General features: G+C 63.1%; 56 protein-coding genes (1 of these 56 only partly in view). 22 read left to right on the plus strand and 34 right to left on the minus strand.

Features of this window, described 5'->3' with window-relative positions; genetic code table 11:
* Positions 1-294 precede the first annotated feature (294 nt).
* Positions 295-2,172 carry an ATP-binding cassette domain-containing protein gene (locus tag ACF8ML_RS10675; RefSeq protein WP_016449337.1) on the plus strand — a complete coding sequence of 626 codons (1,878 nt, stop codon included), beginning with the start codon at positions 295-297 and terminating at the stop codon, positions 2,170-2,172.
* A gap of 73 nt (positions 2,173-2,245) precedes the next feature.
* Here ACF8ML_RS10675 and ACF8ML_RS10680 read toward each other — a convergent pair whose 3' ends face one another.
* From ACF8ML_RS10680 to ACF8ML_RS10710, 7 genes are all read right to left on the minus strand, one after another.
* Positions 2,246-3,379 (minus strand): chemotaxis response regulator protein-glutamate methylesterase, encoded by a 1,134-nt coding sequence (locus ACF8ML_RS10680; protein ID WP_034366524.1) that lies wholly within the window; start codon positions 3,377-3,379, stop codon positions 2,246-2,248.
* Positions 3,380-3,394: 15 nt separating this feature from the next.
* Positions 3,395-4,132, minus strand: coding sequence for a chemoreceptor glutamine deamidase CheD (cheD, locus tag ACF8ML_RS10685; protein ID WP_016449335.1), 738 nt, complete (start codon positions 4,130-4,132; stop codon positions 3,395-3,397).
* Positions 4,133-4,165: 33 nt separating this feature from the next.
* A complete protein-coding gene (locus ACF8ML_RS10690; RefSeq protein WP_016449334.1) occupies positions 4,166-5,056 on the minus strand; it encodes a CheR family methyltransferase in 891 nt (296 codons plus the stop codon).
* 26 nt (positions 5,057-5,082) lie between these two features.
* A complete protein-coding gene (locus ACF8ML_RS10695) occupies positions 5,083-5,568 on the minus strand; it encodes a chemotaxis protein CheW (protein WP_016449333.1) in 486 nt (161 codons plus the stop codon).
* Between the two features lie 114 nt (positions 5,569-5,682).
* The gene (locus ACF8ML_RS10700) at positions 5,683-7,887 is read right to left on the minus strand and encodes a chemotaxis protein CheW (protein ID WP_392407110.1); all 2,205 of its coding nucleotides are present in this window, start codon (positions 7,885-7,887) and stop codon (positions 5,683-5,685) included.
* Positions 7,888-7,926: 39 nt separating this feature from the next.
* Positions 7,927-8,289: a response regulator gene (locus ACF8ML_RS10705; protein WP_016449331.1), complete on the minus strand. Its 363-nt coding sequence runs from the start codon at positions 8,287-8,289 to the stop codon at positions 7,927-7,929.
* A 52-nt stretch (positions 8,290-8,341) separates the two neighbouring features.
* On the minus strand, positions 8,342-8,788 hold the full coding sequence (locus ACF8ML_RS10710; RefSeq protein WP_016449330.1) for a hypothetical protein: 447 nt from the start codon (positions 8,786-8,788) through the stop codon (positions 8,342-8,344).
* Positions 8,789-8,907: 119 nt separating this feature from the next.
* On the opposite strand from ACF8ML_RS10710, the gene ACF8ML_RS10715 reads away from it, so the two are divergent.
* Both ACF8ML_RS10715 and ACF8ML_RS10720 read left to right on the plus strand, forming a co-directional pair.
* Positions 8,908-10,056 (plus strand): response regulator, encoded by a 1,149-nt coding sequence (locus tag ACF8ML_RS10715; protein WP_016449329.1) that lies wholly within the window; start codon positions 8,908-8,910, stop codon positions 10,054-10,056.
* Positions 10,057-10,095: 39 nt separating this feature from the next.
* Positions 10,096-10,725, plus strand: coding sequence for a response regulator (locus ACF8ML_RS10720; protein ID WP_373785940.1), 630 nt, complete (start codon positions 10,096-10,098; stop codon positions 10,723-10,725).
* A gap of 48 nt (positions 10,726-10,773) precedes the next feature.
* Here the strand turns inward: ACF8ML_RS10720 and fliR are convergent, their stop codons facing one another.
* The 13 genes from fliR to fliF form a co-directional block, all read right to left on the minus strand.
* Positions 10,774-11,544, minus strand: a complete 771-nt coding sequence (fliR, locus tag ACF8ML_RS10725) for a flagellar biosynthetic protein FliR (RefSeq protein ID WP_012202582.1) — start codon at positions 11,542-11,544, stop codon at positions 10,774-10,776.
* Between the two features lie 29 nt (positions 11,545-11,573).
* Positions 11,574-11,843 carry a flagellar biosynthesis protein FliQ gene (gene fliQ, locus ACF8ML_RS10730; protein ID WP_012202581.1) on the minus strand — a complete coding sequence of 90 codons (270 nt, stop codon included), beginning with the start codon at positions 11,841-11,843 and terminating at the stop codon, positions 11,574-11,576.
* A 24-nt stretch (positions 11,844-11,867) separates the two neighbouring features.
* Positions 11,868-12,653, minus strand: coding sequence for a flagellar type III secretion system pore protein FliP (gene fliP, locus ACF8ML_RS10735; protein WP_016449327.1), 786 nt, complete (start codon positions 12,651-12,653; stop codon positions 11,868-11,870).
* Positions 12,646-12,981, minus strand: coding sequence for a flagellar biosynthetic protein FliO (locus ACF8ML_RS10740; RefSeq protein WP_012202579.1), 336 nt, complete (start codon positions 12,979-12,981; stop codon positions 12,646-12,648). Before ACF8ML_RS10740 ends, fliP begins: the two co-directional genes overlap by 8 nt.
* Before the next feature lie 10 nt (positions 12,982-12,991).
* Positions 12,992-13,423: a flagellar motor switch protein FliN gene (gene fliN, locus ACF8ML_RS10745; protein ID WP_016449326.1), complete on the minus strand. Its 432-nt coding sequence runs from the start codon at positions 13,421-13,423 to the stop codon at positions 12,992-12,994.
* Positions 13,413-14,417 carry a flagellar motor switch protein FliM gene (gene fliM, locus ACF8ML_RS10750; RefSeq protein WP_016449325.1) on the minus strand — a complete coding sequence of 335 codons (1,005 nt, stop codon included), beginning with the start codon at positions 14,415-14,417 and terminating at the stop codon, positions 13,413-13,415. The genes fliN and fliM overlap by 11 nt, the downstream gene beginning before the upstream one ends.
* 18 nt (positions 14,418-14,435) lie before the next feature.
* Entirely contained in the window at positions 14,436-15,008 is a 573-nt protein-coding gene (gene fliL, locus ACF8ML_RS10755) for a flagellar basal body-associated protein FliL (RefSeq protein WP_016449324.1), read from the minus strand.
* A gap of 254 nt (positions 15,009-15,262) precedes the next feature.
* A complete protein-coding gene (locus ACF8ML_RS10760; RefSeq protein ID WP_392407111.1) occupies positions 15,263-16,738 on the minus strand; it encodes a flagellar hook-length control protein FliK in 1,476 nt (491 codons plus the stop codon).
* Between the two features lie 3 nt (positions 16,739-16,741).
* The gene (fliJ, locus tag ACF8ML_RS10765; protein WP_016449322.1) at positions 16,742-17,206 is read right to left on the minus strand and encodes a flagellar export protein FliJ; all 465 of its coding nucleotides are present in this window, start codon (positions 17,204-17,206) and stop codon (positions 16,742-16,744) included.
* 56 nt (positions 17,207-17,262) lie between these two features.
* On the minus strand, positions 17,263-18,681 hold the full coding sequence (gene fliI, locus ACF8ML_RS10770; protein WP_016449321.1) for a flagellar protein export ATPase FliI: 1,419 nt from the start codon (positions 18,679-18,681) through the stop codon (positions 17,263-17,265).
* Complete coding sequence (locus tag ACF8ML_RS10775) at positions 18,671-19,561, minus strand: FliH/SctL family protein (RefSeq protein ID WP_016449320.1); 891 nt, start codon at positions 19,559-19,561, stop codon at positions 18,671-18,673. Before ACF8ML_RS10775 ends, fliI begins: the two co-directional genes overlap by 11 nt.
* Entirely contained in the window at positions 19,554-20,549 is a 996-nt protein-coding gene (fliG, locus tag ACF8ML_RS10780; protein ID WP_012202571.1) for a flagellar motor switch protein FliG, read from the minus strand. Before fliG ends, ACF8ML_RS10775 begins: the two co-directional genes overlap by 8 nt.
* A gap of 26 nt (positions 20,550-20,575) precedes the next feature.
* Positions 20,576-22,276 (minus strand): flagellar basal-body MS-ring/collar protein FliF, encoded by a 1,701-nt coding sequence (gene fliF / locus ACF8ML_RS10785; RefSeq protein ID WP_392407112.1) that lies wholly within the window; start codon positions 22,274-22,276, stop codon positions 20,576-20,578.
* 177 nt (positions 22,277-22,453) lie between these two features.
* On the opposite strand from fliF, the gene fliE reads away from it, so the two are divergent.
* Positions 22,454-22,771: a flagellar hook-basal body complex protein FliE gene (fliE, locus tag ACF8ML_RS10790; RefSeq protein ID WP_016449318.1), complete on the plus strand. Its 318-nt coding sequence runs from the start codon at positions 22,454-22,456 to the stop codon at positions 22,769-22,771.
* Positions 22,772-23,159: 388 nt separating this feature from the next.
* Here fliE and ACF8ML_RS10795 read toward each other — a convergent pair whose 3' ends face one another.
* From ACF8ML_RS10795 to flgA, 3 genes are all read right to left on the minus strand, one after another.
* Entirely contained in the window at positions 23,160-23,531 is a 372-nt protein-coding gene (locus ACF8ML_RS10795) for a hypothetical protein (protein WP_016449317.1), read from the minus strand.
* A gap of 76 nt (positions 23,532-23,607) precedes the next feature.
* A complete protein-coding gene (flgM, locus tag ACF8ML_RS10800; RefSeq protein WP_016449316.1) occupies positions 23,608-23,928 on the minus strand; it encodes a flagellar biosynthesis anti-sigma factor FlgM in 321 nt (106 codons plus the stop codon).
* 78 nt (positions 23,929-24,006) lie between these two features.
* Entirely contained in the window at positions 24,007-24,771 is a 765-nt protein-coding gene (gene flgA / locus ACF8ML_RS10805) for a flagellar basal body P-ring formation chaperone FlgA (protein WP_016449315.1), read from the minus strand.
* Positions 24,772-25,005: 234 nt separating this feature from the next.
* On the opposite strand from flgA, the gene flgB reads away from it, so the two are divergent.
* The 12 genes from flgB to ACF8ML_RS10865 all read left to right on the plus strand — a co-directional run bounded on the left by flgB (position 25,006) and on the right by ACF8ML_RS10865 (position 37,014).
* The gene (gene flgB / locus ACF8ML_RS10810; protein WP_013800365.1) at positions 25,006-25,419 is read left to right on the plus strand and encodes a flagellar basal body rod protein FlgB; all 414 of its coding nucleotides are present in this window, start codon (positions 25,006-25,008) and stop codon (positions 25,417-25,419) included.
* Positions 25,420-25,449: 30 nt separating this feature from the next.
* A complete protein-coding gene (gene flgC / locus ACF8ML_RS10815) occupies positions 25,450-25,854 on the plus strand; it encodes a flagellar basal body rod protein FlgC (RefSeq protein ID WP_016449314.1) in 405 nt (134 codons plus the stop codon).
* Between the two features lie 34 nt (positions 25,855-25,888).
* Positions 25,889-26,551 (plus strand): flagellar hook assembly protein FlgD, encoded by a 663-nt coding sequence (locus tag ACF8ML_RS10820; protein WP_043790864.1) that lies wholly within the window; start codon positions 25,889-25,891, stop codon positions 26,549-26,551.
* Positions 26,552-26,591: 40 nt separating this feature from the next.
* A complete protein-coding gene (gene flgE / locus ACF8ML_RS10825; RefSeq protein WP_061289102.1) occupies positions 26,592-27,863 on the plus strand; it encodes a flagellar hook protein FlgE in 1,272 nt (423 codons plus the stop codon).
* Positions 27,864-27,892: 29 nt separating this feature from the next.
* Complete coding sequence (locus ACF8ML_RS10830; protein ID WP_016449311.1) at positions 27,893-28,633, plus strand: flagellar basal body rod protein FlgF; 741 nt, start codon at positions 27,893-27,895, stop codon at positions 28,631-28,633.
* Positions 28,634-28,655: 22 nt separating this feature from the next.
* The gene (gene flgG, locus ACF8ML_RS10835) at positions 28,656-29,438 is read left to right on the plus strand and encodes a flagellar basal-body rod protein FlgG (protein WP_012202560.1); all 783 of its coding nucleotides are present in this window, start codon (positions 28,656-28,658) and stop codon (positions 29,436-29,438) included.
* Positions 29,439-29,639: 201 nt separating this feature from the next.
* The gene (locus ACF8ML_RS10840; RefSeq protein ID WP_012202559.1) at positions 29,640-30,347 is read left to right on the plus strand and encodes a flagellar basal body L-ring protein FlgH; all 708 of its coding nucleotides are present in this window, start codon (positions 29,640-29,642) and stop codon (positions 30,345-30,347) included.
* Positions 30,348-30,367: 20 nt separating this feature from the next.
* Positions 30,368-31,516, plus strand: a complete 1,149-nt coding sequence (locus tag ACF8ML_RS10845) for a flagellar basal body P-ring protein FlgI (RefSeq protein WP_016449310.1) — start codon at positions 30,368-30,370, stop codon at positions 31,514-31,516.
* Positions 31,513-32,493: a flagellar assembly peptidoglycan hydrolase FlgJ gene (flgJ, locus tag ACF8ML_RS10850; RefSeq protein ID WP_016449309.1), complete on the plus strand. Its 981-nt coding sequence runs from the start codon at positions 31,513-31,515 to the stop codon at positions 32,491-32,493. Before ACF8ML_RS10845 ends, flgJ begins: the two co-directional genes overlap by 4 nt.
* Positions 32,494-32,507: 14 nt before the next feature.
* Positions 32,508-34,484, plus strand: coding sequence for a flagellar hook-associated protein FlgK (flgK, locus tag ACF8ML_RS10855; RefSeq protein ID WP_392407113.1), 1,977 nt, complete (start codon positions 32,508-32,510; stop codon positions 34,482-34,484).
* 19 nt (positions 34,485-34,503) lie between these two features.
* The gene (gene flgL / locus ACF8ML_RS10860; RefSeq protein ID WP_392407114.1) at positions 34,504-35,700 is read left to right on the plus strand and encodes a flagellar hook-associated protein FlgL; all 1,197 of its coding nucleotides are present in this window, start codon (positions 34,504-34,506) and stop codon (positions 35,698-35,700) included.
* A gap of 21 nt (positions 35,701-35,721) precedes the next feature.
* Positions 35,722-37,014, plus strand: coding sequence for an HDOD domain-containing protein (locus ACF8ML_RS10865; RefSeq protein ID WP_016449306.1), 1,293 nt, complete (start codon positions 35,722-35,724; stop codon positions 37,012-37,014).
* Between the two features lie 156 nt (positions 37,015-37,170).
* Here the strand turns inward: ACF8ML_RS10865 and ACF8ML_RS10870 are convergent, their stop codons facing one another.
* The 5 genes from ACF8ML_RS10870 to ACF8ML_RS10890 all read right to left on the minus strand — a co-directional run bounded on the left by ACF8ML_RS10870 (position 37,171) and on the right by ACF8ML_RS10890 (position 42,234).
* Positions 37,171-37,470 carry a flagellar protein FliT gene (locus ACF8ML_RS10870; RefSeq protein WP_199962059.1) on the minus strand — a complete coding sequence of 100 codons (300 nt, stop codon included), beginning with the start codon at positions 37,468-37,470 and terminating at the stop codon, positions 37,171-37,173.
* A gap of 12 nt (positions 37,471-37,482) precedes the next feature.
* A complete protein-coding gene (fliS, locus tag ACF8ML_RS10875) occupies positions 37,483-37,896 on the minus strand; it encodes a flagellar export chaperone FliS (protein ID WP_392407115.1) in 414 nt (137 codons plus the stop codon).
* Between the two features lie 66 nt (positions 37,897-37,962).
* Positions 37,963-39,333, minus strand: coding sequence for a flagellar filament capping protein FliD (fliD, locus tag ACF8ML_RS10880; RefSeq protein ID WP_392407116.1), 1,371 nt, complete (start codon positions 39,331-39,333; stop codon positions 37,963-37,965).
* 317 nt (positions 39,334-39,650) lie between these two features.
* On the minus strand, positions 39,651-40,832 hold the full coding sequence (locus tag ACF8ML_RS10885; RefSeq protein WP_392407117.1) for a flagellin: 1,182 nt from the start codon (positions 40,830-40,832) through the stop codon (positions 39,651-39,653).
* Between the two features lie 223 nt (positions 40,833-41,055).
* Positions 41,056-42,234 carry a flagellin gene (locus tag ACF8ML_RS10890; protein ID WP_392407118.1) on the minus strand — a complete coding sequence of 393 codons (1,179 nt, stop codon included), beginning with the start codon at positions 42,232-42,234 and terminating at the stop codon, positions 41,056-41,058.
* Between the two features lie 402 nt (positions 42,235-42,636).
* Between ACF8ML_RS10890 and ACF8ML_RS10895 the strand changes: the two genes are divergently transcribed.
* Positions 42,637-43,875 carry a flagellin gene (locus tag ACF8ML_RS10895; protein ID WP_392407119.1) on the plus strand — a complete coding sequence of 413 codons (1,239 nt, stop codon included), beginning with the start codon at positions 42,637-42,639 and terminating at the stop codon, positions 43,873-43,875.
* A gap of 152 nt (positions 43,876-44,027) precedes the next feature.
* Positions 44,028-45,308 carry an ATP-grasp domain-containing protein gene (locus tag ACF8ML_RS10900; RefSeq protein WP_392407120.1) on the plus strand — a complete coding sequence of 427 codons (1,281 nt, stop codon included), beginning with the start codon at positions 44,028-44,030 and terminating at the stop codon, positions 45,306-45,308.
* On the opposite strand, the gene ACF8ML_RS10905 is transcribed toward ACF8ML_RS10900, so the two are convergent.
* The 6 genes from ACF8ML_RS10905 to ACF8ML_RS10930 are packed head-to-tail and all read right to left on the minus strand — an operon-like array spanning position 45,305 to position 53,170.
* Complete coding sequence (locus tag ACF8ML_RS10905; RefSeq protein ID WP_392407121.1) at positions 45,305-46,288, minus strand: FkbM family methyltransferase; 984 nt, start codon at positions 46,286-46,288, stop codon at positions 45,305-45,307. The genes ACF8ML_RS10900 and ACF8ML_RS10905 overlap by 4 nt on opposite strands.
* A gap of 2 nt (positions 46,289-46,290) precedes the next feature.
* Positions 46,291-47,553, minus strand: coding sequence for a CDP-glycerol glycerophosphotransferase family protein (locus ACF8ML_RS10910; RefSeq protein ID WP_392407122.1), 1,263 nt, complete (start codon positions 47,551-47,553; stop codon positions 46,291-46,293).
* Positions 47,554-47,559: 6 nt separating this feature from the next.
* Positions 47,560-49,065 (minus strand): HAD-IIA family hydrolase, encoded by a 1,506-nt coding sequence (locus ACF8ML_RS10915; protein WP_392407123.1) that lies wholly within the window; start codon positions 49,063-49,065, stop codon positions 47,560-47,562.
* Entirely contained in the window at positions 49,065-50,471 is a 1,407-nt protein-coding gene (locus ACF8ML_RS10920; RefSeq protein ID WP_392407124.1) for a glycosyltransferase family 2 protein, read from the minus strand. The genes ACF8ML_RS10915 and ACF8ML_RS10920 overlap by 1 nt, the downstream gene beginning before the upstream one ends.
* Positions 50,471-51,586 (minus strand): DegT/DnrJ/EryC1/StrS family aminotransferase, encoded by a 1,116-nt coding sequence (locus ACF8ML_RS10925; protein WP_392407125.1) that lies wholly within the window; start codon positions 51,584-51,586, stop codon positions 50,471-50,473. The genes ACF8ML_RS10920 and ACF8ML_RS10925 overlap by 1 nt, the downstream gene beginning before the upstream one ends.
* Complete coding sequence (locus ACF8ML_RS10930) at positions 51,587-53,170, minus strand: CDC27 family protein (protein ID WP_392407126.1); 1,584 nt, start codon at positions 53,168-53,170, stop codon at positions 51,587-51,589.
* Positions 53,171-53,457: 287 nt separating this feature from the next.
* Here ACF8ML_RS10930 and motA point away from each other — a divergent pair, with 287 nt between their 5' ends.
* From motA to ACF8ML_RS10950, 4 genes are all read left to right on the plus strand, one after another.
* Entirely contained in the window at positions 53,458-54,318 is an 861-nt protein-coding gene (gene motA / locus ACF8ML_RS10935; protein WP_016449292.1) for a flagellar motor stator protein MotA, read from the plus strand.
* Positions 54,319-54,342: 24 nt separating this feature from the next.
* A complete protein-coding gene (motB, locus tag ACF8ML_RS10940) occupies positions 54,343-55,386 on the plus strand; it encodes a flagellar motor protein MotB (RefSeq protein WP_016449291.1) in 1,044 nt (347 codons plus the stop codon).
* Between the two features lie 124 nt (positions 55,387-55,510).
* The gene (gene cheY, locus ACF8ML_RS10945) at positions 55,511-55,897 is read left to right on the plus strand and encodes a chemotaxis response regulator CheY (protein WP_012202534.1); all 387 of its coding nucleotides are present in this window, start codon (positions 55,511-55,513) and stop codon (positions 55,895-55,897) included.
* A 10-nt stretch (positions 55,898-55,907) separates the two neighbouring features.
* Positions 55,908-56,127, plus strand: partial view of a protein phosphatase CheZ gene (locus ACF8ML_RS10950; protein WP_016449290.1) — the 5' portion only. Its footprint extends 395 nt past the window's final position; 220 of the gene's 615 nt are visible here — the first part of the coding sequence; it begins with the start codon at positions 55,908-55,910; the stop codon falls past the right edge of the window.

A 56,127-nucleotide genomic window follows, 5' to 3' on the forward strand; every position in this document is an offset into this window, starting at 1 on the left:
CGATCTGCATCGCTCTCTTCAGCAGAGCCTTGCATTGTAGCACGTTTTTTCGTGCTGTCTACAAGACTTTTTTGACTCATCGCTGTCTGCAAGGCAGTGTTGCGACGAGGGATCGAACTATAGCATGGGTTTTTACCGATGGCGTGAAATTCGTGAACTTCCCTTCAAGTTGCCAAAGCAACCGAGACCACGCCCTTCGCCATCGGCCCGTAGCCTGCCCTAGCGGGCAGGCTACGGGCGTGAGGCCTTGCCGCCTGTGCCAGGAATCGGGCCCGCATAGATAATGCGCGCACGATGGCATTGATTACTTTGTTAGACGCCCAACTGGCGTTCGGGCATGTGGCGCTTCTCGACCACGCCCAGTTTTCCCTGGAGAGCGGCGAACGTGTGGGCCTGATCGGTCGAAACGGCGCAGGGAAGTCCTCTTTGTTGAAGATTCTTGGCGGACTGGCCAAGGCCGATGACGGCCAGGTCCAGACGCAGTCCGGTATCCGCATTACTTATGTGGCGCAGGAGCCGGTGCTTGTGCCCGAGCAGACAATCTTCGAGTCGGCATCCGCCGGCATAGCCGAGGTGATTGCCGTGCGCGACCGCTACCTGGCTGGCGCCGAGGGCGAGGATCTCGATGCGCTGCAGTCCCAGATCGAGGCCTATGACGCCTGGAACTGGGAGCAGCGCGTGGAGGAGACTCTGCAGCGGCTGCACCTGGATCCCGAAGCCGTGGTGGGCACCCTGTCCGGCGGGATGAAGAAGCGCGTGGCACTGGCCCAGGCCCTGGTGGCGAGACCCGATGTACTGCTGCTGGATGAGCCGACCAACCACCTGGATCTTGACGCCATCGAGTGGCTGGAAGAGTTGCTGCTGAACTTCAAGGGCAGCGTGGTGACCATTACGCACGATCGATCCTTCCTGGATCGGGTTTCCACACGCATCGTGGAGCTGGATCGTGGAACGCTGCGCTCGTATCCCGGCAATTTCGTCCAGTACCAGCAGACCAAGGAGGATCAGCTGGCCCAGGAGGCCGTGATCAATGCCAAGGCCGACAAGCTGCTGGCCCAGGAAGAGGTCTGGATCCGCAAGGGCGTGGAAGCCCGCCGCACGCGCAGCCAGAGCCGCATCGGCCGGCTTGAGCAGTTGCGGGCCAACCGCGCTGCCCGCCGCGAGGTGCTGGGTGGCGTGAAGATGGACATTGCGTCGGGTCGAGGCGACGGCTATCAGGGCAAGATCGTGGCCGAGTTGACGGATGTGGCCAAGTCCTTTGGCGACAAGAACATCGTCTCCCACTTCACCGCCACCATTTTGCGCGGAGACAAGGTGGGCCTGATCGGACCCAACGGCGCAGGCAAGACGACGCTGCTCAAGATGATTCTGGGCGAACTGGCACCTGACAGCGGCCAGGTGCGGCTGGGGGCGAATCTGCAGGTGGCGTACTTCGACCAGATGCGTCACCAGATCGACATGGATGCCACGCTGGAGGACTTCATCAGCCCCGGCAGCGAGTGGATCGAGATCGGCAGCCAGAAAAAGCACGTGAAGAGCTATCTGTCGGATTTCCTGTTCTCTCCGGCGCGCGCCCATTCCCCCGTTCGCTCGCTGTCTGGCGGGGAGCGCAACCGCCTGCTGCTGGCCCGGCTGTTTGCCCGGCCCGCGAATGTGCTGGTGCTGGACGAGCCGACCAACGATCTCGATATCGAGACGCTGGAAATGCTGGAAGACCTGCTGCAGAACTACGACGGCACCGTTTTTCTGGTCAGCCATGACCGCAGTTTCCTGGACAACGTGGTCACCAGCACCATCGCCTGGGAAGGCCCGGGCCAATGGCGCGAATATGAAGGCGGCGTGCAGGACTGGCTGGATCAGTCCCGCCGCAGCCGCGATCTGGCCGAGGCCGCGCAGCCCAAGCCATCCAAGGAAGAGGCCAAGCCCGTTGCGGCACGCAGCGACGGCAAGCCCAAGCGCAAGCTCAGCTACAAGGAGCAGCGTGAGCTCGATCAGTTGCCCGAAAGCATTGCAGCGCTGGAGGCAGAGCAGAAGTCCATTCGGGAAGCCTTGGCCGATGGTTCGCTGTATGCCAGCGACAATTCCCGCGCCGTTCAGTTGCATCAGCGCGATGGCGAGATCGATGAGCAGCTGATGGAGGCGCTGGAGCGCTGGAGCGCACTGTCGGAGTGAGCTTTCTTCGGACGAAAAAAAGAGCGCCTGGCGCTCTTTTTTTCATGGGTGCCGCCAGGACCGGCCGTTGCACTCAAATGCGGTGGTGAACCTGGTCCGAACCTATGCGCAGCTTGCCCAGCAAGGCGGAGGCGATCTGGTTGAGGGGCAGCACCTCGTCGGCCGCACCATGGGCGATGGCCTCGCGCGGCATGCCGAAGACGATGCAGCTGGCTTCGTCCTGCACGAAGTTGTAGCTGCCCGCATCGCGCATTTCACGCATGGCGACCGCGCCATCGGCACCCATGCCGGTGAGCATGATGCCGTAGGCGTTGCGGCCCGCACAGGCCGCCACCGACTTGAAAAGCACCTCGACCGAAGGTTTGTGGCGATTCACGGGCGGGCTGTCATCCACCACGGCGACATAGTTGGCACCGCTGCGCTGCACGGAGAAATGCTTGCCGCCCGGTGCGATGTAGGCGTGGCCGGGCAGCAGCCGCTCGCCCTGCTGTGCTTCCTTCACGGTCATCTGGCACAGGCTGTTGAGCCGGGCCGCGAAGCTGGTGGTGAAGCCCGGCGGCATGTGCTGGGTGATGACGATGGCCGGGCAGTCGGCCGGCAGATGGGTGAGCACTTCACGGATGGCCTCCGTGCCGCCGGTGGAGGCACCGATGGCAATCAGCTTTTCCGTGGACAGCCGCCCCAGCAGCGACGCCGGTGCAGCCTGGCGCGGCGCGCTCATGCCAGCCGAGGCGGAGACCGGCGCCACCGCGCTGCCGGTGGCGGGAGCCGCACTGCGCGGAGCGACCGGCAGGCGCCGGACCTGGGCCACGGCAGCAACGCGGATCTTGTCCACGATCTGCGCGGCCAGCTCCTGCAGGCCGTTGGACACGCCCACGCGCGGCTTGGCCACGAAGTCGATGGCGCCCAGCTCCAGCGCGCGCATGGTGACCTCGGCGCCGCGCTCGGTCAGCGTGGAGATCATGACCACCGGCATGGGGCGCAGCCGCATGAGCCGGCCCAGGAAGTCGATGCCATCCATGCGGGGCATTTCCACATCGAGCGTGATCACGTCGGGATTCATCTCGCGGATCATTTCGCGTGCGATCAGCGGATCGTTGGCCGAGCCGATGCATTCCATGTCGTGCTGGCGATTGATGATCTCGGACAGCAGACTGCGCACCAGCGCAGAGTCGTCCACCACGATCACCCTGATTTTCCTGTCCATTCCTTTGAACCTTCCTCAAAACAGGTCGACCGAGCCGCCTGCCGTATTGCGTGCCACGACGGCTGCATTGCCGCGCGTGAATTCCTGCTGTACCAGCTCCTCCGGATGGGCATGTGCCAGGCGCTTGACCATGGCCTTGCCGCTGGCGGGGAAGAACACCACCTTGCGCGGGTAGATGTCCAGCACATCCTCCGAGACGATGGGGATGCGTTCGGTCTGCAGGTACTGCGTGACGAAGGCGGTATTGCGTTCGCCCACGTTCATGGTGGTGAAGTTGTGCATCACCTGGCCGCCGCCGAAGATCTTGGCCTGCAAAGACTCGCGCCGTGCGCCGAGCTTGAGCATTTCGTTGATCAGCAATTCCATGGCGTACGAGCCGTAGCGGCCCGACGCATCGGCGGAGTCGCCGTCGGGCAGCATGAAATGGTTCATGCCGCCCACGCGCATGGTGCGGTCCCAGATGCAGGCCGAGATGCACGAGCCCAGCACGGTGACCAGGATCACGTCCTCGTTGGAGACGAAGTATTCGCCCGGCAGCACCTTGACGGCGTTGTGCTGGAAATGCGGGTCGTAGTAGAAGAACGACGCCTCGCCGGGGTAGCGCTGCTGGCGCTTGAGCTGCTCCAGCGAGGAGCGCGGCACCGGGTCGCCCGGCGCCGGGTAGTCCGCAGCGGTATAGCTGTTGATGCGCGGCGTGCGGCGGCGCTCCGAAGGCGGCGGGGGCGGAGCGAAGGCGGAGCGGTCTCCGATCATGGGAAGACCCCCTTGTGTGCGGCAGGACCTGCGTCAGCGGCGCTCATAGACCGTCTTTCCCTTGAGCGTGAACAGATCGCGCGAGTCGCTGAAGTTCTCGGCATGTCCGACGAACAGCAGGCCCCCGGGCTTCATGACGCGGTGGATGCGCTCCAGCACGCGGCGCTGCGTGGCCGCATCGAAGTAGATCATCACGTTGCGGCAGAAGACCACGTCGAAGGGATCGCGGAACGGCCAATCGTCACGGATCAGATTGACGTTGAGAAACTCCACCAGGCGGCGCAGCTCGGGCTTGACGCGCACCAGGCCCGCATTGCCGGCCTTGCCCCGCAGGAAGAAGCGGTGCAGGCGCTCGGCGCTCATGCCCTTGATGCTTTCGGCGCGATAGACACCGGCCGACGCCGTGTCCAGCACACGCGAGTCGATGTCGCTGGCCTGCAACTGGAAGCTGGGCGTGGCGCCCAGCACTTCCAGGGCCGTCATGACGATGGAGTAAGGCTCTTCCCCGGTCGAAGCCGCGTTGCACCAGACCTTCCAGGCCGTGCCGGCCGGCTTGCTGCGCAGATGCTGGGCAAAGATCTCGAAATGGTGCTGCTCGCGAAAGAACGCGGTGAGATTGGTGGTCAGCGCGTTCACGAACTCCTGCCACTCCACGCCATCGGACTGGGACTCCAGCCAGTCCAGGTAGGTGGCAAAGCTGTCGTAGCCCGTCTCGCGCAGGCGCCGCGACAGGCGGCTGTAGACCATGGCGTGCTTGCCATCGTGCAGGCTGATGCCGGCCCGCTGGTAGATCAGCGCCTGCACGCGGGCGAAGTCCCGCGACGACCATTCGAATTCGCGCCCCTGGGCCAGGGGCCCGTTGGCTGCCCCGTCGTCGGCGACGGGGCGCGCGGCCAGTGCCGCATTGGAAGAACCGGATCGCATGAGGGCGCTCAGTGCAAGAACGGGTCTCAGTCGGCCGAAGCGACCAGGCCCATGTCCACGTTGTTCATGAGCTTTTCGATGTCCAGCAGGATGAGCATGCGCTCGCCCACCGAACCCAGGCCCAGGATGCAGCCGCTGTCGATGGCGCTTTCGATGTCCGGCGCGGGGCGCACGGCTTCGGGAGCCAGCTCCATCACGTCGCTGACCGAGTCCACCACGATGCCCACCACGCGGTTGCGCAGGTTCAGGATGATGACGACGGTGAAGCTGTTGTATTCGACCTGGGAGCAGTTGAACTTCAGGCGCATGTCCACGATGGGCACGATGGTGCCGCGCAGATTCACCACGCCCTTGATGAACTCCGGCGCATTGGCGATGCGCGTGGGCGGCTCGTAGCCGCGGATTTCCTGCACCTTCAGAATGTCGATGCCGTATTCCTCCTGGTCCAGGCGGAAGGTCAGGTACTCGCGCGCGCCGGTGGCGACGCCTGCAGTCTTAGCGATCACGCTCATTGCTCAGCTCCTCAACTGTCGGGCCCGCGCCGTGGTGGCGAAAGCCATGGTTTTTGGCGGCGCGCAGGCTCTGCCTGCGGCTCCGTCGTTTGTCGTCAGGTATCCCTGTCCCATTCAGTGGCGCGCGCGGCGCACCAGCGCACCCGTGTCCAGAATCAGCGCCACCGTGCCATCGCCCAGGATGGTGGCGCCCGAAACGTTGGGCACCTTGCGATAGTTCGATTCCAGGTTCTTGACCACCACCTGGTGCTGGCCCAGCAGCTCGTCGACCAGCAGGGCCACGCGGCTGCCGTCGGACTCGACCACCACCATGATGTTGCTGGACTGGCTGGTGTCGCTGCGCGGCACACGGAAGGTCTTTTCCAGCGCGAACACGGGCATGTACTCGTCACGCACCTTGACCAGTTGCGTGCCGTTGGCCACGGTGTTGACGTCCTCTTCCTTGACCAGGAAGGACTCGACCACCGAGGACAGCGGCAGGATGTAGACCTCGTCGCTGACGCCCACCGACATGCCGTCCATGATGGCCAGGGTCAGCGGCAGGCGAACGGCCACGCGCATGCCCTTGCCCTGGTTGGACTCGATCTCCACCGAGCCGCCCAGCGCCGCGATGTTGCGCTTGACCACGTCCATGCCCACGCCGCGCCCGGACACGTCGGTCACCACATCGGCCGTGGAGAAGCCCGGCGCGAAGATCAGCTGCCAGACGTCCTGATCGGGCATGCTGTCCGAGACATCCATGCCGCGCTCGCGGGCCTTCTTGAGAATCTTCTCGCGGTTCATGCCGCGGCCGTCGTCGCGCACCTCGATGACGATGGAGCCGCCCTGATGGGAGGCTGCCAGCGTCAGCGTGCCATGCTCGGACTTGCCAGCGGCCAGGCGCTCCTCGGGCATTTCGATGCCGTGGTCCACGCTGTTGCGCACCAGATGGGTCAGCGGGTCGGTGATCTTCTCGACCAGGCCCTTGTCCAGTTCGGTGGCTTCGCCCAGAGTGATCAGGTCGATCTTCTTGCCCAGCTTGCCGGCCAGGTCGCGCAGCATGCGCGGGAAGCGGCTGAACACGGTGGACATGGGAATCATGCGGATGGACATCACCGATTCCTGCAGGTCGCGCGTATTGCGGTCCAGATCGGCCAGGCCCGCCAGCAGTTGCTGGTAGGCCGATGCATCCAGCCCGTGGCTGTTTTGCGCCAGCATGGCCTGGGTGATGACCAGCTCGCCCACCAGGTTGATGAGCTGATCGACCTTGGCCACCGACACACGGATGCTGGTCGACTCCATCTGCGCCTGCTGCGCCTGGGCAGCCGTCTTGGCAGCAGGCTTGGCCGCGGCACCGGCCGGCTGGATGGCCAGCGCGCCGTCGGCCTGGGGCATGCCGGGTGCACCGTTGAAGAAGCCGTAGGCCTCTTCGGCGGGCGGAATGGCGACCGAGGCCAGGGCGGCGTCGGGATCGTGCGCGGCATGCTCTTCGGCGACGGGGGCTTCGGCCACCTGCACCGCTTCGGTTGCAGGAGCGGCCCCGGCCGCCTCATCGGCTGCCGTGATGCGAACCTGCTCCTTGGCCACGTGGAAGGCGAACAGATCGAGCAGGTCGTCGTCGGTGGACGAGGTCTGCACGGCAAAGAGGCGGCTTTGCGGCTGAACGCAGGCCAGGTCCTCGATGCGGCCCAGGCCGGGAATGTCGCGGAACAGTTCCTTGATGGCCTCGGCCATCTCCAGACGCTCCAGCGGACCGATCAGGATGTGCAGCGAACGGCCGCCACTGGCGGGTGCCGTTCCGACGGCGCCGCCCGATACGGGCGCGGCAGGCGCGGGCGCCTCGACCGGCGCTGCCACGGGAGCAGGCGCCGGTGCCGGTGCAGCGGCCGGGGCGGCTGTTGCAGGCACGGCACTGCGGCCTTCTGCCAGCATCTCGATGCGCGCTACCAGATCCGTGGTGGACAGGGCCTCGCCCTCGTTGCCGGCCTGGTGGCGTGCCAGCAGGCTGCGGCTGGCATCGGCCGACTCCAGCAGCACGTCGACCATTTCCGGAATCGGTGTGATCTCGTGCCGGCGCAGCCGGTCGAGCAGCGACTCCATGCGGTGCGTCAGCTCGGTCACATCGGCAAAGCCGAAGGTGGCCGCGCCGCCCTTGATCGAGTGCGCGCAACGGAAAATGCCGTTGAGCTCCTCGTCGTTGGCCGCCGACAGATCCAGATTCAGCAGCATCTGCTCCATCTGGTCGAGGTTCTCGGCCGCTTCTTCGAAGAAGATTTGATAGAACTGGCTCAGGTCGAAGTCTGCGCCCGCTCCTGCCCCATCCTGGTGTAGATCCGCCATCTTTGGTCCTGCTGTTTCCTGTTGCCCGTACTTATCGGCTCAACGCATTACTTTCTGAATGACTTCGATCAAACGGTTCGGATCGAAGGGCTTGACCAGCCAGCCCGTGGCGCCCGCAGCGCGTCCGGCCTGCTTCATCTGGTCGCTGGATTCGGTGGTGAGAATGAGAATGGGCGTGTTCTGGAACTTCGGGTTTTCGCGCAGCTTGCGCGTCAGGCCGATGCCATCGAGGCGCGGCATGTTCTGGTCGGCCAGCACCAGATCGACTTGTTCGAGTTGGGCCTTTTCGAGCGCATCCACGCCGTCCACGGCCTCCACGACGCGAAATCCCGCTCCTGCGAGGGTGAACGCCACCATCTTTCGCATCGAGGGGGAATCATCAACAGCCAGAATCGATCGCATGTATAGCTCCAACAGACGGGCAATAAAAGGTGGATGGGTGCATGGTCAGCGGTCAGAACAGTTCGACCGAGCCAGCATCCATCTCGCTTTGCGTGACGGGATTGGGCCGGTCGGGTATCGCCGGCAGGCCCAGGGAATCGTCCTCTCCCTCGTCCACACCCATGGTGGCTGCGGCCAACTGGAACGCGCAGCCTTGCAAAATCTTCGTAATATGGGCGATCAGTTGGGAGGACATGTCGTGAAACTGCAACTCGGTCACCGCCAGCCTCAACGTGGACCGGGCGGCATCGAGCTGGGGCAAGGCGGCTAGCGCCTCGCCGGCCAGCTGGCCGTGGGTCTCGTCGAAACGGTCCAGCAGGTTCTGCGTTGCGTGATTGAGAAGGCCTTCCAGGCGCTGCAGATCGCGCATCGCCACCAGCAAGGCATCCTGCAGGTCTGCGGCCACCATGACGGGCATGGGGACGGCAGGCTCGCCCGAAGGCTTGTGCATTGACTGCATTGTTACTCCACCACCAGCGTTTCAGCCCAACGTGCGCCGTGCCTTGCAGCACGGCCAACCCTTGTCAATCGTTCACGGGAATGCCGCGCATCCCTTGGTGTACACGACCATTTGCATTTATGTTCCAAAATGTATCTCATGATAGCGCCCCCGGGGATGCCAGACCACCGCACAAGCCCTTGCGCATACTGCACATCGAGGATTCCGCCGCCGACCAGGCGCTGGCGCGGCTGAGCCTGCTGCGCGGCGGGCTGGTCTGCGAGATTGTCGTGGTCGACACGCTCGATGATGCCGCAGCTGCGCTGCACAACCAGGCATTCGACCTCATCCTGGCCGACTACCACCTGCCCGGCTTCACGGCGCTGGATGCCTGGGAGCTGGTTCGCCGCCAGCCCGGGCACCCGCCCTTCGTGCTGCTGTCCGGCGCCATCGGCGAGTCGGCCGCCGTGGATGTGATGCGCGAGGGCATTAGCGACTATCTGCTCAAGGACCACATCACGCGCCTGCCCCATGTGGTCTCGCATGCGCTGGAAGTGCACGAGGCCCGCCTGGCACGCCGGCGCGCGGCGGCCGAGCTGGCGGCGTCCGAGCGGCGCCTGGCCGACCTGACCGAGCACCTGCAGACCTCCACCGAGCGCGAGCGCGCCAGCATCGCCCGCGAGATCCACGATGACATCGGCGGCTCGCTGACCTCGGTGAAGTTCGACGTGGCCTGGATCGCGCGCAATGCGCCCGAGGGCGGGCTGCGCGAGCATGCGCTGGCTGCGCTGGAGATGCTGGAGCACGCGCTGGGCGCCAGCCAGCGCATCATGATGAACCTGCGCCCGCCCGTGCTGGACCAGGGACTGGTGGCCGCCGTCCAGTGGCTGGCCGAGAATTTCGAGCGCCGCACGGGCGTGCCCACCCGTGTGCGCAGCAGCCGCGAAAGCATGGACATCGCGCCCGACATCCAGGTCGTGGCCTACCGCACGGCCCAGGAGGCGCTGACCAACGTCGGCAAATATGCCCAGGCGCGCCATGTGGACATCGATCTCTCCGACCGCGAAGGTTTTCTCACGCTGGAGGTGACGGACGACGGCGTGGGCCTGGCCGACGGCGCCCGCGACAAGCCCGAATCCTTCGGCCTGCGCGGTCTGGGCGAGCGCGCGCGCACCGTTCGGGGCTGGCTGGATGTCAGCAGTCAAGCCGGACGCGGAACCTCGGTCATCGTCTCCATTCCGCTGGACGATGGCGGCGCTTGCCCTAATATCCCGGGCAATGAATGCTGAACGCCATGGCGGCGTGACCCTTTTTCCAGGAGGCCGACTTTGATCCACGTGGTGCTGTGCGACGACCATGCGGTGCTGCGCCGGGGCATCCGCGACACCCTGGCCGAGGCAGTGGACATCAGCGTCACCGCAGAAGCAGGCAGCTATGCCGAGCTGCGTGAGCAGCTGCGCACCGCCGCCTGCGACGTGCTGCTGCTGGACATCAACATGCCCGGCCGCAGCGGCCTGGAGGCCCTGGCCAGCGTGCGCGAAACCCATCCGCTGATCAAGGTGCTCATGGTCTCCATGTACCCCGAGGATCAGTACGCGCTGCGCTGCCTGAAGGCGGGCGCGCAGGGCTACGCCAACAAGGCAGGCGACCCGGTGCTGCTGATCGAGGCGGTGCGTACCGTGGCCACGGGGCGCAAGTACCTGACGTCCGAAGTGGCCCAGATGCTGGCCGACAGCCTGGCTCAGCCCGCACCCCAGGTGCCGCATGAAAGCCTGTCCGAGCGCGAGCTGCAGACGCTGATCAAGATCGCGGCCGGGCAGCGGCTGACCGACATTGCCACCGAGCTGATGCTCAGCCCCAAGACCGTCAGCGTCTACCGGGCGCGCGTGCTGGAAAAACTGCAGATGAGCAGCAACGCCGAACTCACGGCCTACGCCATCCACAACCAGCTGATCTGAGGCTTTTGCGGCCGGCAGAGCGGAAAATCTGTTGTTTTTCACAACTGCTTACATTGAGGTGCCAAACACCGCGATGCCGCGCTGCAGCAAGGCGACCAGGGGCTGCTCGAGCAGCGGCAGCGTGGCCATCAATCCCGTCAGGCCCACGGTGAGCGTGACCGGGAAGCCCACGGCATAGATGTTCATCTGCGGTGCCACGCGCGAAATGATGCCCAGCACCAGGTTCACGAACAGCAGCATGGCGACCATGGGCAGGGCGATCCAGAAGGCGCTGGCAAAGACCGCCGCCCCCATCTCGTGCAGCCGCATCTGGTTGATGGCCTGCAGGAAGCTGCCGTCCACAGGAAACGCCTCGTAACTCTTGAGCACGGCCATCAGCACCAGCAGGTGTCCGTTGATGACGATGAACAGCAGCGTGGAAATCTGGACCATGAAGCGCGCCACGGCGCTGAGCTGGGCATTGGTCGTGGGATCGAAGAAGCTGGCGAAGTTCAGGCCCATCTGCAGGCCGACCACCTCGCCCGCCACCTCCACGGCGGCAAACACCAGGCGCACGGCAAAGCCCACGGCCAGTCCCACGCCGACCTGCTGTATCAGCGTCCCCAGCGCCTGCGGCGAGTTGATGCCGATCACGGGCTGGTCGCCCAGCACGGGCTGCGCGCACACCGCGACCAGGAAGGCCAGGCCGATCTTCAGCCGCATGGGAATGACTCGCTGCGAGAACACGGGAGCCACGGAAAACATGGCCAGCACGCGCAGAAACGGCCAGAGAACTGGCGACAGCCAGGCCACCAGTTGGGCTTCGCTGAAGGTGATCACGGCGGCGTTTCCTGCGCGCGGCGAAGGGCTCAGCCCACCGCCTGCGGAATGGTCTCTATGGTGCGGCGGATGAAATCCACCAACGTGCTCAGCATCCACGGACCGGCAATGGCAAACACCAGCACGGCGGAGATGAGCTTGGGCACGAAGGCCAGCGTGGCCTCATGCACCTGGGTCACCGCCTGGAAGACACTGACGGCCAGGCCCACGGCCAGCACCACGCCCAGCACGGGCATGGAGATCATGAGCAGCAAGGTCAGTGCCTCGCGGCCGAAGGTGAGCACGTATTGGGAGGTCATGGAAGGATTTCCAATAAAACGGGACTAGACGGCGAAGCTGGCCGCCAGCGATCCGATGAGCAGGTTCCAGCCATCGGCCAGCACGAAGAGCATGAGCTTGAACGGCAGGGCCACCAGCACGGGCGACAGCATCATCATGCCCAGCGACATCAGGATCGAGGACACGACCATGTCGATGACCAGGAAGGGGATGAAGATCATGAAGCCGATCTGGAACGCCGTCTTCAGCTCGCTGGTCACGAAGGCCGGCACCAGCACGCGCAGCGGCGCGGTCTCTGCGGTGACGCCGGCTTCGAGCTTGGCCAGGCGCGCGAACAGCGCAAAGTCCGATTGGCGCGTCTGCTTGAGCATGAAGTCGCGCATGGGCGCCTCGGCCTTTTCAATGGCCTGCTCGAAGGTCGCGGCATTCGTGGTGTAGGGCACGTAGGCCTCCTGGTACACGCGGTCCAGGGTGGGTCCCATGACGAACAGCGTCAGGAACAGCGACAGGCCGATGATCACCTGGTTGGGCGGCGCCGACTGCGTGCCCAGCGCCTGGCGCATCAGCGACAGCACGATGACGATGCGGGTGAAGCCCGTCATCATCAAAAGGATGGCCGGCAGGAACGACAGCGCCGTGAAGAACAGCAGGGTCTGGATGGGCACCGAAAAACTGGTGCCACCGCTGCCCTGGCCGATGACCAGCGGCAGGCTGGCGGGCGCGCCCTGCGCCCAGGAGGCCAGGGGCGTGGCGCAGCACAGCGCCAGCGCCGCGGCGCCGGCGGCCTGGCTCAGCGTGCGCGCCGGGCGCTTGCAGGAATATTCAGACATTCGCACCGTCCGCAGGCAGGCTGCGCGCTTGCGCCATCGCAGCCGAAAAATCAGCAGGGGCCGGGGCCTGCAGCACATGCAGGCACTGGATGCTTTGCGCCGTGACGCCCAGCACCAGCCGCACGGTCTGCGCGCCCTCGCCCACTTCCACCGTCACCACCCGCTGCTGCGGGCCCACGCCCACGGCGCCCAGCACCCGCGACTGCAGGCCGGCTGCGCCACGCAGCGCAGCCGTGCGCTGCTGAAAGCGGCGCAGCAGCCAGGGCAGAGCAGCCATGGCCGTGACCAGGGCCACGACCGTAAGCAGGGTCGGCCACAGCGGGCCCATGCCGGCGCTCTCAGCCACGGCTGACCCGGCGCAGGCGCTCGGACGGCGTGACCACGTCGGTCAGGCGGATACCGAACTTGTCGTTGACCACCACCACCTCGCCCTGGGCGATCAGGTAGCCGTTGACCAGCACGTCCATGGGCTCGCCGGCCAGTGCGTCGAGTTCGACCACCGAGCCCTGGGCCAGCTGCAGGATGTACTTGATCGGCACCTTGGTGCGGCCCAGTTCCACCGACAGCTGCACCGGGATGTCCAGCACCATGTTGATGTCGTTGACCGGCACGTCGCCGCCACCGGCGTAGGGGCGCACGGGCTCGCCCGTCAGCGGGCCGCCCTGTTCCGCCTCCAGCTTGGCGTCGCGCTCGCGCTGCTCGTCCAATGCCTCTGCCCATCCCGAGAACGGATCGTCGCCAGCGGGCTTTTGCGTGTCTTCAGTTGCCATTGTTTTCTCCCATCCAGCCAGCATCGGCACCGCGCAGGCAGTGCTCGACACGGATTGCATACTTGTCGTTGTGAGTGCCGTACTGGCACTCGAAAATCGGAACGCCGCCGATGGAGGCGCGGATCAGCGGCTCGCGGTCGAGTTCGATGAAATCGCCGGGGCGCATGGCCAGCAGCTGCTCCACCGTGGCGTCGGCGCGCGCCAGTTCGGCCACCAGGGTCACCTCGGCGGCCTGGATTTCGCGCTTGAGCACCTTGACCCAGCGGCGGTCCACTTCAATGGAGTCGCCCTGCGTGGAGGAGTACAGGACATCACGGATGGGCTCCAGCGTCGCATAGGGCATGCAGATGTGGATGGAGCCCGAGATGTCACCGATCTCCAGCTGGAAGGCCGTGGACACGACGATTTCGCTGGGGGTGGCAATGTTGGCGAACTGCGGCTGCATCTCCGAGCGCTGGTAGCCCAGCTCCAGCGGATAGATGCCGTGCCAGGCCTTCTTGTATTCCTCGCAGATCACGTTGACCAGGCGGTTGATCACGCGCTGCTCGGTGTGCGAGAAATCCCGCCCTTCGATGCGTGTCTGCAGCCGGCCCGTGCCGCCGTACAGCGTGTCGATGACGCCGAACACCAGCGAGGGATCGCAGACCACCAGGCCGCTGCCGCGCAGCGGGCGGATGGCGACGATGTTGAAGTTGGTGGGCACCACCAGCTCGCGCAGGAAGGCGCTGTAGCGCTGCACCGACACCGTGCCCACCGACACCTCGGGGCTGCGGCGGATGAAGTTGAACAGGCCGATGCGGAAGTTGCGGGCAAAGCGCTCGTTGACGATCTCCATCGTCGGCATGCGCCCGCGCACGATGCGCTCCTGGCTGGAGATGTCGTACTGGCGGATGATGCCCGCCTCGACCTCCTCGGTCGTGGATTTCTGGCTCTCGCCGGTCACGCCCTCCAAAAGGGCATCGACTTCTTCCTGGGAGAGAAACGAATCGCTCATGGCGCCTTGCCTCCCCGGTTACTGAATGATGAAGCTGGAGAACAGCACGCGGCGCACGGGGTTCTTGCCAGGGGAGCGGCGGCGCTCGCCATCTTCGTCCTCTGCATCCTCGTCGCGGCTGCGCTTCTTGGCCTTGGCCTGGTTGCCGTAGCCCAGCGGTGCGGACACTTCGTTGAGCACGTCGGCAGCCAGGCGTTCCTTGCCGTCGCGCTCCAGCAACTCCTCGGCCGTGCGCTGGGACACCAGCATCAGGATGCCGTTGCGGATGCTGGGCAGGTACTGCTTGACCGTAGTGGCCGTCTTCTCGTCGGCCAGCTCCAGCGTGATGCCGATCTGCACGAAGCGGTCGCCGCCCGGGTCTGACAGATTGACCACCAGGCTGTCCAGCGGCAGGAAGGTGGGAACCGTGACGGCCGCCTTGCTGGAGCCGCCCTCCTCCTCATCGGCATTGCTGTGCCGCTTGGACAGCAGGATGAAGGCAGCGGCCGCGCCTATGGCCAGGACGGCGATGATGACGATCAGCACGATCAGCTTCTTGCCCTTGGCCGGGGCGGGAGCTGCATTGTTGGCGGCATTGGGTGTGGCAGACACTGGAATTCCTCTGGGTGAGCGGGACCGCCACGCGCTCGCGCATCATGCGCGGCGCCATGACGCAGCAGGCCCATGGCAGGAATTATTCGGCGATTGGACCTCGGGCCATGGCCTGAATAAGCGCATGAAACCCCGGTTTCTCGCTGGCTTGATGGCCCCCAAACGCCACAGGCCGGGCAGCTTGTCGCCACCCGGCCTGTTCTGAAAACCCGGAAAACGGCGCATGCGCCGCCCCGCAAGAAGCGCAGGAAGAATCAGACGAACAGATCCACCCCGCCTGCCGACGCGCGGCCACCAGCCTGTGCGGCGCCATTGCCGCCCGTGACGCCGGCGGCATCGACCATGGCGCTCACGCGGCCCTGGCGCGCCTGGGCATCCGCGCCCTGGCGGCCCCCCGCTTCGCCATTGCCGGACTGGCCACCCGCGTCCACGCTGACGCCGGCCAGTTGCAGGCCCTGGGCCTGCAGCAGCTCGCGCAGCTGGTCGGCACCGTTGCCCAGCCATTCGCGCGCCTGCGACTCGCTGGCGCCAAAGCGCACATGGGCCTCGTTGCCCTGCAGGCTGACCTGCACCTGGATGGCCTTGCCCTCATGCTCGACAGACAGCGAGGCGTTCTGGCTCTTGTTGTGGACCCAGAAGGCCACCTGCTCGGACACCTGCTGCTCGCGCTCGGTGGAGTTGCCCGGCTGTGCCTGGGCATCGGGCTGGGCCAAGGCTGCGCCATTGTGTCCGGCGGCCTGCTGTCCCAGGGACTGGCCGGCGTGGGCCGCGCCCACGGCGGCTGCAACCCCATGCAATCCGTTGGCGGCAGACTCTGCGGAGCCGGTGCCACCTTCGCGGGCCCGCTCGAACAGGCCGCGCCATTCCGCGGGCCGCACCGCCGCCATGCCGTTGAGCGCAATGCCCGACGCCAGGGCCGCGTCCTGCCGCACGCCGGGCGCCAGCGCCTGGGGTGTGTGCTCATGCGTGGCCTGGGCTGCAGATGCCGTGCGCGCTGCGGCGGCCGTCAGCGCCGTATCGGACTGCACGGCGGCCAGCACATCGGCCGCCTGTGTCTGTGCCTGGGCGCCCTGGCGCGCAGCGGTATCGGCGGGCGTGCCGGCTGCAGCGGCATCCACTGCGCCCGCCAGCGCCGCCGTGTTGGCGTTCGCGGCCAGCGCCGCGCCTGCGGCATCGCCCGCTGCAGGTTGCGGAGCCATGAAGGCGGCATGCGCCACCACGCCCTGCTCCTGGCGCAAGGCCAGCATGGCGGCACTGCCCCGGCCAGACAACCAGTCGCCCGCCACGCCCTGCAGCATGTCGCGGTCGCCCTTGCCATCGAGGTGGGCGGTCTGCCCGACCAGGCTGAGCCAGGGCGCCTGGCCGTTGGCGGCCAGCAGCATGGCATCGGCCTGCGCGGAAGTGGCCATATCGTCCGTCTCCGCCTGGGGCTGCAGCGGCAATTGCGTCTGCAGCAGCCCCTGCGCCAGGCCGGACAGGTCAGCCGGATCCTTCAGGCTGCCCTGAATTGCACCCTTGAGGTTGGCCAGCGCGCCGGCCCCCTCATCGCCGAGGACCTGGCCCAGGTCCGGCAGTCCGCCAATGCCATCCATGGCGGCCAGCAGCGAGGAAAAGCCTGCGGCCTGCTCATTGGACGGCGGCTGCGCCGCGCGCGCGGAACGCACGCCCTCCATGGTGCGCTGCATGGCGCTGCGCGCGTCGGCGCGCTGTTCGATCTGGTTGGTGGACATGCGTCAAGCCTCCTGGAATGTCAGCCCGAAGCTGCGGCGGAAAAACTGGATGGCCGCACGTTCGTCGGTTTCCTTTTGCTCGCGGCGCATCTGGCCCAGCGCCAGGTCGCGGCGGCGCACCTCGACCACCTTGCGCAGGCTGCTGACCCGCAGCTCGCAGGCCATCAAGGCCTTTTGCGCGGCCTCCAGGCGGATGGCCAGGTCGGCCAGCACCCGTGTCTGCAGGCCGATGGCGTGCTGCAGGCGGTCCATGAACTGGTATTGGTGGAACATGACTTCGGGCTGCACGGACTGGTTCTGCTGCACGCCCCAGCGTGCCTGCATTTCCTGCACGTAGTGCTGCAGCTGGTCCATCTGCGCCTGCGCCGCCTGCTGCGAGCGCTGACGCTCCTGCACCGCCTGGCGCGCCTCGTCACGCTTGCGCGACGCGGCATCGATGGCCACCATCAAGGCATTCAAGGACGACATACCGGGTTTTCCTCCCTGTGTTCGCTGTTGCGTTATCTCAGTGCCGCGTCACCGCATCACTGACCACCGAGCGCGGCGGCCATGCCCGAGATGCTCTCGTCCATGGAAGCCGACTCGAACATGCTTTGCTGCAGAAAGGCCGCCATGGCCGGCTGCAGCCGTATCGCCTCGTCCATCTGCGGGTCCGAGCCCGCCATGTAGGCTCCGACCTGGACCAGGTCCCGGCCCTTCTGGTAGCGCGAATAGACAGCGCGAAAGCGCCGCGCCAGCTCGAAGTGCTCGCGCGAGACCACGTTGTGCATCACGCGCGAGGCCGATTGCTCGATATCGATGGCCGGGTAGTGGCCCGACTCGGCCAGCGCCCGCGACAGCACGACGTGGCCGTCCAGAATGGCGCGCGCCGCGTCGGCGATCGGGTCCTGCTGGTCGTCGCCTTCGGACAGCACGGTGTAGAAGGCCGTGATCGAGCCCACGCCGTTGAGGCCGTTGCCGCTGCGCTCGACCAGTGCCGGCAGCTTGGCAAAGCACGACGGCGGATAGCCCTTGGTGGCCGGCGGCTCGCCAATGGCCAGGGCGATCTCGCGCTGGGCCATGGCATAGCGGGTGAGCGAGTCCATGAGCAGCAGCACATGCTGGCCCTTGTCGCGGAAATGCTCGGCAATGGCCGTGGCGTAGGCGGCACCCTGCATGCGCAGCAGCGGCGGCGCATCGGCCGGCGCGGCCACCACCACGGCGCGGCTGCGGTCCTGTGCGCCGAGGATGTCCTCGACGAACTCCTTGACCTCCCGGCCGCGTTCACCGATCAGGCCGACGACGATCACGTCCGCCTGGGTGTAGCGCGCCATCATGCCCAGCAGCACGGACTTGCCCACGCCCGAGCCTGCGAACAGGCCCAGCCGCTGGCCCCGGCCCACGGTGAGCAGTGCGTTGAGCGAGCGCACGCCGGTGTCCAGCGTCTCGCGCACCGGGTCGCGGTCCATGGCGTTGATGGGGTTGCGGTCCAGCAGATCGGCCGTGACGTCGGCCAGCGGCCCGCCATGGTCCAGCGGCTGCCCCTGCGAATCGACGACACGGCCCAGCAGGCCGCTGCCGATGGGCAGGCGCAGCACGCCGGCCGCCATGGACACGGGCTCTTCGGGACCGTCGCCAAAGCGCAGCGGGGCGACAAAGGGTTCGGCCGGCGTCACGATGGCGCCGCTGGACAGCCCCTGGATGTCGCCCGCAGGCATCAGGAACGCACGCTCGCCGGCAAAGCCGACGACTTCGGCCAGCACCGGGTCCTGGCCTGCCTGGCGTATCCAGCATTGCGAGCCCACCGGCACCTGCAGGCCCGTGGCCTCCAGCACCAGGCCGGTCAGGCGCGTGAGCGTGCCGTGGGTTTCCAGCGGAATGTCGCTGTGCAGGCGGGCGCGGGCATTGGACAGCAGCTGCTGCCAGGGCTTGCCGGCATCGGCCAGGGAGGCATCAACCGGCATCGCGTTCTCCGTCATACCAGGTGGAGACCAGGCCCAGCGCGGCCACGGCGCGGCGCCAGCGCTTGTCCATGCCGGCATCGACCTGGGCACCGCCCGATTCCACGCGCACATCGCCCTGGGCCACGCCAGCGTCGCTGATCCACTGCACCTTGGACTGGGCGCCATGCTCGGCGCGCAGCGCCTCGTCCAGCACGGCGAAGTCGGCAGGGTTCAGGCGCACGGTGGCGGCGCGGCCGTCGGAGGCCAGCATGTCCAGCGCCTCGCGCACCACGGGCAGCAGGGCCTGGGGCTGGCTGCGCAGCTCCTGGCGGACCACCTGGCGCGCGATGTCGCAGGCCAGGTTCAGCAATTCCTGCGCCGCATCCGCCTGCAGCTGCTTGAAGCCGGCGTCCAGGCCGGACAGCAGCGCATCCACGCGCTGCGCCGTCTCGCGGCCCGTGCCGGAGACATAGTCATCCATGTGCTGCTGCCACTGCTGCCGGGCTTCCTGACGGCCTTGCTCCAGGCCCTCGGCATGGCCTTCGGCGCGTGCCTGCTCCAGCAATTCATGCAGCCGCTCCTCGTCCACGGCGGGGGTGGATGCCGCCGTGCCTGGCGCGTCGGCGTCGACATCCAGCACCATGGAATCGGCGTCCAGCCGGGGCGCATCGGAGCGCCCGGGCAGCGACAGGCTGTGGAAGCCGGACGAGGAAGCGGGTGTGCGCGCCATGCCGGCGCCACCGGGTGCAGCCTGTGCATCGGGGGCGCCCTGAATGTTCGGCAGGCCGGGCAGGCTTTGCAGGCCGCCCATGTGGTCCACGGCACCAAAGCGCCACTGCACCACCTGGCGCTCGTCAATCTCCTCGGAGGGAATGAAGCGCGAGTTCATCCCACTAGACATAGCTGTCCTCCGCGCCGCTGCCGATGGTGATCTGGCCTTCTTCGGCCAGACGGCGCACCACCTTCAGGATTTCCTTTTGCTGCGCTTCCACTTCGGACAGGCGCATCGGGCCGCGGCCTTCCAGGTCCTCGCGCAGCGACTCGGCCGCACGCATGGACATGTTGGCCAGGATCTTGTCGCGCACTTCCATCGAACCGCCCTTGAGCGCGATGATCAGCGTCTCGGACACCACTTCGCGCAGCACCAGCTGCACCGAGCGGTCGTCCAGTTTGACCAGGTCGTCGAACACGAACATCTTGTCCATGATCTTCTGGGCCAGGTCCGGGTCGTAGTTGCGGATGGTGTCCAGCACGGCCACGTCGGCATTGCCGCCGAGGTTGTTGATCATCTCGGCCGCCGTCTTGACGCCGCCCAGCGAGGTCTTGCGGATCTTGTCGCCACCGGCCAGCACCTGGAACAGCACCTCGTTGAGGTCCTTGAGCGCGGTCGGCTGAATGCCTTCCAGCGTGGCCACGCGCAGCATGACTTCGCTGCGAAAGCGTTCGGGCAGCTGCATCAGCACGGCAGCAGCCTGCTCGTGCTCCAGGTGAACCAGGATGGCGGCCACGATCTGCGGATGCTCGCCGCGCAGCAGTTCGGCCACCGACAGCGGGTCCATCCACTTCAGGCTTTCGATGCCGGAGACATCGCCGCCCTGCAGGATGCGGTCGATCAGCAGCGCGGCCTTGTCGTCGCCCAGGGCGCGCTTGAGCACCGAGCGCACATAGCCGCTGGCGTCGTCCACCAGCAGGCTTTGCGCGGCCGCGTCATCGGCAAAGCGGTTGATGACGAAGTCCACCTTCTCGCGCGAGACGCCGCGCATGTGCGCAATGGTCTCGCCGAGCTTTTGCACTTCCTTGGGTGTGAGGTGCTTGAACACCTCGGCCGCTTCCTCCTCGCCCAGGGAGACCAGCAAGATGGCGGCGTCGTTCAGGCCTCGTTCGTCCATATCTCAGCAATCCGTGTTTGGCAGGCTCAGGTGGCCTCGCCGTTGATCCAGGTCTTGACGATGTTGGCCACCGCGATCGGGTTCTGCTTGGCCAGTTGGCGCGCCTGCTCCAGGCGCACCTGCTCCTGTGTGGGAGACAGATCGACAGCGGGTCCGGCCAGCGCCGGACGGTCCAGCTGCTCGCCCTCGATGGCATTGAGCTGACCGCCCACGGCAGCCGTCTTGCGGCCCTTGAGCATGGGTCGCATCAGGCCCAGCAGCAAGATGGCGCCGAACAGGGCCAGGCCGATGGGCACGCCCAGGCTGCGGGCCATGTCCAGCACTTCGGGCTGGCGCCAAAGCGGCACCTCGGCAGGCGCTTCGTCCTGCACAAAGGGGGTGCTGACCAGGTTGACCGAGTCACCGCGCTCGGCGCTGTAGCCCACGGTCTCGCGCACCAGGGTCAGCAGTTGCGCCTGCTGCGCCGCCGTCAGGCCGCGCGCTGCGGCGGCAACGGTGGCGGCATCGGTGGCGCCACCGGCTGCATTCGGCGCAGCGGCCGCCACCAGGGGCGCATTGATGACCACGGCGGCCGTCAGGCGCTTGATGCTGCCCGTGCTGCCGCGTGTGTGGCGCACGGTCTTGTCCACTTCGTAGTTGGTGATGGACTCGCGCTTGCTGGCAGAGCGCACGGCGTTCTGTCCATCGGCCGCCTGGGGTGCGGGATTGGCGCCATTGACCGGCGCGGACGCGTTCTGGGGCGGCTGATTGCTGGTGGCGCCGGGGATGCCGGTGGGCTGGGGCGGCTTTTGCTCGCCCGTGCTCTCCACCACCTGCTGGCTGCGCACCACGCCCGCGTCGGAGGACTGGTTGGGGCGGTGCTGCTCCGAGGTCGATTCGGTCTGGCTGAAATCCAACTCGGCCGAGACCTGGGCCTTCACATTGTTCTTGCCGACCACAGGCTCCAGGATATCCAGGATGCGGCGCACGTACTGCTGCTCGATCTGCTGGGTGTAGTTCAGCTGCTGCATGTCCACGGCGTTGGCGTTGCCGTCGGGCGACTGCGACAGCAGCTTGCCCGAGTCGTCGAGGATGCTCACGGCCGTGGGCGCCATCTCGGGCACGCTGGAGGCCACCAGGTGCACGATGCCCGCGATCTGCGTGCGGTCCAGCACGCGGCCGGGGTACAGGCTCAGCAGCACCGAGGCCGAAGGCTTTTGCTGCTCGCGGAAAAAGCCGTTCTGATTGGGCAGGGCCAGATGCACGCGTGCGCTTTGCACGGCGGCCAGGGCCTGGATGGAGCGCGTCAGCTCGCCTTCGAGGCCGCGCTGGAAATTCAGGCGTTCCTGGAACTGGGTGATGCCGAACTTGCTGTTTTCCATCAGCTCGAAGCCCGTCACCGAACCCTTGGGCAGGCCCTGGGTGGCCAGCTTCAGGCGCACATCGTGCACGCGGTCGGACGGGATGAGGATGGCGCCGCCGCCTTCCGTGTAGCGGTATGGCACGTTCATCTGCGACAGCTGGGCGACGATGGCGCCACCATCCTTGTCGCTCAGATTGGAGAACAGCACCTTGTAGTCCGGCTGGCGGTAGAACATGGCCGCCGCCCCCACGGCGACAACCAGCAGCACGGCGATCGCGCCCCAACGCAGGCGCTGGCCACGGTCCATGGCCGTCCAGCGCTGCTGCAGGGCAGGCTGGGGGACGGGAGTGGCTTGGGGGACAGGGATTTCAGCGACAGCAGACATCTTGGTTCCAGGTGTTCGAGCCCTGCACACACAGGACCCTAGCGTGCTGTCGATTATTCGAAGTCCGCCGCTTCACATTCGCCCGATAAGCGCGCCGTTTGACCTTCTATTTGCCCGGATGCGAAAACCCTGCCGACCTACGATCTCGTCATCTTGCTAACTCCGATGGAATGTGTCATGGACCTTCGCATCCCCAGTACCACCTCTCCCCTGTACGGCACCCAGCTCCCCAAAGGCGTGGGCGCAGGCGACGCATCGACCAAAGTGGCGGCTGGCGGCTTCAGCCAGGCCCTTCAAGGCGCGCTGCAGTCCGTCAGTTCAGCCCAGAACCACTCCAGCCAGCTGCAGCGTGAAGTGCAGCTGGAGAACCCGGCCGTCAGCCTCGAAGAAACCATGATCGCCATGCAAAAGGCACAGATCGGCTTCCAGGCCACGATGCAGGTGCGCAACCGGCTCGTGCAGGCCTATACCGACGTGATGAACATGCAGGTCTGAGGACGTCCGGCCCCGGCCGGACCCTCTTTGCCCACCCAGACCGCAGACCGCAGACCGAACAGCATTTGCGCGCACCATCGCATGGCTGCGTCTTTCCGGCACGCGCAGGATCCGGCCTTCTTCAAGGCGTTGTTCCGCTTTCGCCGAACCGGGCCTTTGCCCACCCTCCCCATTCCTGGTCGCCCGTCACCGCACGGCCCAAAGCCCCCCGTCTCTTTCAGCAAGCGTGACCTCCTCCCGCGCATGGAGGGTCGCCTTCCGATGCGCAGCCCTGCCTGCACCGGCCGGCAGGCGCGTCACGCCGACGCCACCCCGGAAAAGACAAAACCCTCGGGCACGCATGCCGGAGGGTTGATCAGGACAGGAAAAAAGGAAGAAGGAGGCTGCTTCAGCTGGCCGAGTGGTAGATGCGCGCCTTGCCCGGTCCGGCGTGAGGGTGTCCATACAGGTCACGTCCATACGTGGCCTGGTCCGAAGCCTGGGGAATCAGCGCCGCCGCCTGGTGCTGGGCCACCACCGCCATGCGCGCCAGCTGGTCGCGCTGCATGGCCATCTGCTCGCCCAGTGCCTGGGCGCGCTCGCGCAGCTCCTGCGTCCAGTCGGCCGCGCTGAAGCGGCGGGCCAGTTCGGAAAACGCAGCCATGGCATCGCGCAGCCGGGTACTGGACTGCTCCAGCGCGACCGCATCCTTCGATTGCAGCGAGGCGGACACCATCCGGACCACCGCGTCCAGGGAATCGAGCATCTCGCTGAGAGTCATGGGACAGGCCTTGCTGAAAAAAGAAAGCGCGTGCTCGCGCCGGAAGGAAAAAACCGAGAAAGAACCGAACCCGCGCTCAGACGCGCGAGTGCGAGAGGAATTCCTCGGAGTTGGCCAGCAGCTTGTCGGCCACGGCGTCGGCGTTCACGCGGAAGGTGCCGTTGGCAATGGCTTCGCGGATTTCCTTGACGCGGTTGGCATCGAAGTCGGCGGTGGCACGACCAGTTTGGTCCAGTGCGCGGGCCGAGTTCGAGAACGACACGGGAACACCAGCCGCCTTGGCAGGCTGGGCCTGTGCGGAGGATTCCTCGCTGGCAATGGCGCTGGCTGTCTTGGGCTGCTTGGCGGCGGCCTGGGAGGCAGCGGCGGGCAGTTCCGGTTTTTGACCTATCTTCATTTTGATTCTCCAATCGCCCTGGCGGCGTAAGGCGCTGTGCCTAGCTTTCGACTGCCTGGAACAAAACTTGAGGTTTTTTTACTGCACCAGCACCACGCCCTCGGGATTCACCACCCCGGAGATGAGCCGGCCATTATCCATGCGAACCCGCACGGTCTGGCCTTCGCCGGCGGCAGACATGGCCTTGCCCGACGATGTGACGGAAAAACCACCACCATTGACCAGAACACGCACTTCGGCACCCACCGCGAACAGCGCCGGCGTGCGCAGCATGTTCTGGCGCAGTGCCTGGCCTGCGGCCAGCGGGCGGGAAGCCACCAGGCCCACCCAGTCCTGCTGGTTGGCGTAGACGGCGGCCGAATCCTCGGCCCAGTCCACCTCGGCCTGGACGGCGTCGTCGGCCGACAGCGGGCGGCCCGAAGGCACGCCGTTTTGCAGCACCCAGGCAGGCCCCCAGGCCTTGACCGTGATGGGCAGGAACACATTCCAGGCCACGGCGCCCTGCAGGCAGCGCAGGCCCAGGCGGGTACGGCCCCACAGGCGCGAGCCTGCGGGCAAATAGGGCTCGACCTTGGCGCAGGCGGCCAGGCGCAGGCGGGGATCGAGCTGGCCCATCTGCACTTCCATGCGCAGGGGCAGGGCGCCCGCACCGGCCATGCCCTGCTGCAGGGCCTCGTCGGCAAAGCGCTGGCCGATCTGGCTGAGCTGGGCCGCGCCATCGGGTGCGTTCTGCGCGAACGCGCTGCCTGCCAGCGATGCTCCAGCGGCGAGCGCAGCGCATGCGGCGGCGCGGGCGAAGGCTCGGGCGGCGGAAGGCGGATGGGCGGTGCTGAAGTTCGACATGGCTGGGGCTCCTGACTTGCTCCGACACCCCGTCAGGATGGGCGGGATACATGGAGCGATGCCAGCAAATATAGGGCGGGCGCCGTTTTCCGAAGCGCCGAACTGCGCAGGCAAACGCGCTTTCTTTGCGCTTTAGCGTTCGGGCCCGATTTCCATAATCGACGCATGCCGCAGTCCGTGGGCTGCCGCCATTTCGTCAACCGATCACCGCAAATCCCAGAGGGCGAGGCCGACATGCTCGACAAGATGACTGAACGACTGGACTTCCAGAGCAAGGCGCTGGTGCTGCGCGCCGAGCGCCAGCGTGCAATCGCCAGCAACATCGCCAATGCCGACACCCCGGGCTATGTGGCACGCGACTTCAATTTCCGCGAGGCGCTGACGGCCGTCACCTCCGGCCCCTCGCCCATGACGCTGGCCAGCGTCAGCCAGGGCGGCCACATTCCGCTGCCTGCCGCCGCCTCGGGGCAGAGCGCGCAAAGCCATCTCGGCTACTCGGTGCAGGCCCAGACCAACATGGACAACAACACCGTGGACCTGGACCGCGAACGCGCCAACTTCGTCGACAACGCCGTGCGCTACGAAGCCACGCTGCGCTTTCTGAACGGCCAGGCCAAGACCATGCTGTCGGCCATCCAGGGCCAGTAAGCCGGCGCCACAGATCACAGGAGCTTTCCCATGTCCATGTTCTCCATCTTCAGCATCTCCGGCAGTGCCGTCAGCGCCCAGTCCCAGCGCCTGAACGTCGTGGCCTCGAACCTGGCCAACGTCGATGCCGTGGCCGGCCCCGACGGCAAGGCCTACCAGGCGCGCCAGGTGGTCTTCCAGACCGTGCCCATGGGCGAGGAAGGCTCCTCGGGCGTGCGCGTCAGCGCCATCAGCCAGGACAACACGCCGGGCCGCCGCATCCACGATCCCCAGCACCCGCTGGCCGATGCCGAAGGCTATGTGACGCATTCCAACGTCAGCGCCGTGGACGAGATGGTCAACATGATCTCGGCCTCGCGCTCCTACCAGAACAACGTCGAGGTCATGAACACGACCAAGTCGCTGCTGCTCAAAACCCTGCAGATGGGCCAGTGAGCCCCGTCCGCACCACATTCCAGGAGCTACTCCCATGATCTATGGCGCAGGCAGCGTCGCCAGCACGGCCGACCTCAACAACAAGAACACCACGAGCAATTCGAACACCGACCCCGCAGCAGCGCAGGACCGTTTCCTGAAGCTGCTGGTCGCGCAGTTGAACAACCAGGATCCCATGAATCCCATGGACAACGCGCAGATGACCTCGCAGATGGCGCAGATCAACACCGTCACCGGCATCCAGCAGTTGAACAAGACCATGGAAAGCATGGCCGGCCAGTTCACGGCCATGCAGGTGCTGCAGGGCACGCAGATGATCGGCCGCACCGTGCTGACCGAGGGCAACACCCTGGGCGTGGGCAAGGAAAAGTCCTATACGGCGGCCTTCGACCTCGAAGGCCCGGCCGCCGATGTCAAGGTGCAGATCACCACGGCCGGCGGCGAGCTGGTGGACACCGTCGAGCTGGGCAGCGGCACTGCGGGCCGCAACTACTTCACCTGGGACGGCAGCAAGTACACGGGCGATGCCAGCCAGCTGCGCTACACGGTGCAGGCCACGAATGCCGACAAGGCCGTGGCCTCGACCACGCTGTCGCCCCACGCGGTGCTTGCCACGGGCACCACCGACGGCAAGCTGACGCTGGAGCTGGACGACGGCACCAACGTCGCCTACACCTCCGTCAAGGCCGTGTACTGAACGCCGCACCAAACACCCCAAACCATCGCAGGAGCACACCATGGGATTCCAACAAGGCCTCTCGGGTCTGAACGCCGCCAGCAAGAACCTGGACGTGATCGGCCACAACATCGCCAACGCCAACACCACGGGCTTCAAGTCCTCGCGCGCCGAGTTCGCCGAGGCCGTGGCCAGCGCCGTCGGCTCGGCCAGCGGCCAGACCAGCGGCATCGGTGTCAACGTGGCAGCCGTGACCCAGCAGTTCCGCCAGGGCCCGATCACGACCACGGGCAACAACCTGGACGTGGCCATCAACGGCAACGGCTTCTTCGTGGTGCGCCAGCCCGATGGCAGCACGGCCTATACGCGCGCCGGCAGCTTCGGCCTGGACAAGCAGGGCAACCTCAAGACCGTGCAGGGCGACAACGTCATGGGCTACCCCGTGGACGCCACCACGGGCAAGGTGCTGGCCGGCGGCCAGCCCGTGCCCATGGTCTTCCCGTCGGGCCAGCCGATTGCGGCCAAGACCACGACCAAGATCAATGTGGAGCTGAACCTCGATGCGCGCGCCACGCCCGCGGCAGGCAACCCCACAGCCACGCCTCCCGTTGCCGCCACGCCACGCGCCACCTATGGCACCTCGATCAACGTCTATGACAGCCAGGGCGTGCCCACGCCGGTGCAGATGTACTTCGAGAAGGACGCGGCGTCCAACACCTGGAAGGTCTACGACGGCCTGGACGACCCCGCGGCATCGCCGCCCAAGGTCGCCACCTTGCTGACCACCTTGGTGTTCGATGCCTCCGGCAAGATCACCAGCGGCAGCCCCGTGACGGCGCAGATCAAGAGCAGCAACCCCAACGCGCCCACGCCCGGCACCATCAACGGCACGGCCGGCGTGACGCTGGACTTCTCCAGCGTGACCCAGTTCGGCACCAAGTTCGCGGTCAGCAGCCTCAAGCAGGACGGCTACACCTCGGGCGCGCTCACCGGCATCAACATCGGCAACGATGGCGCCATCGTGGCCACCTACTCCAACGGCGTGACGCGCACCGAGGGCCAGCTGGCCCTGGCCGCCTTCACCAACACCCAGGGCCTTGGCGCCGTGGGTGACAACAAGTGGGTGGAAACCTCGGATTCGGGCCCGGCGCTCAACGGCACGGCCCAGTCCGGCACCTTCGGCTCGCTGCGTTCGGGCGCGCTGGAGGACTCCAACGTGGACCTGACCGCCGAGCTGGTGAACATGATGACCGCGCAGCGCGCCTACCAGGCCAATGCCCAGACCATCAAGACCCAGGACCAGGTCTTCTCGACCCTGGTGAACCTGCGCTGATAGCCAAGAACTGAGTCAGGAGAGCCGGCATGGACCGCATCATCTACACCTCCATGACGGGCGCCAACGCAGCGGCGCAGCGTCAGTCCGTGCTGGCCCACAACCTGGCCAATGCCGGCACCAATGGCTTTCGGGCCGAAATGTCCACCTTCCGCTCCGTGCCCCTGCAGGGCAGCGGCGCGGGCACGCGCGTGTTCGCGCTGGAGGCAACCTCCGGCTACGTGGACACGCCCGGCCCCACCCAGCGCACGGGCCGCGCACTGGACGCCATGGCCATGGGCCGCGCCTGGTTCGCCGTCCAGGGCCTGGACGGCCAGGAAGCCTACACACGCAACGGCGTGTTCGAGGTTTCCCCCGAGGGCCAGCTGGTCAACAGCAACGGCCAGGCCGTGCTGTCGGACGGCGGCGGCCCCATCGACATTCCGCCCGAGTCCACGATTTCCCTGGGCTCCGACGGCACGCTGACCGCCAAGACCGGCAACCAGCTGCCCGTGGCCGTGGGCCGCGTCAAGCTGGCCACGCCGGCCGAGGACGCTGCGCTGGTGCGCGGCAACGACGGCCTGTTCCGCACGGGCAACGGCGAGCCGCTGCCCAACGACGAGAACGCCCGCCTGCTGTCGGGTGCCATCGAAGGCTCGAACGTGAATTCGGTGGAGACCATGGTCGGCATGATTGCCGCCGCCCGCCAGTTCGAGACCCAGATGCGCCTGCTGCAGACCGCAGAAACCAATGACAAGACGGCCAGCCAACTCTTGAGCATGAACGGCTGAAAGCACTGAAAAGGAAAACGCCATGATCAATTCGCTGTTCATCTCCAAGACCGGCATGGAAGCCCAGCAGACCCAGCTGGATGTGATCTCCCACAACCTGGCCAACGTCTCGACCACGGGCTACAAGCGCGCCAGCGCGGTGTTCGAGGATCTGATCTACCAGAACCTGCGCCAGTCGGGCGCCCAGACCACCGAGCAGAACCAGCTGCCCACGGGCCTGCACCTGGGCCTGGGCGTGCGCACGGTGGCCACCTCGCGCAATTTCCTGCAGGGCGCCCTGCAGCAGTCCAACAATGCGCTGGACGTGGCCATCGACGGCAACGGCTTCTTCCAGGTCAACATGCCCGACGGCACCACGGCCTATACCCGCGACGGCTCCTTCCAGGTCGATGCCCAGGGCCAGTTGGTGACTGCCAGCGGCATGCCCATCGCCAACGGCGTCACCATTCCCCAGGGCGCGACCAAGGTGTCTATCAGCCCCGAGGGCGTGGTCAGCGTGACCATGGCCGGCCAGGCTGCGCCCCAGCAGGTGGGCAACATCGCGATGAGCCAGTTCATCAATCCGGCCGGCCTGGAGCCGCGCGGCCAGAACCTGTTCACGGAAACCGCTTCCTCGGGCCAGCCCCAGCAGGGCCAGCCCGGTGTCAACGGCATGGGCATGATCAAGCAGGGCTACCTGGAAGGCTCGAACGTGAACGTGGTGCAGGAGCTGGTGACCATGATCCAGACCCAGCGCGCCTATGAAATGAATTCCAAGGCCATCCAGACGTCGGACCAGATGCTGGCCAAGCTGGCGCAGTTGTAATTGATCTCTCCCCCTGAGCGGCTTCGCCGCTTCCCCCTCTCTACTCGCTTCGCGAGGGAGGGGGACGACGCCCTCGCTGCGGGGCGGCCCTTGCTCGGCGTCCCTGACCTGGGCCGCGCCGGTCTCCGGGGTCGCGCCACATGCCTATGGCTCGCCAGGTTCATGCGAAGCATGGATCACTGAAACACCGGGAACATCGCCATGACCCAACGAACCTTCTCCCTTTCCGCGACGGGCACGTGCCTGGCGCTGGCGGCAGTCCTGTCGGGCTGCACGACGCTCAATGACCCGCCGCCGGTGGACATGCCGTCCACGGCGCCGCCGGTGCTGCCGCAGCCCGCCCCGGTGGCGGGCAGCCCCACGGGCAGCCTGTTCAACGCGGCCAGCTACCGGCCCGGTTTCGAGAACCGGCGTGCGCGCCTGGTGGGGGATCTGGTGACGGTGCAGATCGTGGAGCGTGTGACGGCCAGCCAGAAGTCGGATTCGGGCCTCAAGCGGTCCAACAAGACCACGGCCGGGATTTCGGCGCTGCCGCTGTTTTCGGGCAATGCGCTGGCCAATCTCAAGGACCGCTCCAACATCGGCTTCAACAACAACAACGACTACACGGGCTCGGGCTCGACGTCCAGCGACAACACGTTCACGGGCGCCATCAGCACGACGGTGGTCGATGTGCTGCCCAACGGCCATCTGGTGATCGCCGGAGAAAAGCAGATCGGCGTGAACCACAACGTGGATGTGCTGCGCTTCACGGGCACGGTGGACCCGCGCACCATGCAGCCCGGCAGCCTGGTCGCCTCGACCCAGGTGGCCAATGTGCGCGTGGAATCGCGCAGCCGCGGGCAGGCCGGGGAAGCGCAGTCAATTGGCTGGTTGTCCCGGTTCTTTTTGAACGTTATGCCGTTCTGATTCTCCGGAGAATGGACAGCATGAAAGTACTGTCCATGCTCCTGACATTGCGCCAAGCGCAGCGCCCGTTCTGGGTTGCAGCCGCCCTCGGCGCCAGCATGCTGACCCTGCCGGCGCATGCAACACGCATCAAGGAGGTCGCTGCCATCCAGGGCGTGCGCAGCAACCAGTTGACCGGCTACGGTCTGGTGGTCGGCCTCGACGGCACGGGCGACCAGACCACCCAGATGCCCTACACCAAGCAGGCCCTGGCCAACTACCTGGAGCAGATGGGCATCTCGCTGCCCGCCACAGGCAACGCGGGCCAGCTGCAGCTCAAGAACGTGGCGGCCGTGATCGTCACCGCCGAGCTGCCGGCCTTTGCCCAGCCAGGCCAGACCATCGACGTGGTCGTCTCCTCCGTGGGCAATGCCAAGTCGCTCAAGGGCGGCACCCTGGTGACCACGCCGCTGCGCGGTGCCGACGGCGAGATCTACGCGCTGGCCCAGGGCAACCTCGTGGTCGGCGGCGCCGGCGCCTCGGCCGGCGGCTCCAAGGTACAGATCAACCACCTGAGCGCGGGCCGCGTGCCGCAGGGCGCCCAGGTCGAACGCGCAGTTCCCACCCCGATCAACGAAGGCGACAGCATCACGCTGGGCCTGAACGCCACCGATTTCCAGACCGCCGACAAGGTGGTGCGCGCCATCAACCAGCGCATGGGCCAGGGCGTGGCGCAGGCGCTGGACGGGCGCACCGTGCGCGTATCCGCGCCCCAGGACCCGGGATCGCGCGTGCGCATGATTGCCGAGATCCAGGAGATGCCGATCGAGACCTCCAAGCCCTCGGCCAAGGTCGTGATCAACGCACGCACGGGCTCCATCGTGCTCAACCAGGCCGTGACCCTGGGCCCCTGCGCCATCGCCCACGGCAACCTGGCCATCACCATCAGCACCACGCCGGTGATCAGCCAGCCCGGCGCCTTCTCGCAGGGCCAGACCGTGGTGGCCCAGAAGTCCGACATCCAGATCAAGCAGGAGCCCGGCAACATCATCAACATGCCCGGCTCCCCGCAGCTCACCGACGTGGTGCGCGCACTCAACACGCTGGGCGCCACGCCCCAGGACCTGCTGGCCATCCTGCAGGCCATCAAGGCCGCAGGCGCTCTCAACGCCGAACTGGAGGTGATATGAGCATCGCACTTCCCAATGGATCGCAGACTGCGGCCAGCAATGCGCTGGCGGCCGACGCCCGGTCCCTCAACGCACTCAAGTTCGCGGCCGGCGAGAACAGCCCGCAGGCCGCGAAGGAAACCGCCAAACAGCTGGAATCGCTGTTCATGCGCGAGATGATCAAGAGCATGCGCGAGGCGACCATGAAGTCCGGCCTGCTCGACAGCGCACAGGGCAACCTCAGCACCGACATGCTGGACCAGCAGCTGTCGGTGGCCATGTCGGGCCAGCCCGGCGGACTGTCGGATGCCATCACGCGCCAGCTGGCCCGCACCATGGGCTCGGAAGCCGCCGAGGATGCCGAGATCTCCGTGCCCTCCACGCTGAGCATGAGCCGCATCGCCTGGCGCAGCACGGCCACCAATGCCAATGGCGCCGCTGGCGGCACCGCTGCCATCGGCGCCTGGAGCGGCAGCCGCAGCAGCGCGGCCCAGTCCGTCAACGCCTACGCACCCGCGCCCAAGGGCCGCGACAACTTCGTGGCCCACCATGGCGACGCCGCGGCGCGCGTGGCGCAGGAAAGCGGCATTCCGGCCGCCTTCATGCTGGGCCAGGCCGGCCACGAGACCGGCTGGGGCAAGAGCGAGATCAAGAACGCCGATGGCAGCAATGCCCACAACCTCTTCGGCATCAAGGCCGGCAAGGGCTGGACGGGCAAGGTCGCCGAGGTCACGACCACCGAATACATCGACGGCGTGGCGCGCAAGGTCACAGCCAAGTTCCGCGCCTACGGCTCCTACGAGGAGTCCTTCCGCGACTATGCGCGGCTGATCACCAGCAATCCGCGCTACGAGAAAGCCATGGGCAAGACCGACTCGGCCCTGGCCTATGCGACCGAGCTGCAGAAAGCCGGCTACGCCACCGATCCCGAATACGCCAGCAAGCTCAGCCGCGCCATCCAGAGCGCCGTGCAGAGCGCGGCACGCGCACAAGCCTAAACCGAGAACACGCCATGAGCCTTTTGAACGTCGGATCCCGCGCCCTGATGGCGAATCAGATCGCCCTGCAGACCACCGGCCACAACATCGCCAACGTCAACACGGCCGGCTACTCGCGCCAGAGCGTGGCCTTCCAGACCTCGCCGGGCCAGAACATGGGCAGCGGCTACATCGGCAATGGCGTGGATGTGAACACCATCCTGCGCAACTTCAACGAGTTGCTGAACCGCCAGGCGGCCACGGCCAGCGCCGTGTCGGCGGCCGATTCGGCGCGCGCCACCTCGCTGGCGCAGATGCAGGAAGTGTTCAGCGGCGGCAAGACCGGCCTGGGCGCGGCCATCACGGACATGATGAATTCGTTCGCCGACATCGTCGGTGCACCCACGGATCCGACGGCGCGCAGCGTGGTGCTGACCCGCATGAACGAACTGGCGGCCCGCTTTCGCTCGTCCTCTGCACAGTTGGAGGAGCTGGACTACAACACACGCCAGCAGATGGGCAATGACGTGACCGTGGTCAACAGCCTTGCCAGCCAGATCGCAACGCTCAACGGGCAGATCAGCCAGTCCATTGCCACAGGCCATGCACCCAACGATCTGCTGGATCAGCGTGACCAGTTGGTGCGCGACATGAACCAGTACGTCCAGACCACTCAGATTCCGGCTGATGACGGTTCCATCAGCCTGTTCGTGGGTGGAAGCCAGCCGCTGGTACTGGGCCAGAATGCGGCCAAGCTAGAAGTCAGGGAATCGTCCCAATACCCCGGCAGTGGCCAGATGACCTTGTACTTCAAGCAATCCGGCGGGACGGATGTGGAGCTCTCGCCTGGAATGCTCGGAGGCGGTGAAATCGCCGGCCTGCTCCAATTCCAGGGTAGTGATCTCTCGGAAGGCCGCAACCTGCTCGGGCGCATGGCAGCCGCCCTGGGCGCAGCCATGAATACCCAGCACCAAAGCGGCCTGACACAGGATGGCACGCGCGGCACAGCATTGTTCACGGTACCCACGGCCATAGCGGGCCGCACGACGATCTCTGGCATCACCGCACAGGTGCAGTTCGTCGACCAAACCTCCACCAGCAATCCCAAGGCTGCGCTGGACTACACGGCCTATGCCGCGTCCGACTACAAAGTGGTGTTCAAGACCGGGGGGGCCCTCTCCCTGGTCCGGCTGTCGGACAACAAGACCACGGAGTTCGCCAACGTCACCGACCTTGCAAACACCACGGTGGATGGACTGCGCTTCGAGATATCCGCGCCAGGCGCGGCCAACCAGAGCGTGCTGTTCCAGCCTTTTTCTGCCGCCGCTCACAACTTCAAGGCGCTTGTATCGTCTGCCCGGGATCTGGCAATTGCCAATCCCATCACCGCCGGCATGGCTGAAGGCAACAAGGGCAATCTGCAGATGACTTCGCTGAAAATGCTGTCGCCCACTTCAGCACTGCCTCCAACTCCTTCTGGAGTGCAGTTGAGCTTTCAGGTGGATGCGACAACCGGTGCCGTCACTTACAGTTTCACGGGCGCGGCATCGGGCAACGGTGTCGCACATCCCTATGTATCGGGCGAGCCCATCACGGTCGACGGCTGGTCCGTTACCCTTACAGGAACCCCTCACCATGGGGATTCCCTGCGCGTGGGCAATGCACTGGATCCGCAATATGGCGACAGCTATCTGCGAAACGCGGGCAACGGATCGGCTTTCCTGGACCTGCGCGACAAGCAGGTATTCGACAAGAGTACGTCACTCAGCGATGGATTCTCCAGCGCGATCGCGCAGGTAGGCGCGCGCACCCAGAGCGCCACTTACGCAGCCAAGCTCTCCGGGACCATCGCCTCCAACCTCGAGGCAGACCGTACGGCGGTGTCAGGCGTGAACCTCGATGAAGAGGCGGCCAAGCTGCTGCAGTATCAGCAGTCCTATCAGGCCTCGGCCAAGATGCTGCAGGTGGCGCAGGGCATTTTCGACAGTGTGCTTCAGGCCGTGGGCCGCTAATTTCGCGAGGAGATCCAACATGAGCAACATCGCACGCATTGGCACGGCCAACATGTACGACAACACGGTGCGCAATCTCACATCGCGCCAGAGCAACCTCGTGGAACTGATGGAGAAGACCACCGCCGGCAAACGCGTGCTGCGCGCCAGCGATGACCCCGTGGCAGCGGCCCAGGCCGAGCGCGCTCAGACCCGGCTGACGCGCACCGCAACAGACCAGCGTTCGCTGGATGCGCAGCGCAACATCATGACCAATGCCGAGTCGACGCTCGGCGAGGCTCACTCCGCCATGCAGGAGCTTCGGGACTTGCTGGTGAACGCGGGCAACGGTTCATTCGATCAGCAATCTCGCGACACTCTGTTGGCCAGAATGACCAGCCTTCGTGAGCAATTGGTGGCCTACGCCAATCGCAAAGACACCAATGGCCTGCCACTGTTCCGAGGCCTGGACAGCGCCGACCAGCCAATTCAGGGATACAACTTCGTGGGCCAGCCCGGCCAGGCAGGCAGCAACGACAGCGGCATTGCCAACTCCATCGACGGCGCTGCCGCATGGATGAACGTTCCCACAGGAAACGGCGTCTACCAGGTCAGCCTGGACACGGCCGGTGGCGGAAAATTCTGGACCGATGTAGGCACCATCACCGATCCTGCCGCCGCCGCAGCAGCGACACGCCCCATCACCGTGAAATTTTCCACTGATGCCAGCGGCAACCTGCAATACAGTGCCGACAACGGAGCCACCTTCAGCCCCTTCAAATCGGGCGATGCCATCGAGATCCAGGGCATGCGTGTCACTGTTTCTGGAACACCCAAGACGGGCGACGGCTTCGTGCTGCAGGACAGCACGCGCTCCGATGTATTCAGCGTGGTCGACCGTGTGATTGATGCTGTGCGCAATGGAGCCAACGCCGACGGCAGCGCCAAGCCAGAACTCACCCAGGCCATTGGCCGAGGCCTGACCGAGATCGATTCCAGTATGAGCCGCCTGCACTCGGCACGCAGCCTGGCCGGTGACTTGCTCAACCGTGCCGACCGCATTGAAGATGGCCTGCTGGACCGTGAAGTTCAACTCGAGGCAGACCGCTCACGCGCCGAAGACATAGATATGATCAAGGCCCTCTCGGAAGTGGACATGCAGAAGGTAGGACTGCAGGCGGCCTTGCAGTCCTACGCCTCGATCCAGAAACTGTCACTGTTCAACTTCATCAACTGATAACCGCCCGCGCATGCATCCATGGTCCAGTCCGTCCTGAGCTCTCTGACCCTCGGCTATAGGCCGCTCTGGAACCAGGCCCGCCGTCTGGCGGGCGTGCAGCTTTATCTTCACGAGGAGCCCGGCGTCCAGGCCGACGTGGCCCACCTGCTGCGCATACTGCGCGAGACCTGGGGCACGCAGTCGCCACCGGTGCTGCTGTCGCCCCAATCCCGCCAGGTGCTGTGCGACCTGCTGGAGAACGCCTCCAAGGGAAGCCCCTGGATCGAGGTGCGCGGCGACTGGCTTCAGGACTCCGCCATCTATGACCTGGTGCGCCAGGCCCATGCGCGCGGCCTGATGCTGGTCTGGCGCGGCCCGCTGTCCGACGTGCCCGACGCCCAGGCCGCCCACTGGTTTGCCAGCAGCCTGCTGCACCTGCCGCCCGAAGGCGCCTCGGGCATGCCCAACCAGACCGTTCTGGCGCTGCAGCAGGCCGCGCAGGCCGCCGAAGCGCCGACCAAGCTCCAGGCCCTCAAGCAGGCCGCCAGGCCCGCCCCCACCCTGCCCCCCCTGCAACTGCTGGGCGGCCAGATGTATGAAGGGCTGGAAAGCCTGGCCCTAGCCGATCTGTGCCTGGACAGCTTCCATGCGGGCGCCATCGCCGGCTGGCCCGTGGCCGATGCATTGCATGCCCAGCGCCATCACCCCGCCCTGCCCAGCCGCGACACCGTGCTTGCGCTGATGCGTGCCGTTGATGCCGAGCAATCGCTGGAAGCCTTCGAGCAGATCCTGGGCGAGGACCCCATCCTGGCCTATCGCTTCATGCTCTACACCAACTCCGCGGCCCTGGGCCTGCGGGGCAATGTGGACTCGCTGCGCCGCGGCCTGGTGATGCTGGGCTACGGCACGCTGCAGCGCTGGCTGTCGGACCAGCTGCCCCACGCCTGCACCGAGCCCAGCCTGATACCCGTGCGCACCGCCATCCGGTTGCGCGCCAGCCTGACCGAACGCCTGATCGAAGCCGGCATCAGCCACGACCTGCAGCGCGAGGTCTATCTGCTGGGCCTGTTCTCGCAGCTGGACCAATTGCTGGGCGAGCCCCTGCCCACCGTGCTGCGCCGCGTACCGCTGTCCGAACGCGTCTTCGACGCGGCCGTGACGCGCACCGGCCCCTACGCGCCGGCCCTGATGATGGCCATTGCGCTGGAATCCGACGATCCCGCACCGATTCGCCAGCTGCGCGAAGACAACGACTTCGAGATCGAGGACGTCAACCGCAACCTGCTGCGCATGCTCAGCGAACTGCAGGTGCAGCCCGCGCCGGCGGCCTGATCGATATACGGCGACCCACAGCGGCCGAACCTGCGGCCTGATCTGCAGCCGCTGCCATCCGCAGATTCCACCCATGAAAAAACCGCCTGGATCTCAGGCGGTTTTTTCATGTCCGGCAGGAAGCTGCAGATGCAGCTGCCGCCGTCAGGCCATGGCTCAATGCATGGCGTGGGGCTGGCCGTCGAACATGTGCTCGAACTGTGCCAGCCAGGGCTCGGCCAGCGTGCGGATCTGGGCATCGTTGCGCAGGATGCGCTGCATGATGCGGGCCTTCTCCTTGCGTTCCTCAGGGGCCAGCGGCTCGTCATGGGCCTTGATGCGCAGTTGCTCGATCAAGACTGCGCAAGTGCCTTCGTAACGCGCTACTCCCTCCCAGTCTTTGTTCTGGGCCGCCTGCAGCATCTTGGCGCTGCTGTCTTCTATGGCGCGATAGAAATCGATCAATGTGTGCTCCATAAACGCATGGCGTTACTGTGCAGCCGCTTCCGGCGAAGTGGCAATGGCCTGCCAGCCCTGGGCAACCGGCTCGACCAAGGCCACGACCTCTTCCACTGCCTGCGCGTCGTTGCGCAGGTTGGCATGGGTCAGGCGCTGTATGCAGTAGTCATACAAGGCGCCGAGGTTCATTGCCAACTCGCCGCCCTGCTCGCGGTTCAATCCTCCCTTAAGGCCTTCCTCGAGAATGCGGACGGCACGGCCCAGCTGAGCGCCCTTGGCCTCGACCTCGCCGCGCAGCATGGAGCCACGTGCGGCGTTGAGGTTCTGCAGCAGGCCTTCGAACAGCATCTGCACAAGGCGGTGGGGCGAGGCATTCTCCACACCCGACTGCGCACCAACTTGCCGATACGCGCTTGAAGCACGGGAAAAAGCGGGGGTATACATAGTGGACATCCTTATCAACGGCTTGCCTTTCTTATCGGCAGACGTCGTCCAAAATCAAAGTTTTTTTCAGCTGCTGCTTTTGTTCCAGGCGGCAACCTGCTGAGTCATGTAAGTGCTCAAGGCAGTGATGGAAGCCATCTGCTTGTCCAGCGCCGTGTACTGGCGCGTGAGCCTGGCCTCAAGCGCGGATGCGCGGTCGGACACCTTTTGCTGCTGGTCAGTATTGGAGGTGGCGCGCTTTGCGAGCGAATCCGCTTTGTTATTGAGCGAGCCGTCGTAGGCAAGCAGCTCATCGGTGAACTTCTTGAAGTTCACCGCGATGCCGCCGCCCATGCCGTCGCCGGAGGACTTCGCCGCGAACAGCGACTTGAGCGCATCAGGCGACTCCAATGCCTTATCCAGCTTAGTGGTGTCGGAGATTTTCAGCGCGCCGCCTTCCTGCATCTGTATGCCCACTTCCGACAGGCGCTTGAAGGCGCCCGAGGCGTTGGTAGCCGAGCCCATGGTGAGCATTCGCAGCGAGTTCTGCAAGCTCACCGTGGAAGCGTCGCCCTGCAGCACGCCAGCACCGGTGGTCTGGGCCTTAGAGTCGACTTTGCCGTTCTCGCCGCGCACGCCCTTGGTAGAGGTGGACAGCAATTCGTTGAGCGCGTTGTAGGCGTCGACGAAATCCTGCAGATTCTTCTTGATCGCATCCTTGTCGTTGGTCAGCGAGACCCGCGTTTCCTTGCCGGCTTCGGTCAACTCGTTGACCGTGATCTTAAGTCCAGGCAGCACATCTTCGAAACTATCGGTGCTCGATACCTGTTCCACGCCGTTGATGGTGATCTTGGCATCCTGGGCGGCCTGGCCTGCAGGAATCGTGAAATTCATGCCCGTCGCGGTGAAAGCGGACTTCGCGCCCGTGGTCTTGGACGTGAGCATCAGGCGCTCGTTGCCCGAGGCGTCGCGCATTACCGAGGCCCGCATGCCGCTGGACGCGTCATTGATCTTCGCCGCCAGCGTCGTCAGGGTGTCGTTGGCGGTGTACTCGATGCCCACGGAAGTCGTTCCCTGCGCAAGGGCCAGCGTTCCCGACGTACCAAGCTTGGAATCCACGGCACGCGCATCGCTCACGGAAGTCTGGGCACGCGACAGCTGCGAGACACCGACGTCGTAGACGGCGGCCGAGCTGATGCCGGTCACCGTCATCGATACGGCCGTGTTGCTGGACTTGACGGTCATCGCATTCCAGCCGCTGTCACGTGTCAGCTTGGCCGCCGCGTCTGCCAGCGTGCTGGTCAGCGACTTGATCTGGGAATAGGTAGAAATCTGGGTCTGGATGGTCTCGGCCTTGGTCTTCAGTCCCTCCAGCGGCTTGGATTCAAGCGCCACCATCTGGGAAATGATTTCCGTGACCTTGAGGCCACTGCCTATACCAATAGAGGAAACAGCCATTTCACGCTCCTTGACGGCAGGGCAACGCAAGCCCATGCCATTGAATACCGCAGATTCTGACCGATGGCAGCGGCATCAAAAGCCCGAAAAGCGGCACTGGACCTCGCCAGCCGGCGCTTTGGGGGCGACCAGGGGCCGGCGCGCGGTGCGCCCATCCCATGCTTTCTTGTCGGCCCGGCGGCGCAGGACTTGAGGCCATATGGCAAAAAACAATGAAAAAAGGCAGCCTTGCGCAAGCAGGGCTACCATCAAAAAGCAAACTCAACAAAGCTTGCTGGCGCTGGACCTCATCGAGACGGCACCAGCAAGTTCCGCCATCAGCGCAGCAAGCTCAGCACCTGCTGGGGCAGCTGGTTGGCCTGGGCCACCATGGCCGTGCCAGCCTGTTGCAGGATCTGCGTGCGGCTCAGGTTGGCCGTTTCCTTGGCGAAGTCGGCATCGGTGATGCGGCCGCGCGCGGAAGTGATGTTCTCGCTCTGGATGTCGATGTTCTCAACAGCCTTGTCGAAGCGAGTCTGCAGTGCGCCCAGCTCTCCGCGTGCGGAGTTGACCGAGGTGATGGCGCCGTCGATCTTCTGCAGCGCATCCCATGCACCCTTCTGGGTGGAGATGTTGATGTCCTCGATGCCCTTTTCCGTCTTCTCGGCCCCAGCGGCGACCGCGCCCAACGCGAAGCTCGTGCCGCCCGTGCCGGTTATCGCGATGGCGGTGTAAGCGCCGCCTTCCTTAATGGTACCGCGAACGTCCAGGCCACCGTTTTCGTTGATGAAAGCGGTCACGCCCGTGTCGGCGGTCTTCGAGTTGATCGCTGCCACCACGCGGCCCAGGGCCTCGGAGTTGGACGGCGCATTGGCCATCTTCTCGATCTTGACCGTGGTGGCCGTGCCACCGTTGGCACCCGTGATGCTCAGCGTCACGTCGGCACCCGTCATCATCGCGCCGGTCACACCAGGAGTGGCGACGGAGCCCTCGGCATAGCGCGAGTTGCCCAGTTCATCGATCTTGGCGTTGCCAACGGCACCCACGGTGATGTTGTCGCCAGAGTTGGCGCCGACCTGGAACACGCCGCCCTGGAAAGAGCCGTCGAGCAACTTCTGGCCGTTGAAGCTCGTGGTCTTGGCCACGCGGTCCACTTCATCGCTCAGTTGCTTGAGTTCGGACTGCAGGGCCTCGCGGTCGCTCTTGCTGTTGGTAGCGTTGCCCGATTGCACGGCCAGTTCACGCATGCGCTGCAGCATGTCGCCGACCTTGCCCAGCGCGCCTTCAGCGGTCTGCGCCAGCGAGATGCCGTCGTTGGCATTGCGCGAGGCGACCGACAGGCCACGCACCTGAGTGCTCATGCGTTCGGAGATGGCCAGGCCGGCGGCATCGTCCTTGGCGCTGTTGACACGCAGGCCCGAGGACAGGCGTTGCATGGAGGTAGCCAGCGAACCGCCAGACAGCCCCAGATTGCGTTGTGCGTTGATGGACACAACATTGGTGTTAATGGTCATTGCCATTTGGATTCCCCTTCTTTCTAACGCTCACTCAGAGATGTGACGCTTGGCCGCCCGGTGACGCATGTAAATCTTGCGCTCGGGCCGCTAGCGTTGTATGCAGGCAGTTCTGGCCACCCGTTCTTCAATGGATCCCGTGCCTCGAAATTCGGGGTTTGCGACAGGAGACCCATGTTTGTCATGGCAGGTCCTCAGGGGAGAGAGCGCCTTGAGGACCCACCGGCTATTACTTGAGCAGGCTCAGCACTTGCTGGGGCAGCTGGTTGGCCTGGGCCACCATCGCCGTGCCGGCCTGTTGCAGAATCTGCGTGCGGCTCAGGTTGGCCGTTTCCTTAGCGAAATCGGCGTCCACGATGCGGCCGCGTGCAGCAGTGATGTTCTCGTTCATCGAGTCGATGTTCTCGATCGATTTCTCGAAGCGCGTCTGGATGGCGCCCAGCTCGGCACGGGCGGAGTTAACGCTGGTGATCGCACCGTCGATCTTCTGCAGCGCGTCCCAGGAACCCTTCTGCGTGGAAATGTCGATGTCCTCGATGCCCTTTTCAGTTTTTTGCGCGGCGCCGCTGATGGCGCCCAGCGTGAAGCCCGTGCCTCCCGTGGCGGCCAGCGTGATGGCCGAGTAGGTGTCGCCTTCCTCCAGCGAACTGCGCAGATCGACGCCGCCGTTCTCATTGATGAAGGCAGTCACGCCGGTGTCGGCCGTCTTCGAGTTGACTGCTGCCACCACGCGACCCAGGGCTTCGGCGTTCGAGGGCGCATTGGCCATCTTCTCGATCGTCACGGTCGAGGCCTTGCCATTGGCGCCAGTGATGGTGATCGAGACATTGGCGCCCGTCATCATTGCGCCGGTCACGCCGGGAGTAGCGATCGCGGCTTCCGCGTAGCGGGAGCTGCCCAGCTCATCAACCTTGCTATTGCCCAGGGCGCCCACGGTGATGTTGTCGCCGGCATTGGCACCGACCTGAAACACACCGCCCTGGAACGAACCATCAAGCAGCTTCTGGCCGTTAAAGCTCGTGGTCTTGGCCACGCGGTCCACTTCATCGCTCAGTTGCTTGAGTTCGGACTGCAGGGCCTCGCGGTCGCTCTTGCTGTTCGTGGCATTGCCCGCCTGCACCGACAGCTCACGCATGCGCTGCAGCATGTCACCAACCTTGCCCAGTGCACCTTCAGCCGTCTGCGCCAGCGAAATGCCGTCGTTGGCATTGCGTGCTGCCACGGTCAGGCCGCGCACCTGGGTGCTCATGCGCTCGGCGATGGCCAGGCCGGCCGCGTCGTCCTTGGCGCTGTTGACGCGCAGGCCCGAGGACAGGCGTTGCATGGAGGTGGCCAGCGAGTTGCCGGACAGGCCCAGGTTGCGCTGGGCGTTGATCGAGACGACGTTGGTGTTGATGGTCATTGCCATGATGAGCTTCCTTGTGCGAGCGGTATTGATGAGTGGTTTGCTTGGTGCCGGAGCCTTGGCATCTGACCTCTTTGGGCCTGGTTTCTTCGCTTTTCAGCGACTTACCTGCTCCGTACAAACCAGTTATCGGGCCCCCTTCTTTTTTCTTTAGGATTTTTTGCACACCTTGCTCGACGATCTGGGCGCCACCTCCCGGCGCCCCCCTTACCGGGCATGAACCCAAGCCGGAGCCCAGGGAGAAGCGCCAGAAAGCAGGGGTTTTGCTGCTTTATTCCGCGCTATGCGCGCCAGCAGTCCGTAGAAGAATCCTCCCATCGCTAGGTTTGCCAATCCAATCGCTCAACCGGTGTCTTTGGTCACTGCAGCGATGTTCCAAGCACTAATCCGCGGAGGTTTTCTGACATGGCAGCGACCATCAACACGAACATTATTTCGATCAATGCCCAGCGCAACCTCGCCCTGTCGGGTGGTTCACTGGCAACATCCATGCAGCGCCTGTCCTCGGGCCTGCGTGTCAACAGCGCCAAGGACGATGCCGCCGGCCTGGCCATCGCCGAGCGCATGAACACCCAGGTGCGCGGCCTGACCGTGGCAGCACGCAATGCCAACGACGGCATCTCGCTGGCGCAGACCGCTGAAGGCGCGCTGGGCAAGGTCGGCGACATGCTGCAGCGCATGCGTGAACTGGCCGTGCAGGCCGGCAACGCCACCAACAGCAAGAGCGACCGCCAGGCCCTGCAGTCCGAAGTCAGCCAGCTCGCTTCCGAAATCGACCGCGTCGCCAAGCAGACCAACTTCAACGGCCAGAAGATTCTGGACGGAAGCTTCGCGGGCGCCGTCTTCCAGGTGGGCGCCAACTCGGGTGACAACGTCACGCTGGGCGCGCTGGCCGACACGCGCGCCTCGCAACTGTCTTCCGCCTCCTATGCGACGAAGACCGTGCCCAGCGTCAACACGCAGGAAATCGCAGGCAACACCACGCTGCAAAGCTTCACCACTCCCTCGGTGAACCTGAGCATCACGGTGGCTGGCGGCACGCCCATCTCTCTGGGCACGATGCCTGCAGCTACCAGCCGCCAGGAACGCCTCGGCCAAGTCGTGGAAGCCATCAACAACAAGACGGCCGACACCGGCGTGACCGCCTACCTGACCAAGATCGACGGCACCGAGAACTACAAGGTGGAGATCATGTCCAGCAAGCTGGACGCTAATGGAGAGCCGGTACAGGTGGCCTTCACAGGCTTCACCGCTCAGTCCACGGGTCTGGACGCCGCCGCCATCGACATCGCCGGCGGCAATACGGGTCCGGGCTCCATCACCAGCAAGGGCATCGAGAGCATCGATGTCTCCACCCAGGCGGGCGCCTGGATCGGCCTGCAGAAGATCGACAGCGCCGTGGACCAGATCAATGGCGCGCGCGCCACGCTGGGCGCGATGCAGAGCCGCTTCGAGAACGCGGTCAACAACATCGACATCCAGGCCGAGAACCTGTCCGCTGCACGCGGCCGAATCGTGGACGCCGACTTCGCCAAGGAAACGGCCAACCTGAGCCGTACGCAGATCCTGCAGCAGGCCGGCACGGCCATGGTGGCCCAGGCCAACCAGATCCCGCAGCAAGTGCTGCAACTGCTGCAGAAATAAGAAGCGGTATCGGCGCGGCGCGTGAGCGCCGAAGCCCTTAAACTCCAGCCAGCGCCGCCCCTACCACCCGTGGGGCGGCGTTTTCTGCATTCAAGGCGCTGGCGAGCACGGCGGCGCTCGCATGCCCCTTGCGGCGCACACCACCAGACCTCATGCCTTCGCCTCGCCGTATTCTTGTCTTTCCCTGCGGTTCGGAGATCGGCCTGGAAATCCACCGCTCGCTCCGGTACTCCACGCACTTCGAGCTGTTGGGCGCCTCCAGCGTGGACGATCACGGCCGCTTCGTCTTCGAGAACTACATAGCGAACCTGCCCTTCCATAACACATCCGATTTTGGCGAACGGATCGCGCAGGTCGTGCGCGAGCACCGGATCGACGCCATTTACCCGGCCATGGATGCAGTGGCCGAGACGCTTCAGCACCTGGCGCCGACACTGGGCTGCATCGTGATCGGCAGCGATGCGCGCGCCACGGCGCTGTGCGCCTCCAAGTCCGCCACCCACGAGCTGCTGCAGGGGCGGCTGCCGCTGGCCGAGCGGTATGACGGGCCCGACGCAGCCCGCTATCCTGTCTTCATCAAGCCCGACCGTGGCTATGGCTCGCGCAACAGCCAGCGCTGCGACACGCGCGAGGCGACCATCACGCATCTCGAGCGCCATTCATCGCAGCCCATGCTGCTGCTCGAATACCTGCCTGGGCGCGAATGGACCGTGGATTGTTTTTCCGACCGGCATGGCGTGCTGCGCTTTCACGCCGCGCGCCAGCGCAGCCGCATCAGCAACGGCATCAGCGTGCGCACGACACCCAGCGGCGACTTCGCGCAGGACTTCTCGGAGTGGGCTCGCACCATACACGACGCGCTTCGCCCGCAGGGCGCCTGGTTCTTCCAGGCCAAGGAAGACCGGCTGGGACAGCCACGACTGCTGGAAGTAGCGGCACGGCTGGGCGGTTCATCGGGCCTTTTCCGCTGCCAGGGCGTGAACTTCGCCATGCTCAGCGCCTTCGATGCCTTTGGCCAGGATGTGCAGCTGGCGCCCAATGCCTACGGCATCGAGCTAGACCGCGCGCTGGACAGTCGCTATCGGCTGGACATCGCTTATGGCCATGTCTTCGTAGACCTGGACGACTGCCTGCTGGTGCGCGGGCGCGTCAACCACCAGCTCGCCGGATTTCTATACAAGGCCGTGGGCGAGGGCAAGGGAATCACCCTGCTCACGCGCCATGCAGGGGACCCGCTGAACACGCTACGCGAACACCGAATCGGCGAACTGTTCGACCGCATCGTTCACCTGAAGGCGTCCGAAAGAAAATCGGCCTACATCGACCGGCGCGACGCCATCTTCATCGACGACTCCTTCGCCGAGCGCCTGGACGTCGCGCAGCAGACCGGCATCCCGGTCTTCGCGCCCGACATGGTGGATGCGCTGATCTAGCGGGGCTCGCACGGCATGCACAGCAGCACGGCCTCCCAGCCATTCGTCAGCTCCGCCCATTTGAAGTCGTAGCGGTAGGCGACGCCTGACGAGGCGATGATGCGGGGAATCTCATAGGAGTCATCCCAGAGGTGGTAGATGCACAGGGCCAGCCGGGGACGGTGCGTCTGTAGGGTCTGGAGCGCCCCCTGCAATGCCTGGCGCTCGGCGCCCTCTATGTCCATCTTGATGAAATCCACCCGCTGCAGGCCCGCACTGCGCACATAGTCGTCGATGGTGATGGTCTCGACCGGCTTACCCCCGGCATCGCCGAAGATGGAAGTGGCGCCCTGCACCGGCGGTGCTTTGATGTTCACCACATCGCCGCTGCGCGCGGTCAGGGCCAGATGGCAGACATGTACATCGTCAGCAATGTCGTTGACCGCGAGGTTGTGGCGCAGCAGAGCCAGGTTCTCGTCGAGCAGCTCGAACGCATGGATCTGGCAGTCGCCCTGCGCCTCCTGGTGGAAAAGGACCGCCGTGTCCCCTACGAAAGCGCCGGCATCGATGATGGTGTCGCCCGGGCGAACCCCGAAATCCTCGTTGCGATACTGGCCAAACAGAAAGTCATGAATGCCCAGCATCCAGGGATAGGTGAGCAGCTCGCCGCGAAAGCCTTGCGGCGCCAGCTCCAGGCGCTTGTAGCTGCGCCCGTTCAGAGCCTGCTGCTGATAGGGGTGCTCACGCACCCTTTTCACTTCCTGCAGATAGGCCTCGTACTCCTGAGCGGGCAGCCGCTCGATGCCGGCCCAGCGCTTGGCGAACCAGATGACAAAACGCTGCTTGTGCGGCTCTGTGAAAGGCTCGTAGACCTGCCGCGAGAACTCGCCAAGCCTCTGCTGCCCATAGCGCGCGATCAGCTTGTCCAAGCGTGCAGCCTCTTCGTCCGCGAGCGGGGCCAGCCCCTGCCAGAGGTCCCGCTCAAAAACCGTTTGCGTCATTCTCAAATACTTTCCAATTCTTTGCGCACGCGCTCATAGACTCTCTCGGAATTCCTGTCATCGCAATGGGAGAAAAAAATCTTATGCGCTGTTTCTGTTGAAACATCAGAATCCGCAACGGAGCATTTCAGCTTCAAATCAATTGCACTCAGCATTTCATCAAAATTCCTACAAATTGGCCCTGGAAATGCCAGCGAAAGATCATAAAGCAGACCATCTTGCTGATTTCTGTAACTCTCTAAATCGTAGGCAAAGCAAATTGCGGGCTTCTTCAAATAAAGAGCCTCTATATATACACTGGAATAGTCCGTCACTATAAGATCACATTCACGCGCTATTGCAGAGAATTCTGGAACACTAGAGACCGAAAAATCAACAATCACATCGCCGTCAACGTACAAATCCAAATTGAAATATTTACTATTATTCTTAAAATAGTGAGGCCTATACCCCAAAATAGCATTATGCCTGCGCAGTAGGCATTTCAATCTACATATTTCTTCATCATTGAATTGATAGTAATATGCATTCACATCAGCATCTGTTTGCCTATATGTGGGAGCGTATACAACAAGACGACGTTCTTCGCGTATCTTTCGAATTCTATATAGCGAATTTCTAATGTATCCAGGCAAATGTTCTTCATTGCAAACAAGGAAATCATTGCGAGGCAGCCCTGTACACCAAATTCGCAAATAATTAAGCGGATAAAACATAGCCGCCATTGCATAACTATCAATATCCGACGATGAAATCAACCCAGCATAACCAGATCTTTCTTTGTTGCGATATTTTATTCTTTCAGAATATATTCTAGTTTTTTCATTGGAAGTATAAAATAAGCGCTTCAACGGTATGCCATGCCATAAATTCACGACAACTCTCTTTTTCATATCAAGAGGCAAAATACCGAAGTTCTTGCTACCCCAACGAAGAGAAAAATCCATTGACACAGAGTGGGTTAAGAAAACCACCTTGCATTTAGCCAACAGCCAAAATCCTCGCAGAGAACCGTGCTCAACAATTTCATAGTTAACCGCGTCGTCGATATGGAATTCTTCACATATTCCACGAAAAAAAATAATCTTGAATATTTTTGGATCTTTTTTCACATACTCAAATACCGCACGCTGATTTTCTATAAATTTCCCAGTATGCAGATGATGAGTAGAGAACGCCCAATACTTAGTATTTTTGACCACCAAGGCATCAAATATGAACCAGATTGGTCGCAAAAGCGCAAAAATCAATTTATTGATGCTCATGGCGCTTTAGAGTGAAGCGACCGAGGCGAACACATAGTCCACTTTGTGGCTAGTTGTGCAATAGTCTTTGATACCGCTTTCCCCTGTCAACACAAGTGCGCTCTTCGCAGCGAATCTATTGGCCAAGGCAATGTCCGTGTGCAGACGATCACCCACTACCATGGTCTTCTCTGGAACCAGGCCCAATGATTTTAGTTTTTCAACCATTTGTTCATGAGGCTTGCCTAAGACCATTGAGCATTTGATTCCCGTGCTGAGATAGATCATTTCAAGAAAAGCACCAACATCAGGCACAGGCCCATTTTCTGTCGGACAGAACATATCCCCATGTGTGGCAATATATTTCACCCCAGAATTAATGAACGCACAGGCCTTCTCAAGTTTTTTATAACTCAGCTCTTTGTCATATGAAAAAATCACTACCTCAGGCAAAGAAGAATTTATATTTATCCCCGCCTTCACGAACTCGTTTTCCACATCCTTCGTTGCAAGCAAATAAATATCATTGATACTCTGACTTTTCAAATAATCAATGGTCACCTCATACGATGCAATAACCTGATCTACTTCACAATTGATCCCCATTGAATTAAGAACATTCAGAACGTCGACCTTGGTTTTGGATGAATTGTTGGTTAGGAAGTAGATTCTTTTACTCCGCGACAACTCATTTATTCTGCTGATCACGCCTTCTATAGGGGTATTACCCTTGTAGATCGTCCCGTCGAGGTCAAACACAATGTTCTCAATGTTGCCAAGCTGCAGCTCATAGTCGGAGAATACGCGCTCCGCCAGAAGAAGATCGTCAACTCCATCGATTTCGACCCACTTCATACCGGATATATCCAAGGGATAAAAAATCTCTTCACCCTCCCGAAAAAACTCATCAAGAGCCACCTCGGTCCAATCTCGTCGATTCATCTTTTCCTCAACGATAATTCTTACTTTCTCTATAAAATTAACCGACGCCTCTTTCGAAAATTTGTAGAAATCTATTGATGCTCCCGCAGCTTCCGAAGGTCCGATAGTTTTTGCGATCCCAGAAACATGACCACCGCTGGAGTCCAACGTTATTTTCATAGCCTCCTCGTTGTATATGGATGCATCGTATGCCACCATATTCCCATATTTGGCTGCACATAGCCTCTCGACCAAATCCACCTCTACAGCGAGATCAGCGTTATTAAGTACAAACGCTTTGCCCTTCAAAAAATAAGATGCCAAATAAAAAGAATACATATTATTTGTATTCTCATAATCATGATTATATACAAACTCGAAATTAAAATCTTTTTTTTCCCGTAGATAGGTGACTATCTTATCGGCTTCGTAGCCAACGATGACAACTATATTATATATACCAGCGTTTTTGTAAGCATCCAGTTGATAGTCAATGATTTTTTTTCCACGACATTCCACCAAACACTTCGGAACCTCATTAGTCAACGGCCTTAGTCGTGAACCAATTCCCGCTGCCAGAATAACTGCACAATCCGGCTTGCTAACATTCATCATTGCACCACCACCGTTCCCTTTTGGTCACCCATCCACCATCCTGAAGGCCTGGAAATGGATGCAAGAACTTCATCCTGCTCCACAAGATATTCACCTTGCCAGACACCATTAATATCGATCAAAGCAAGGATTTCATTTTCCATCCGCAATATACGGCAATCATCTACACCGCAGATTCTGGCTTGATGAGCCAACGCTTCAGCATCGTAATACATTGTACTAACAATAAGAATTGCATCAGGATGTTTGCTTATTTCATTAAACGGCTTTAAAGAGACATCATCAAACTCTCCGTCAAGCCTTTTCTCATCACGATCAATTACAAACTCTACGCTCTGGGCACCCAGTTTATCTATTAATATAGATGCTTCATTACCACATCCATATATTACTATTTTCTTTCCAACAAGCTCTTTGCACAACCCATCAATGCAATCAAATAGACTCAAATACGTTGAATAAAGATATTCAATATTTTTCTCTCTAATCAAATCATTTACGCTCCCGCGCTCGCAAAATAACTCATCCCTGGAAAATATCCAATGCAATCTTTTATAGATTATTTTCTTTAAAGCCAAAACGCCTTTTTCCGGAAAATAATTACGCCACAAAGATATACACCCTCTTATAGAAGAAAGATTATGATTGAGAAACTTTTCAAAATCCAAGGACAATTCCTTAGTGAGAGAGCTTTGTGTTCTAAATCTATAATAGGACATTGTTCTATTTATAAAAAATCCCCCCCCCCTCACCCCGCCCAAAGCCTGCATATATATATCCCCGCAAGTGAGGTAAGGACGTGCAGCCATGAATTTCTCAAGCTTTTTCAAAACAGCATTACGAACAATACATCCTGCCGTCGGAATCATTCCGTTTGTCCTCAGAAAAATATCGTCAAAATCAATGATTCCATCTTTTTTTCCATAGTGTCCTATTGTGTAAAGATCTGATGAATCAGCCGAATAATTTCTAGCACTTGCGAGATGAAAGCAAATATCTAGATCAAGGTGTCTTTCAAGAACTTCAATCTGAATATGAAGCTTCAATGAATCTGTCCATACATCATCACCCTCACACCAAGCAACATATTTACCACTTACACGGGGATAGTTGAAAAATACTGATGGATTAATACCACGAGACCAGCAATTCTCCCGTTGAAAGATAGGCTTAACGATACGCGGAAATCGCTCTGCGTACTTCCTGATAATATCTGCCGTCCCATCCGTCGAAGCATCATCGTGGACGAGGATTTCATACTTGAAATCGACATTTTGTGAAAGAACACCTTCCAGCGCCTCTGCCACATAATCCTCGTGATTGAACGCCAGCATGCATACGCTGACCACCACGTTGTCGCTTTTCCATTTGGAAACTATATCTTTTTCGGTTATATCGAACATCATCTAGCTCCAAAGAATTCCTTGATCCCGCTTATCACCCGAGTTTGTTCCTCATCCGAGAGGCTAGGGTAGATGGGGAGGCACAAAACTCTTTCCGACAGGCTTTCCGCCACAGGCAGAAATAACTTCTTCCCCGCAAGGGTCTTCTGATAAATTTCGAAATTGTTGATCAAGGGATAGAAATATCTTCTTGAATAAACTCCGCGCTCCTTAAGAAACTCGTAGAGATCGTTTCTCGACCTCCCCTCAACCGGATCCACAAAGATCGGATAGTATGAATTGTTGATTTCCGAGAAGTCTCTTGCACGCGGAAATCCCACTCCATCCAGCCCCGAAAGCTCGCACCCATACCGCTGAGCGATATACTTTCTCTTGTTGCTTATCTGATCGAGATAGCCCAACTGAGCCAGGCCCATAACGGCCTGTATCTCGTTGAGCTTGAAGTTCAGGCCGATAGCGGAAACCGAGACCTCGTTGTCGAATCCGAAGTTGCTCAGTTTTCTCGCTTTGATATCATTTTCTACGGAAGCGAAGGTAACGCTACCGCCCTCGATGGTGTTGAATATCTTGGTGGCATGGAAACTGAGCGTGGATGCGTCGCCATATTGCAGGATGCTGCTGCTCCTGTATTTGACGCCGAAGGCATGAGCGGCATCGTAGATCAGCTTCAGCCCGTGCTTTGCGGCAATCTCTTGCAGAGCCTCCACGTCGCAAGGAAATCCATAGCAATGCACGGCCAGGATGGCGTTCGTCCTGGAATTGATCGCCTGCGCCACCTTCACAGGATCGATATTGCAGTCTGTGGGACTGACATCGACGAAGACGGGCTTGCACTTGCGCCACAGCAGCGAATGCGATGTCGCCACGAATGAATAGGGCGTGGTGATAACTTCGCCTTCAACCTCGAGCACTTCGAGGGCCGCGAGCAGCGCCATGGTGCCGTTGTTCAGAAGAGTCAGGTTCGTGGCGCCTAGGTGCTGCTTCAGGGCTACTTCGAGCTGCTGGTAGTGGGGGCCGCAATTAGTCAGGATCCCGCTTTCCCACACGCTTTCCAGCCGTTTCACGAATTCGTTGAACGGAGGAAGAAACGGCTTGGTCACATAAATCTTGTTCATCTAGTTGTTCTTCTTAAGATATTCCATCCACATCTGCTGATATGCGTCCTCGACTTCATGGACGCGCGCCCTATAGTTCATGAGGGAGCTGTCGATCAATCCCTGCCGATAGGTAGCGCGACATTGGCGCAGGAAGGCGACGTCGTTGGCTAGGCCCACGGCATGCCTCACATATTCCTGCTTCGTCTTGGCGATCCGGCCGCCCATGCCGAGGCCCCAGATGGCCTTGGCGCTCGAATTCTCCACATCCCTTTTCCCGAGCATGGCAACAACAGGCATGCCCATCCATATCGAATGCAGGGTCGTGGTTCCACCGCAAATGGGAAAGGTATCGAGAACGATGTCGGCAATGAATCCGGTTTCCATGAAGTTGGAAAGCGGCTGGTGGGCGATGACAAGCACGCGGTCCAGTGGCAGGCCGGCGCTTTGTACGCGCGGCATCATGTGGCTTTGTGCCGCATCCAGATTCTCCTCCTTGACATAGACCAGCAGCAGGGAGTTCTCGACCTTACCGAGTATCTCGGCCCAGAGTTCCAGCACCTCGGCCGTGATCTTGGCGGAGTTGTTGAGCGAAACGAAGGTGACGTAGCCATTCCGGGCGGCTGGCGGCTCCTCGCAGATCGGCGCATAGGCGGGAGGCGTGTAGGAGGTCGGGCACTTCAGCGGAAACAGCTTTTCGCTGTAGAACTGCTGTACTCGCGGCGCTGTCGCGTCGAAGAGGCGATAGTCCATGGCCTTCATGCCCAGCGTCAGCTTATATCCCAGCCAAGTCACCTGCACAGGCGCGGCGCGGCGCGCGAACACGCCGAGGCGGTGGCCGTTGGTGTAACCCGACAGATCGACGAGCACGTCGATGCCGTCCTCGCGGATCTTCGCGTGTAGTTCCTCGTCCGTGAGGGCCTGGACATCGCGCCAGTGCGCAACCAGGGACTGCAGCTGGACGGTGATGTCGTCGACAGGCCCGTTGGAATAGATGTGGACCTCGACCCGCTCGGGGTTGTGGTGGGCCAGCATGGGTTCAATGAAGAAGGCCACGGAATGCTCGCGCAGGTCCGCAGACACATAGCCCACCTTGAGCCTTTTGCGAGGCTCGCGGTCGCGCACCACCAGCGGCCTTGCCTGACGCGTCAGGGGGTCGGCGAAGCGCTTGCCCCAGTCGCGGGCCACAGCCAGCGCCACCATGGGGTCGCGGCTGGTATGGGCGTGGATGTAGGCGCGCATCATCCAGTGCGGACCCACTGAGCCCTTCCTGGCCACCTTGTCGATTAGATCGCAGGCCTCGCTCACACGCCCCACGCTGAACAGCGCCAGCGCCAGCAGATATTTGGCCTGGATTTCCTGGGGGTCGAGCTGCAGGGCAGTTTCCAGCGCGCTGATGGCGGGCTTCCAGCTGGCCATGCGTGTGTAGGCAAGGCCCGTGAGCAGCCATAGTTGCGCGTTGCGCATGTCGCGCGCGATCAGCCGTGCCAGGGCAGCCAGGGCCGGAACGAACTGGTTGTCGCGTATCTGTCCCTGGATCTGTTCTAGGTCCTGCAGCGAGGGAGAATGCGGCTCGGCGGCGAAGCCGAAAATATTGGGCGACATAAATGTTTGACGAGGAAAGAGGCCGGGGCGCCGCGCCAGCGGACAGCAGGCAGACCAAGGCCGTTGTGCGCCAATGTAGCGGGCGCATATGCAGCCGTTCGATGGTTAAGACAGGCAATTCAAGCGCATGAACAGGCAAACTTTCCCGGCCCAGTTCCCGCCTTGCCAGCGCGGCGGGAAATTATCCACGCCACCCCTACATCCCCTCATCAAGCTGCCGATCTAACAAACAATCACCCGGCTTTTCTTCCCAACGACGCCACCGCGCGCGCTCACAATCCACTCCCATGCTTGTCATCATCGGATACATCGTCGCCTTCGGTTGCATCTTCGGCACCTATGTGCTGCACGGGGGCAACGTCCAGGTCATTCTCAAGGCACTGCCTTTTGAAATGATCACCATTGGCGGCGGCGCCATCGGCGCCTTCATCGTGTGCAACCAGCCCAAGGTGCTCAAGGCCACGGCCAAGGCCATCCCTGGCGTGATGAAGAGTTCGCGCTACACCAAGGCCCGCTTCATGGAGCTGATGGCCCTGCTGTACGAGATTCTGCAAAAGGCCCGCAAGGAGGGCCTGATGTCCATCGAAGGCGATGTGGAGGCACCCAACGAGTCGCCCATCTTCACCAAGTACCCCGAGCTGCTGGCGGACCACCATGTGGTGGAGTTCCTGACCGACTATCTGCGCATGATGGTGTCGGGCAATCTCAATTCCCACGAGATTGAGTCGCTGATGGACAGCGAGATCGAGGCCCACCACGCCGAGGCCCATGCCCCCGTCAACGCACTCACCCGCCTGGCCGGCGCCCTGCCTGCCTTCGGGATCATTGCGGCCGTTCTGGGCGTGGTGAACACCATGGGCTCGGTGGGCCAGCCTCCTTCGGTGCTGGGCGGCATGATCGCCTCGGCCCTGGTCGGTACCTTCCTGGGCATCTTGCTGGCCTATGCGCTGGTGGAGCCCATGGCCGGCCTGGTGGAGCAGCGCGCCCAGGACGCCGCCAAGGAACTGGAGTGCATCAAGACCACCTTGCTGGCCAGCATGCAGGGCTACAACCCCGCCACCGCCATCGAGTTCGGCCGAAAGGTGCTGTTCTCTACCGAACGCCCCGGTTTCCTGGAACTGGAAACCCACGTCAAGGGCAAGAAGTAATCCTGCACCCAGCAGCGTCAAGCCATGGCAGAGAAAAAGTTACAGCCGATCATCATCAAGCGCGTCAAGAAGACGGCGCATGCGCCCCACGGCGGCGCCTGGAAGATCGCCTACGCCGACTTCGTGACCGCGATGATGGCCTTCTTCCTGCTGATGTGGCTGCTGGGCTCCACGGCCAAGGGCGAGCTGCAGGGCATCGCGGCGTATTTTTCCTCGCCGCTGAAGGTGGCGATGGCCGGCGGCGATGGCGCAGGCAACAGCTCCAGCGTGATTCCCGGCGGCGGCAACGACCTGGCCAAGGTGCACGGCCAGGTACGGCGCTCCGAGGCCGCCGACAGCTCGAACCGGCGCACCAGCGTCGATTCGGGCCGCGCCGATCAGGCGCAGGTGGACTCCAACCGCATCAAGGCACTCAAGGCCAAGGTGGACGCGATGATCACCAGCAATGCGCGTCTGAACGAATTCCGTTCGCAGATCCGCACCGACGTGACGCCCGACGGCCTGCAGATCCAGATCGTGGACGAGCAAAACCGCCCCATGTTCGACAGCGGCAGCGCCCTGGTCAAACCGTATATGCGCGACATCCTGCGCGAGGTGGGCGCGGCGCTGGCAGGCGCGGAAAACCGCATCAGCCTGTCCGGCCACACCGACGCGGCCCCTTACGGCAATGCCGACCGCGGCTACAGCAACTGGGAGCTGTCGGCCGACCGCGCCAACGCCTCGCGCCGCGAGCTGGTGGCCGCCGGCATGCCCCTGAACCAGCTGGCACGCATCACGGGCCTGGCCAGCAGCGACCTGCTGCTGCCCGACGATCCGCGCGCGCCCCAGAACCGGCGCATCACCATCACCGTGCTCACGCAGGAGGCCGAAAAGCGCCTGCTGGGCCACCGTGGGCCCGTGACGCGCAACGCCTTGCCGCCGTCATTGGCCGGCGGCAGCGGCGGCACCGCGAATGCAGCCACAGCCGAAGCCACGGCCGGCGAGACTGCCGCGCAGCCCGCTGCCGCCGCGCCCGCAGCCGCAGCCGCCCCTTCGGCGCCCGCGTCACCTGATCGTGTAACAAATTAAGGTTTGAGCCCGATGCTGCCGAAAAGCAGGAAAATTCCCACATTGCGCCAAGAAGGTTTCATATTGTTACCATCGCGGCGGATTCTTACCAGTACCGAGCACCTACCGACCGAAAGGGCCTCACGTGGCTAATGCCCTGCGTTTTTTGATCGTTGACGACTTCTCCACCATGCGGCGCATCGTGCGCAATCTGCTCAAGGAGAGCGGCTTTCCCGAAGCCGATGAAGCCGAAGACGGCGTCGTGGCACTGCACAAGCTGCGCAACAGCAAGTTCGATTTCGTGGTGACGGACATCAACATGCCGAACATGAACGGCTTCCAGCTGCTCACCGAAATCAAGCAGGACGACAAACTCAAGCACCTTCCCGTGCTGATGGTGACGGCCGAGGCCCGCAAGGAGGACATCGTGGCAGCGGCCCAGGGCGGTGCGGCAGGCTACATCGTCAAGCCCTTCACCAAGGCCACGCTGGAAGAGAAAGTCAACCTGATCCTCAAAAAGCTGGGCCTGTAGGGCGCGCGCCATGAGCAACCCGGATGTCCCCGACAGCGTCCACTACAAGGTAGGCGTTCTCACACGCCAGCTGCATGACTCGCTCAACGAGCTGGGCTATGCGGACCGATTGCGCGGCAGCATGGGAGAGCTGCCGGATGCGCAAAGCCGCCTTTCCTACATTGCGCGGCTGACCGGAGAGGCCGCCGAGAAGGTCCTCAACCGTGTCGAGCTGGCCAAGAGCCAGCAGG

Source organism: Delftia sp. WSY_10, from assembly GCF_043104705.1.
Classification (GTDB): Bacteria; Pseudomonadota; Gammaproteobacteria; order Burkholderiales; family Burkholderiaceae_C; genus Comamonas; species Comamonas tsuruhatensis.

Excerpts from the sequence above, each read along its gene's own strand:
- ACF8ML_RS10895 (WP_392407119.1), top strand. The coding sequence starts at position 42,637 with ATGGCAGCGACCATCAACACGAACATTATTTCGATCAATGCCCAGCGC.
- flgG (WP_012202560.1), top strand. The coding sequence starts at position 28,656 with ATGATCAATTCGCTGTTCATCTCCAAGACCGGCATGGAAGCCCAGCAG.
- fliP (WP_016449327.1), bottom strand. The coding sequence starts at position 12,653 with ATGTCTGAATATTCCTGCAAGCGCCCGGCGCGCACGCTGAGCCAGGCC.
- fliE (WP_016449318.1), top strand. The coding sequence starts at position 22,454 with ATGGACCTTCGCATCCCCAGTACCACCTCTCCCCTGTACGGCACCCAG.
- ACF8ML_RS10900 (WP_392407120.1), top strand. The coding sequence starts at position 44,028 with ATGCCTTCGCCTCGCCGTATTCTTGTCTTTCCCTGCGGTTCGGAGATC.
- ACF8ML_RS10675 (WP_016449337.1), top strand. The coding sequence starts at position 295 with ATGGCATTGATTACTTTGTTAGACGCCCAACTGGCGTTCGGGCATGTG.
- ACF8ML_RS10830 (WP_016449311.1), top strand. The coding sequence starts at position 27,893 with ATGGACCGCATCATCTACACCTCCATGACGGGCGCCAACGCAGCGGCG.
- ACF8ML_RS10885 (WP_392407117.1), bottom strand. The coding sequence starts at position 40,832 with ATGGCAATGACCATTAACACCAATGTTGTGTCCATCAACGCACAACGC.
- fliD (WP_392407116.1), bottom strand. The coding sequence starts at position 39,333 with ATGGCTGTTTCCTCTATTGGTATAGGCAGTGGCCTCAAGGTCACGGAA.
- fliJ (WP_016449322.1), bottom strand. The coding sequence starts at position 17,206 with ATGTCGTCCTTGAATGCCTTGATGGTGGCCATCGATGCCGCGTCGCGC.
- ACF8ML_RS10690 (WP_016449334.1), bottom strand. The coding sequence starts at position 5,056 with ATGCGATCCGGTTCTTCCAATGCGGCACTGGCCGCGCGCCCCGTCGCC.
- fliQ (WP_012202581.1), bottom strand. The coding sequence starts at position 11,843 with ATGACCTCCCAATACGTGCTCACCTTCGGCCGCGAGGCACTGACCTTG.
- flgM (WP_016449316.1), bottom strand. The coding sequence starts at position 23,928 with ATGAAGATAGGTCAAAAACCGGAACTGCCCGCCGCTGCCTCCCAGGCC.
- ACF8ML_RS10910 (WP_392407122.1), bottom strand. The coding sequence starts at position 47,553 with ATGAGCATCAATAAATTGATTTTTGCGCTTTTGCGACCAATCTGGTTC.
- fliS (WP_392407115.1), bottom strand. The coding sequence starts at position 37,896 with ATGTATACCCCCGCTTTTTCCCGTGCTTCAAGCGCGTATCGGCAAGTT.
- fliG (WP_012202571.1), bottom strand. The coding sequence starts at position 20,549 with ATGGACGAACGAGGCCTGAACGACGCCGCCATCTTGCTGGTCTCCCTG.
- ACF8ML_RS10715 (WP_016449329.1), top strand. The coding sequence starts at position 8,908 with ATGTTCCAAAATGTATCTCATGATAGCGCCCCCGGGGATGCCAGACCA.
- ACF8ML_RS10760 (WP_392407111.1), bottom strand. The coding sequence starts at position 16,738 with ATGTCCACCAACCAGATCGAACAGCGCGCCGACGCGCGCAGCGCCATG.
- ACF8ML_RS10905 (WP_392407121.1), bottom strand. The coding sequence starts at position 46,288 with ATGACGCAAACGGTTTTTGAGCGGGACCTCTGGCAGGGGCTGGCCCCG.
- ACF8ML_RS10705 (WP_016449331.1), bottom strand. The coding sequence starts at position 8,289 with ATGCGATCGATTCTGGCTGTTGATGATTCCCCCTCGATGCGAAAGATG.
- cheD (WP_016449335.1), bottom strand. The coding sequence starts at position 4,132 with ATGATCGGAGACCGCTCCGCCTTCGCTCCGCCCCCGCCGCCTTCGGAG.
- motA (WP_016449292.1), top strand. The coding sequence starts at position 53,458 with ATGCTTGTCATCATCGGATACATCGTCGCCTTCGGTTGCATCTTCGGC.
- ACF8ML_RS10920 (WP_392407124.1), bottom strand. The coding sequence starts at position 50,471 with ATGTTCGATATAACCGAAAAAGATATAGTTTCCAAATGGAAAAGCGAC.
- flgA (WP_016449315.1), bottom strand. The coding sequence starts at position 24,771 with ATGTCGAACTTCAGCACCGCCCATCCGCCTTCCGCCGCCCGAGCCTTC.
- fliM (WP_016449325.1), bottom strand. The coding sequence starts at position 14,417 with ATGAGCGATTCGTTTCTCTCCCAGGAAGAAGTCGATGCCCTTTTGGAG.
- ACF8ML_RS10915 (WP_392407123.1), bottom strand. The coding sequence starts at position 49,065 with ATGAATGTTAGCAAGCCGGATTGTGCAGTTATTCTGGCAGCGGGAATT.
- ACF8ML_RS10845 (WP_016449310.1), top strand. The coding sequence starts at position 30,368 with ATGAAAGTACTGTCCATGCTCCTGACATTGCGCCAAGCGCAGCGCCCG.
- ACF8ML_RS10870 (WP_199962059.1), bottom strand. The coding sequence starts at position 37,470 with ATGGAGCACACATTGATCGATTTCTATCGCGCCATAGAAGACAGCAGC.
- ACF8ML_RS10820 (WP_043790864.1), top strand. The coding sequence starts at position 25,889 with ATGATCTATGGCGCAGGCAGCGTCGCCAGCACGGCCGACCTCAACAAC.
- ACF8ML_RS10710 (WP_016449330.1), bottom strand. The coding sequence starts at position 8,788 with ATGCAGTCAATGCACAAGCCTTCGGGCGAGCCTGCCGTCCCCATGCCC.
- ACF8ML_RS10925 (WP_392407125.1), bottom strand. The coding sequence starts at position 51,586 with ATGAACAAGATTTATGTGACCAAGCCGTTTCTTCCTCCGTTCAACGAA.
- ACF8ML_RS10840 (WP_012202559.1), top strand. The coding sequence starts at position 29,640 with ATGACCCAACGAACCTTCTCCCTTTCCGCGACGGGCACGTGCCTGGCG.
- ACF8ML_RS10865 (WP_016449306.1), top strand. The coding sequence starts at position 35,722 with ATGGTCCAGTCCGTCCTGAGCTCTCTGACCCTCGGCTATAGGCCGCTC.
- flgJ (WP_016449309.1), top strand. The coding sequence starts at position 31,513 with ATGAGCATCGCACTTCCCAATGGATCGCAGACTGCGGCCAGCAATGCG.
- fliI (WP_016449321.1), bottom strand. The coding sequence starts at position 18,681 with ATGCCGGTTGATGCCTCCCTGGCCGATGCCGGCAAGCCCTGGCAGCAG.
- fliF (WP_392407112.1), bottom strand. The coding sequence starts at position 22,276 with ATGTCTGCTGTCGCTGAAATCCCTGTCCCCCAAGCCACTCCCGTCCCC.
- ACF8ML_RS10740 (WP_012202579.1), bottom strand. The coding sequence starts at position 12,981 with ATGGGCCCGCTGTGGCCGACCCTGCTTACGGTCGTGGCCCTGGTCACG.
- flgE (WP_061289102.1), top strand. The coding sequence starts at position 26,592 with ATGGGATTCCAACAAGGCCTCTCGGGTCTGAACGCCGCCAGCAAGAAC.
- ACF8ML_RS10890 (WP_392407118.1), bottom strand. The coding sequence starts at position 42,234 with ATGGCAATGACCATCAACACCAACGTCGTCTCGATCAACGCCCAGCGC.
- flgK (WP_392407113.1), top strand. The coding sequence starts at position 32,508 with ATGAGCCTTTTGAACGTCGGATCCCGCGCCCTGATGGCGAATCAGATC.
- motB (WP_016449291.1), top strand. The coding sequence starts at position 54,343 with ATGGCAGAGAAAAAGTTACAGCCGATCATCATCAAGCGCGTCAAGAAG.
- flgL (WP_392407114.1), top strand. The coding sequence starts at position 34,504 with ATGAGCAACATCGCACGCATTGGCACGGCCAACATGTACGACAACACG.
- ACF8ML_RS10795 (WP_016449317.1), bottom strand. The coding sequence starts at position 23,531 with ATGACTCTCAGCGAGATGCTCGATTCCCTGGACGCGGTGGTCCGGATG.
- ACF8ML_RS10700 (WP_392407110.1), bottom strand. The coding sequence starts at position 7,887 with ATGGCGGATCTACACCAGGATGGGGCAGGAGCGGGCGCAGACTTCGAC.
- ACF8ML_RS10930 (WP_392407126.1), bottom strand. The coding sequence starts at position 53,170 with ATGTCGCCCAATATTTTCGGCTTCGCCGCCGAGCCGCATTCTCCCTCG.
- ACF8ML_RS10775 (WP_016449320.1), bottom strand. The coding sequence starts at position 19,561 with ATGTCTAGTGGGATGAACTCGCGCTTCATTCCCTCCGAGGAGATTGAC.
- flgB (WP_013800365.1), top strand. The coding sequence starts at position 25,006 with ATGCTCGACAAGATGACTGAACGACTGGACTTCCAGAGCAAGGCGCTG.
- ACF8ML_RS10695 (WP_016449333.1), bottom strand. The coding sequence starts at position 5,568 with ATGAGCGTGATCGCTAAGACTGCAGGCGTCGCCACCGGCGCGCGCGAG.
- ACF8ML_RS10680 (WP_034366524.1), bottom strand. The coding sequence starts at position 3,379 with ATGGACAGGAAAATCAGGGTGATCGTGGTGGACGACTCTGCGCTGGTG.
- flgC (WP_016449314.1), top strand. The coding sequence starts at position 25,450 with ATGTCCATGTTCTCCATCTTCAGCATCTCCGGCAGTGCCGTCAGCGCC.
- fliN (WP_016449326.1), bottom strand. The coding sequence starts at position 13,423 with ATGGCAACTGAAGACACGCAAAAGCCCGCTGGCGACGATCCGTTCTCG.